Genomic DNA, 54,969 nt, shown 5'->3' on the forward strand with positions numbered 1-54,969 from the left:
CCATGGATATTTTTCCCAATCCTCGACCCGCACGGCATCGAGCAGGATGCGCTTCAGATAGGGAGCCTTGAGCCGCGTCAGCTGCTTGCGATGGGCCATCAGCCAGGTAGCGAAATCGTGCCGTCTTCCGCGATCGGAAAGGCCGGATTGTGCGCCACTTCCCAGACATGCCCGTCGGCGTCGGCGAAGTAGCCGTACCAGCCGCCCCAGAAGGCGCGGCCGGCCGGCTTGACGATGCGGCCGCCGGCTTTTTCCGCCCTGGCGAGCACGTCGTCGACTTCAGCGTCGGAGCGGGTGTTGTAGGCGAGGTAGACCGCCGATGGCGCCGCGGCGAAGGCGATGCCGGAATCCTCTTCTGCGCTGGCACGTGGGAACAGACCAAGAATGACGCCGCCCATCTGGAAGAAGGCGACACCGTCGGTGATACCGGCATGCCGCTTCAAGCCCATAGCCTCGTAGAAGCGCACCGCGCGGTCCAGATCATCGGTGGCGATGGTAACGATAGAGATTCGCGGCTCCATGGTGCTGCTCCTATTCGTCCGTCCATTCCGGCTTGCGCTTGCCGATGAAGGCGCCGATGCCTTCCTCGGCGTCGCGCGCGAGCATGTTTTCGACCATGATCCGGCCGGTATAGGTGTAAGCATCCGCCAGCCCCATTTCGGCCTGCGCGTAAAACGCCTCCTTGCCCGTCTTGACCACCAAAGATGATTTGGAAGCAATGGTTTGCGCGTATTTGGTGACGATCTGATTCAGGTATTCACGCGGCACGACGCGGTTGACCAGGCCGAATTCCTTGGCGGTTGCCGCATCGATTGTCTCGCCGGTCAACAGCATCTCCATCGCATGCTTGCGCGAGACGTTGCGCGACAGCGCCACCATCGGCGTCGAGCAGAACAGGCCGATGTTGACACCCGGCGTACAGAAGGTCGCCTCATGCGAAGCGATCGCCAGGTCGCAGCTGGCGACCAGTTGCAGCCCGGCGGCGGTGGCCAGGCCGTCAACCTCGGCGATGACAGGCACTGGATGACGCACGATCGCCTGCATCAGCGTCGCACAAGCGGCAAACGTCTCTGCGAAAAAGGCCTTGCCATGATCGGCGTCAGTGCGGCGCGCGGTCATTTCCTTGAGATCGTGGCCGGCGCAGAACACCTTGCCGGCAGCCGACAAGACGATGACGCGAACGGCCTTGTCGGCCCTGGCGCGCTCGAGTTCGGCCGTCAGCGCCGCCATCACCGCCAGCGACAGCGCGTTGGCAGGCGGATTGGCGAGTGTGAGGCGCAGCACGCCCTTGTCCAGTTGTGCAACTACCGAACCCTCAACGGCGGCAGGCTTGATGGCAAGGATTTCGGCCATGGCTAAGGTTCTCCGCGATTCCGCTGGGGCTGCCAGACTATCTAATACCGGATCAGGTTTCGTCCAACACCGATCGCTTGCGCCAGGGGACGAAGGTTGTCAGAAATGCCGCGCTGCGCTCATACAGGCCTGGCGCAAAGCGAGAGACCAAGACATGCCCGCTCAGACCAACCTCAAGCCCGTGCTGACCGCGCAACAAGTCAATGCGCTGATGGAAACCGTCTATCCGCAGCTCAATGAGCAGTTCAAATATTTCGAGGCGATCGACGTGTTCCCGGGCGGCTGCACCGTGCGGCTCAACGCCGGCGAACGGCATTTGCGTCCCGGCGGCACGGTGTCCGGCCCCTCGCTGTTCACGCTGGCCGACATTGGCGGCTACGTCTGCGTGCTCAGCCATGCCGGGCCGGATGCGCTTTCGGTCACCGTCAACCTCGACATCAATTTCGTGCGCAAGGCCGAGGCAGGACCGATCGACGGCCATTGCCGCATCCTGAAGCTGGGAAAGAGCCTGATGGTGTTCGACATCGACATCGTTGCCGGCCCAGACGGAGACACGGTGGCGCATGCCACCGGCACCTATTCGATCCCGCCGAAGCGGAATGGTGATGTGGTAAAATAATACCTTTTGTTCAAGTTATTGTTTTTGCTACATTTTACCTGATATCTACCTTTTCGTTCGCCTTGACGCGGTCACCACCCTCGCCTATAAGCCTCCACGAAGCAGCGGCCCGCAAAGGCCGCCGTTTTGTTATTGGCGGCGGGCAAGCGCCTTTCGCCAATCCAAGCAACAAGAAACGCCTTCTCTTATGAAGGTCAAAACCGAGAGCAGAAAACATGACAACCTTTTCGCAGAAGCCTGCGGATGTGGTGAAGAAGTGGATCCTGATCGACGCCGAAGGTCTCGTCGTCGGTCGTCTGGCCACTGTCATCGCCAATCATCTCCGCGGCAAGCACAAGCCGACCTTCACCCCGCACGTCGACGACGGCGACAACGTCATCGTTATCAATGCCGACAAGGTGGTGTTCACCGGCAAGAAATTCACCGACAAGGTCTATTACTGGCACACCGGCCACCCAGGCGGCATCAAGGAGCGCACCGCGCGCCAGCTGCTCGAGGGTCGTTTCCCCGAGCGTGTCGTCGAGAAGGCCGTTGAGCGCATGGTCCCGCGTGGCCCGCTCGGCCGTCGCCAGATGAAGAACCTGCGCGTCTATGCAGGCGCCGAGCATCCGCATGTCGCCCAGCAGCCCGTCGTGCTCGACGTGGCCAAGCTGAACGCCAAGAACAAGAAGGTCGCATAAGATGGCTGAGCTTTCCTCGCTCGCAGAACTGGGCGCCGCCACCGGCAACACCAATACCCAGCCGGCGGCCCCCGTCCACGTCCAGAAGCTCGACAAGTCGGGCCGCGCCTATGCCACCGGCAAGCGCAAGAACGCCATTGCGCGCGTCTGGGTGAAGCCGGGTTCCGGCAAGATCATCGTCAACGACAAGGAATTCGCGACCTATTTCGCGCGTCCGGTCCTGCAGATGATCCTCAACCAGCCGATCATCGCCTCCAACCGCGCCGGCCAGTACGACATCGTCGCGACAGTCGTCGGCGGCGGTCTCTCCGGCCAGGCTGGCGCCGTGCGTCACGGCATCTCCAAGGCGCTGACCTATTACGAGCCGACGCTGCGCGCCGTGCTCAAGAAGGGCGGCTTCCTGACCCGCGACAGCCGCGTCGTCGAGCGCAAGAAGTACGGCAAGGCCAAGGCCCGTCGTAGCTTCCAGTTTTCCAAGCGCTAAGCACTTCGAAGCTTCAGACAATCGAAAAGGCCGCCTCCGGGCGGCCTTTTTGTTTGCGGCTCGGCAGTCACCCCACCCACGCCTACGGCGCGACCTTCCCATCGAGGGGAGGTAGAAGAGCGCGGCGCCCTACCTCCCCTCAATGGGGAGGTCGGCGCGGAGCGCCGGGTGGGGGTGACGGCGCCGGAAAACAGGTCAGGCCTTGCCGCCCTTGATATAGTCGATGAACGCCCGCAGCGGGGCCGGAACCAGGCGCCGGCCGGGATAATAGAGAAACGGTCCGGGAAAACTCTGCCACCACGGTTCGAGCACGGGCTCAAGAGCGCCGCTGTCGAAGTAAGGGCGCAGCCAGCCCTCGAAGAGGCCGATGATGCCGGTGCCGGCGACGGCCGCGTCGACGGCAAGATCGGTCGCCCCGCCGATCCGCACGATCAAGGGGCCTGTCGGATCGACCCGCACCACCTCGCCGTCTCGCTCGAATTCCCACGGCAGCATCGCACCGCTGGCAAAGCGCCCACGCACGCAGGAGTGGCCAAGCAGGTCGCTCGGGTGTTGCGGGCGCCCATGGCGAGCAAGATAGGCAGGGCTGGCGGCGGTGGCGAAACGCTGCACGCGCGGTCCGATCGGCACCGCGATCATGTCCTGCTCCAGCCGCTCGTCATAGCGGATGCCGGCGTCACAGCCGGCCGCCAGCACGTCGACGAAGTTCTCGTCGGCGATCACCTCCAGCCGGATACCGGGATAGGCGGTGAGGAAACCAGGGACGATGTCGGGCAATATCAGCCGCGCAGCACTGACCGGCACGTTGAGACGCAACGAGCCCGCCGGCCTGTCGCGAAAACCGTTCACCACGTCCAGCGCCGCCTCCACCTCCGACAGCGCCGGGCCGAGCCGCTCCAGAAGGCTGAGGCCCGCCTCGGTGGGAACAACGCTGCGCGTCGTGCGGTTGAACAGCCTGACACCGAGCTGCACTTCCAGGCGACGCACCGCCTCACTCAGGCCGGAGGCGCTGCCGCCGCTCGCACGCGCGCCGTCGCGAAAGCCGCCGGCGCGCGCCACCGCCACGAAAGCATTCAGATCGCTGAGGTCCATCATTGTTCGCCATTCCGCACGGCCTGTGTGGATTGTACCGGATTATCACGAGGTTGGGCAGCGCCTATCTCTGCCTCCTCAAGGAGATCAATCATGTCCAACATCCAACAATCCGGCACCTTCGCCCCCGCCACCTTCAAGCTTGGCAGCCGCACCGTGAAGCGGCTCGGCTACGGTGCCATGCAACTCGCGGGACCCGGCGTGTTCGGGCCGCCCAAGGATCATGACGCGGCATTGGCCGTGCTGCGCGAGGCGATTGCGCAAGGCGTCGACCATATCGACACCAGCGACTTCTACGGTCCGCACGTCACCAACCGGCTGATCCGCGAGGCGCTGGCGCCCTACCCCCAAGATCTCGTCATCGTCACCAAGATCGGTGCCCGGCGCGGCGCGGATGGATCGTGGCTGCCGGCCTTTTCCGCGGAAGCGCTGACCCAGGCGGTGCACGACAATCTCAGCAATCTCGGGCTCGAGGTGCTCGACGTCGTCAACCTACGCATCATGTTCGATACCCATGGCCCCGCCGAAGGATCGATCGAAGCGCCGCTTACCGTGCTGGCCGAGCTCCAACAACAGGGTCTGGTCAGGCACATCGGGCTGAGCAACGTGACGCCGGCGCAGATCGCGCAAGGACGGGGGATCGCCGAGATCGTCTGCGTGCAGAACCAGTACAATCTGGCGCATCGCGGCGACGATGCCCTGATCGACGATCTTGCCCGCGATGGCATCGCCTATGTGCCGTTCTTCCCGCTCGGCGGCTTCAACCCGCTGCAATCCTCCACCCTGTCGGAAATCGCGGCGCGCCTCGGCGCCACGCCAATGCAGGTCGCGCTCGCCTGGCTGCTGCGCCGCGCGCCCAACATCCTGCTGATCCCCGGCACATCGTCGGTCGGGCATCTCAGGGAGAACCTCGGTGCGGCTGAACTGGAATTGCCACAGGATGCGCTCAGCGAACTGGACGGCGTGGCGCTAGCGGCTTGAAGCTAACCAATCTCCCCCCTCGTGAGGGAGATTGGCAGCGTCAGCCGCCGCTTAATTGATGCTCGCCGTATTCGCCGGCTCAACCGGCCGCGCCTCGTCGGCATAAGGCACGCGAAAACCATTCGCGGCCAGCCAGTCGATTGCCGCCTTCGGCTCGTCGGTCTGGATGATGGTGGCGCCGCGATCGGCCCAGAAACCCCAGCTTTCGCGCGGCAGGCTGGCCTGCACCGCCAGTTCGTCGCCGCGGCCGCCGGCGAGGAAGCCGCCCGGTTTGTTGGCGATGGCGTAGGTGTCGGCCCAGATGTGCCAGTTGCCCCTCACAGCGGCCGCGCGCATGCGCGTGCTGAACAGCGGCCCGCCCGTCTCGGTCAGCGTCTCGGCGCCTGCCCGCCAGTTGATCAACTCGATCGCGCGCGGCGAGAAGGCGCGGTCGACCGTCCCGGCGAAACCGGCGTCATGCACCGCGTCATCGGCGATGATCGGCATGAACTGGAAGCCGCCGCCAATGGTCTCCATGGCAGCCTTGACCGTGGAAATCCGTTGTGAATTCCACAGGTTCTCCTTGACGATGACCTGTTCGGCCATGCCGAGACCGCGAGCGACCGCAATCATGCCCGGGAGGGCGCCGACGTCGAGCTTGTTGTCGAGGTTGATGAGGATGCGGTTTCTGGTCGCCATCAGCATCTCGTGCAGCGTCGAGACTGTTTCACCTGTCGCCGCACCGGTGCCCTCGACCACCAGCCGGCATGTCTTCAGTTCGGCCAGCGTGTACATGACCACCTCGCCCTTGCAGGTCGTGGTGCGGTCGAGCCAGCTGTCATGCATGACGACGAACTCGCCGTCCTTCGAGCGCCTGATGTCGACCTCGACGATTTCGGCGCCCATGGCGATCGAGCCCTCCACGGCGGCAATCGAATTTTCCGCGTAGAGCGTCTTGCCGGCCTGCATGCTGCCGGCGCGATGCGCAGCCACCATGACGTGATCGCGCCATTGGTTGGCATGCTCGAAGCGGTCGAGGATCTGTCTGGCGCGGGTCTCGCCGGCCAAGGCCTGGCCAGAGGCGGCTGCCACGGCCGTGTAAAGCAGAAAACTCAGCCAGATGGTCCGCATCGAGAATCGCTCCTTGCCGGATCGACACCCGGATAGGCGACGCCCGTGACATCTGGGTGAACGAAGCCGGCTAGCGGAATACTCGCAGCAGGTGCGTCAGATGCGTTTCGAGAGCCTGCGGAACCACGCCATGGCCGGCATCTCGACAAAACGCCAGGTGATCCAGGAGGCGGCAATGGTAGCGGCGAGCATGACGACGATCGCCACCGCCCCCGTCCAGCCGGCACCGAAGCCGGTGGCAGGCTGGCCGCGCAGCATGAAGTCGCCGATCAGGCCAAGGCCGAGCTTGCGCTCGACGAGCCCGGCGACGTTGATCAGGCGCGCCTGGACGAAGATGTGGACCATGTAGATCGAATAGGACAGCGCGCCGAGCGTCAGCATGAACGGGGCTCTGAGCAAGGCGCTGATCCAGCCACCCTCATGGGCGAACAGAAACAGCGCCAGCGCGAACACCAGGGGTGCCGCGATGCCGAAGTCATTGTCGCCCGCCAGCGAAACGAAAAGCACGATGACGGCCACCATGACGATTTCGGCAAGGGTCCAGTCCATGCGCGGGCCGCCCCTGGCGAGAGCCTGTCGCGCCCCTGCAATGGAATCATGCTGAAACCAGGCCAGCAAGGCGCCGAGCGAGAAGCCGTACAGGCAACGGATGAAGCCGAAATCGAAGGACACATCCATATGATGGGTCGAGAAGCCGAGCAGGAACAGCGGCGCGGTGACGGCGGCCGCGACGAACCATATCCAGGCGCGCGCGCCGGCGACGAAGACCACGCCGGCAAACAGGAGATAGGCGAAGAACTCGGCCGAAATGCTCCAGCTCGGCGCATTCCAGGTCAATTGATCCTCGAAGCCGACACCCTGCAGCAGAAGGAGATTGGCAAGCAGGCTGTTGAGGTCGAAGCCGCCGGTGAAGGGGGCAGCCCCCGTGCCGTGCAATTGCGGCAGCATCAGCCGCAGCAGCTCGAAACCGGCGAAGGCGGCAAGCATGAGCAGATGCAGCGGGTAGATGCGGCCGAAACGGACCAGGGCGAAACGCGCGACCTGTCCCGGTTGGTTGAGCCGATCGCCATAGCTGCTGGCGATGACGAAGCCGGAAAGGACGAAGAAGAAATCGACGAACAGGTAGGACGAACCGATGAAGGCGCTTTGCGAAATCGTCGAACCGGTAGGAAAGTGAAACAGCGCCACCAGAAGCGCGCAGATGCCGCGCCACGAATCGAGGACCAGGAAGCGTTCGCCGGCGACCGTGCCGGTGTGGGTCGACGCCGCGGCACGGGTGGGGTTGAGAAACGCGGTCTGCGTCATGATGATACAATCCTGTCTTGCCGTGGCACTCGGGCAGCGCCATTCCGTCTCGCCAAGCTATGACTGGCATCTTCCGTGCCGGTTCTGTAGTTGTTGCAACCCGATGAAAAACGAGGATCCGTAATGGCGAACCACACCATCGACAACGCCTTCACCGCCCGTTCCAAAACGGGCGCCGCGTTCGAGCCGACCTATTCCGGCGCGCTGTCGTTCATGCGGCGCAAATACACCAAGGACGTGAAGGGCGCGGATGCGGTGGTGTGGGGTATTCCCTTCGATGCCGCCGTCACCAACCGGCCTGGCGCCCGCTTCGGGCCGCAGGCGATCCGCCGTGCCTCGGCGATCCTCGACAACGACCCGCAGTATCCCTTTTCACGCGATCTGTTCGAGCATCTGGCGGTCGTCGACTACGGCGATTGCCTGCTCGATTCGGGCAACCATCAGAAGACGCCCGGCACGATCGAGCGCGAAGCGGCGAAGATCCTCAAATCAGGCGCCTTCCTGTTGACGCTCGGCGGCGATCATTTCGTCACCTGGCCACTGCTCAAGGCGCATGCCGCCATCCATGGTCCGCTCGCTTTGGTGCAGTTCGACGCCCACCAGGACACCTGGCCGGACGACGGCAAGCGCATCGACCACGGCTCCTTCGTCGGTCGCGCCGTCAAGGAAGGCATCATCGATCCCGACCGGTCGATCCAGATCGGCATCCGCACCCATGCGCCCGACACGTTCGGCATCAAGATTCTCCATGGCCATGAAATCGAGGAGATGCGGGCGTCCGACATCGCCTACGCCATTGTCGACCGCACCGGCGGCAAGAAGACCTATCTCACCTTCGACATCGACTGCCTCGATCCGGCCTATGCGCCCGGCACAGGCACGCCGGTTGCCGGCGGGCCGTCCTCGGCCAAGATCCTGTCGACGCTGCGCCAGCTCAACCAGATCGATATTGTCGGCGCCGATGTCGTAGAGGTTGCGCCGGCCTATGATCACGCCGATATAACGGCAATCGCCGGCTCGATGGTGGCCATGCAATATCTCGGTCTGCTTGCTGAACGGAAAGCCCGGCTTGAAGAGCTGAACAACGGCAATCACAATGGTGCCGCAGTGATTCAGGGTCAGGGCATATAGTCTTGAAAACTCAAGGAATTTGAACAACCCATGAAACCGAAAATCTTCATCGACGGCGAACACGGCACCACCGGCCTGCAGATCAGGGCGCTGCTTGCCGAGCGCGGTGATCTGGAGATCATTTCCATCCCCACCGAGCGTCGCAAGGAAACGGCGGCACGTGCCGAGTTCCTCAATGCCGCCGATGTCGCTATCCTGTGCCTGCCCGACGACGCGGCGAAGGAAAGCGTCTCGCTGATCGCCAACGACACCACCAGGGTCATCGATGCGTCGACCGCGCATCGCGTGGCGGAGGGCTGGGCGTATGGTTTCCCCGAGATGGACAAGGACCAGGCAAAGGCGATTGCCTCGGCAAAGCGCGTCGCCAACCCAGGCTGCTGGCCGCAGGGACCGATCGCGACGCTGCGGCCGCTGGTCACAGCAGGCCTGCTGCCGGCGGATTTTCCGATCACCGTCAACGGCATTTCGGGCTATTCGGGCGGCGGACGGCCGATGATCGAGGACTACGTCGCCAAGGGCGAGGACGCCTCGGAATTCCTGCCTTACGGCCTCACCCTGCAGCACAAGCACGTGCCGGAATTGAGGGCCTATGCAAGGCTGTCGCATGATCCGATCATGCAGCCGGCGGTCGGCAATTTCGCGCAAGGCATGATCACCGTGGTGCCATTGCAACTCGGCGGCCTCGACCATGTGCCGACCGGTGCGGAGCTGCATGCGGCGATTGCCGACCATTTCGCCGCCATCAAGGGCGGTGTGGTCGAGGTGGCGCCCTATGCGCATTCGGAGCGCATGCCGGAGATCGATCCGGAGATCTACAACGGCACCAACCGGATGAAGGTCTATGTCTTCGCCAACGACAAACGGGCGCAGGCCCTGCTGCTGGCGGTCTACGACAATCTCGGCAAGGGCGCCTCGGGTGCCGCCGTCCAGAACATGGATCTGATGCTCGGCCTCTGATGGACACGCCAGCCTTTCCGGCGCGCTGGAAAGTCAGCGCGCCCGAACTTATTGCCGAGACCTTTTCGAGCCGCATCTGGAAGGTTTTGCGCGAAGACGGATCGCCGGCGATCGTCAAGGCGCTGAAGCCTTTCGATGACGTCGCCGACGAGTTGCGCGGAGAGCACTATCTCGCCTGGCGGCGCGGCGAAGGCGCGGTGCGTCTGCTCGGCCGCGACAGCCACAGCATGCTGCTCGAATATGCCGGTGAAACCCTGCTGCAGCAGGTTCTCGACGAACAGGGCGACTTTGCCGCGACCGCAATCGCGGCGGAGGTGATGGCAAAACTGTTTTCACGGGGGAAAGCCCCCTACCCGTCCGAGCTTCAGCCGCTCCGGGAACGCTTCGCCAGCCTGTTCGACAAGGCGAATACCGATCGCGACGCCGGCCTTGACAGCCTCTATGTCGAGGCAGCCGTCATCGCCGAGCGGCTGCTGGCCGCCGCATGACATCAGGCCCCTGCATGGCGATCTGCATCACGAAAACATCCTGCACGGGCCGCGCGGCTGGCTGGCGATCGATCCGAAGGGCGTGCTCGGCGATCCCGGCTTCGACGCGGCGAACATGTTCTACAACCCGCTCGACCGGGACGATCTCTGCCTCGATCCGAAGCGGATCGCTGATATGGCCGAGATCTTTGCCAGAACACTGAGCCAGACACCGACCGCTATCCTCGATCATGCCATTGCCTATGGATGCCTGTCGGCGTCCTGGCATCACGAGGACGACAATGCGGTCGAGGAGAATCGCGAATTGTCGATCGTCAAGGCGATCCGGGCGGTGCGGGCAAGCTTCTGATCCGACCCAGTAGATCGGCTCAGGATCAGCCCCTGAGCGCTATTCCCGTCGGCAAGGGAAGGCGCCCTTGGTGCCGCGCCAATGGGCTGCTGCAAAGCCCAGCACGATCAGCGCAAATCCCTGATGGGTCAGCGCCATATGCAACGGCACATGCATGAGCAGCGTGCCGACGCCGATCGAGGCCTGCACCAGCACCAGTAGAAACAGCAGCGTCGCGCGCCGCGCATGCGTCGAGCCTGGCAGCCGCCGGCGCGTGGCGATCATGTGCCACAAGGCCACGACGAATACCGTGTAAGCGCCAAGCCGATGCACGAACTGCACCGTCTTCGGGCTCTCGAAGAAGTTGCGCCATGCCGGCTCGAGGATCAGCAGATCGCCGGGAATGATCTTGCCGTCCATCAGCGGCCAGGTGTTGTAGCTCAGGCCCGCATCGAGCCCGGCGACCAGGCCGCCGAGATAGATCTGGATCAGCGCCAGCAGCACGATGAAGCCGGCCAGCCTCTGCGTCGACCTATCGGCGGCAGGCTCGGAATGCGGCGCCAGGCCCCGCGCGACCACCATGGTGGCGGTGAAGATCAGCGCGGCAAGCGTCAGGTGGGTCGCCAGCCGGTACTGGCTGACGGAGACCCGGTCGACCAGGCCAGAGGCCACCATCCACCAGCCGATGGCGCCTTGCAGGCCGCCGAGCAGCAGAATGCCCACGAGTTTCCGACCCAGGCCGCGCTCGATGCGGCGCGTCGCCCAGAAGAACAGCAGCGGCAAGGCGAAGACCAGGCCGACGCTGCGCGCCAGGATGCGATGCGCCCATTCCCACCAGAAGATCGATTTGAACGCTTCGATGCTCATGCCCTTGTTGAGCTCGGCATATTGCGGGATCTGCTGGTAGAGCTGGAATTCCTCCTGCCACTCGGCATCGTTGAGCGGCGGGATCACGCCATGGATCGGCTTCCACTGCGTAATCGACAGGCCGGAATCGGTGAGCCTGGTGGCGCCGCCGACCAGCACCAGCGCAAACAGCACCAGAAGCACCACATAGAGCCAGGCGCGCAGCAGCGCCCGGTTATGCAGGTCGCGGTCGCGGGCGACGTATGGCGCGGCAGCTGATATGGCAGCCATGATCTTGTCCCGGCAGGTTGATTTGGCGGATTGGTGGACCATCGCACCCGTGCTGGCAAGACCATCCGGCGCGGCACGCCGTCGCGCCGCGTCTCACCGGTTGCGCAGTCTCGCCTCAAGGCCTATGCGAGGCCGTTACCCCTTGAGCCTGCCAGGCTGCCTGTGCAAATTCCGGCATGCTCGATCAGGAGACCAACCATGCCCCTGCGCCTGAAAAAGCTGATCGGAATGTTTCTGCTGGTGGCGCTGGTCATCATCTATGCGCTGGTCGCATCGATCTTCGCGGTCGCCCGGCTGTCGGAGTCGGGTCCGTGGGTGCATTTCCTGTTCTTCCTGCTCAGCGGCCTGCTCTGGGTGCTGCCGGCAATGGGCATCATCAAATGGCTGATGCTGGAGCCGAGGGCCAAGCGCTAGGCGAAACCGCCAGCGTCAGATGGTGACGACCATCTTGCCGGCATTGGCGAGCGGCGTCGTCACGCCCGACAACATGGTGCGAATGTGGGCGAGGCTCTGATAGCGGCCGTTGACGGAAATGCGCGGCAAAGCATGCAGGAACCCGGCATGTTCGGCGCGCAGCACGCCGTGGCGCGTCGTCACGGCAGAGGTGTAGCCTGCGTCACGGGCAAAGCCGACTTCGCGACAGCCTACGGCACTCGCATAGCCATAGGGGTAAGCGAAATGGCGGGGCTCTTCGCCCAGTTCGGCCAGCAACATGGCGCGCACGGCGCCGATCTCGTGCCGGGCATCGGCTTCGGAGAGCCGCTTCAGATTGCTGTGGTTGATCGTATGGGCGCCGATCGTCACCAGCGGATGCGCGGCGATGCGGCGGATTTCGTCCCAGTTCATCAGTGTCCGCAGGCGCGGACCGTCGGCGTCGATGCCATTTGCGCGAGCCAGATCGCGCAACACCGCCTGCAGGTCCTCCTCGCGGATTTCGGAGGTGAGATAGGCGTGCAGGCGTGCATTGGCCTGCAGCTTCTTCGCGGGGGTCGAGCAATCGATCGACAGCGGACCCTTCGGCCGCGTCAGCATCAAGGTATCGCGCGCGTTGACGATGTCCTCGACAACATCCCACCACAGGTCGGCTGTGCCGTTGATCAGCCCGGGCGCGACATAGATGGTGATCGGCGCGCCGTGCTTCTCCAGCACCGGCAGCGCCTCGACCATATTGTCGCGATAGGCATCGTCGGCGGTGATCGTGGCAAACTGACCGCCTTTGCCGCCCGCCTTGATGCACTCCACCGCCTCGTCCATGGAGACGAAGGCATAGCCATGCGCCTTCATGTCGGCGATCATGGCGTCAAGGAAGCCGGGCGCGATATTCAGATGCCGGTTGACGCTGTCCGGCTTTTCCGGCGTCGCGGTAACACGGTGCAGCATCAGGATGGCGCCAATGCCGCCGATGAACGGCTTGGCCAGCGGTGCAAGGCCGGTATAGCGGGCGACGTTCAGCGCCAGTTTCCGGATTGCCTCCCCGCCGTCGATCATTCATTCACCTTTTGCGCCTAGGCTGATCCAAGCACGGAATGCGCCTATGCGAACCCCCAAATCGCGACCAATACGCCCTAAGGATTGAGGTATGGTTGACGCAACTGCGTCATTTGACGGCAATCGGCTTGCGGCGACCGAGGCATCGTCGCGCGCCTTGCCACGGGACCGTGCCGGCCTGTCGATCTCGGTGGCGTCCACGGACGGACTGGCGGCCTATGCCGAGTTCTGCCGCTCGGCTCTGTTTGGTCCGGCGCAGAGTGCTGCCTGGATCCTGAACTGGGCGGCCGAGACACGACCGGACCTGCTCGTCGCGACGCTGAGTGCCGAGGGCAAACCGGTTTTTTCGCTGGCGCTGGAGATTGCCTCGAAGGGGCCGTTCCGGATCGCCCGCTTCATGGGTGGGCGCCACGCCAACGGCAACTTCGTCGCCGCGGACCCGAACTGGCTGGCCAAGGTGGATATGCCGGCCCTCCGATCGGTGCTGGCGGCCATCGCCGAGGCACGCCCGGACATCGATCTGGTCGCGCTCGAGCGGTTGCTGCCCGATCTCGACGGCGTCGCCAATCCGCTCGCATCGCTTGACCATTTTTCCAGCCCCAATCTGTCGCTGGCCGTCGATCTCGCCGGCGGCTTCGATGCGCTGCTTTCTCGCGCCAGTGGCAAACGCAAACGCAAGAAGCACCGGTCGCAGATCCGGAAATTCGAGACCGTCGGCAGCCACCGGCGCATCGAGGCCCGCACCCCGGACGAGATCGACAGGCTGCTCGACGCCTTCTTCGAGATGAAGGAACTCCGCTTCCGCAAGATGGGCATCGCCAACGTCTTCGGCGACGCGCAGGTGCGCGGCTTCTTCCGCGCGCTGTTTTCGCAAGCACTTAGCGAGGACAAGCCTTCCTTCGTGCTGCACGGGCTCGAGGTTGCCGGCAAGCTGCGCGCCATTACCGGTTCAAGCCGCTCGGGCAAACGCCTGATCTGCGAATTCGGAGCGATCGCCGAGGACGATCTCGGGCACGCCAGCCCCGGCGACTTCCTGTTCTTCGACAACATCCAGGAAGCCTGCGAGACCGGTTTCGAGGTGTATGACTTTTCGGTAGGAGATGAGCCTTACAAGCGGCTGTGGTGCGATATCGAAACGCGGCATTTCGAAGTGCTGGTCCCCTTGACCGTGAAGGGCCGCATGCTGGCGCTGACGCTTCGGCAAGGCGCGCGGCTGAAAGCCTTCGTCAAGAACAGCCCGACGATCTGGAAGCTGACCAAGGTGCTGCGCCGCAAAGCCGCCGGCCAGGCGGCGCCCTCGGAAGAAGATAGCTAACGCAATGACGCCGATCATCCGCACACTGTCCCTGCAGGAACTGGCGCTTCTCGTCGACTGGGCAGCTGCGGAAGGCTGGAACCCAGGTCTTGAAGACCCGGCGATGCTCCAGGCGGCGGACCCCGAAGGCTTCATCGGCGCCTTTGTCGGCGACGACATGGTCGCGGCAATTTCGGCCGTGGCCTATGGCAGCGAATTCGGCTTCATCGGCCTCTACATCTCCCGGCCTGACATGCGCGGCATGGGCTACGGCAAGACGGTGTGGGACGCCGGCATGAAAAGGCTTGCAGGCCGGACCGTCGGCCTTGACGGCGTCGCCGAGCAGCAGGCCAATTACCGGCGCAAGGGCTTCGCGCCGGCCTACGAGACCATCCGCTTCACCGGGCGCAAGGCAGGCCCGACGGCCAGGGCCGATGGGTTGCGGATGATTACAACGCAACTCCTGTCCGATGTCGTCGCCTATGACGCCCATTGCTTTCCGGCGCCCCGAGACGCCTTTCTGAAGCGATGGCTGCAAGAACCGCATCATGGGTTGGCGGCAATCGGTTCGCGCGGCGTCACCGGCTTTGGCGTGGTGCGCCGGTGCCGATCCGGCTTCAAGATCGGCCCGCTGTTTGCCGACGACATGGAAATCGCTTCGCAACTCCTGGAGGGACTGGCCGGTGCCTGTGAGGGCGGCGAGCTGCATATCGACGTCCCCGCCGATAACACCGGTTTCATAACTGCGCTCGATGCGGCCGGCTTTGCGCCGACCTTCACCACCACGCGCATGTACAAGGGGCCTGCCCCGGAACTGGACCTGCAAAGGGTGTTCGGCGTAACGACCCTGGAACTGGGCTAGATCGGGCGAACCGCTGAACGGCTCCGCCAGGCGATCCGCAGCTCTCTCAGGCGGCGGCAGTGCGCCGTCCCGGCACCGGATTGCCGGGCGGTTCGTGGCCGAGCGGCGTCACCAGCGTCAGGTCGGGATAGCCGTTCTCGATCAGCTTGACGGCAGCCTGCGTCACCTCGTCGTCGGCCTCCAGCATGGAGAGAAAGACCTCGGTGGCGTCGCCGGTCAGACGGCCGATGCCCTGCGCGTCGGCTGGTCCGCATTCGACCACGACCAGATCATAAGCCGTTGTCAGCGACTGCATAATGATCGGCAGCCGGTCGGCAGCGCGCATGGCGCGGACCGGATCGGCGGTTCCGACCGGAATGACGTGACAGTCCGAGTAGAGATCGGCATGGATGACGTCACTGAACTGCGCTTCCGAAGCGAGCAGGTTGGTGATGCCGGGAAAAAGTCCGCTGTCCAGCATCGGCCGCGAGGCGGCCCCCGACGCTGTGAGGTCCAGCAACAGCACGCGCAGCCCGGCGTCGGCGACTTCGCGCGCCACCAGGATCGCCGATGCAGCCGCCTCGTCGCCTTCCGGCGAGACGAATATGGCGCGCGCCGCACCGCTTGAGATCAGCTTTTCGGCAGCCCTTTCGATGTCGATCTCGCCCAGGGTGGAGCGCGCCGGTTCGGGCTCGACAACCGTTTGCTCTGTCGCCGCCGTAGCGGGCATTGCGACCGCATCCGGCGCCTCGGCCATGGCCTGCATCGCAGCGGCAAAAGGCTCCGCATCGGCTTCATGCGCAGGTTCAGGCAGTTCCTGGTGAATGACGGGTTCCTGGAAGACGGCAGGCTCGTGGCGGACAAATGGCTTGGCGGCCGGCGTCTGCGCCACATGGGGCATCGCGACCTCATCGATCCGTTCGAAACGGGAACCGCTCGCCGGCCGCATCGCGCGGCCTGAGAACAGCTCCCGCAGAAGCGTCACGATGGCCATGATCAGCAGCGATGCGGCGAAAGCCGCGCCGACGATCGGCCCCACCTTCGGGAAATAGGCCTCGGAGGGAACCGACGCCTTCGAGGCGATCCGGGCGTCGACCGGCAGATAGTTGCGGTCCTGGCGCGAAGCGGCTTCGCGGTAGTTGGTCAGGTAGAGTTCGAGCTGCTGTCGCTTGGCGGTCGCGTCGCGCTGCAGTGCGTCGAGGTCGACCTGTTGTTCGCCGGCCTGCGCCGAAGCGGCTTTCAATGTGTTGACGTCGGCGACGAGCTGGTTCTCGCGGGCCTTTGCCGTCTCGGCCTGCATCAACAGGCCTTTCATGATCTTCTGGGCCTCGCTGCGGATCTGCGCGTCGAGATCGGACAGTTGCGATTTCAGCGCGCGAATGCGCGGATGATTGCCAAGCAGCGTCGTCGACAGATCGGCGATGTTGGAGCGCAATTCGACCTGTCGCTCACGCAAGCGCTGGATCAGGTCCGATGACAGAACCTCCGGCACTGCGTCCAGCGAACCGCCATTCTGCAGCGCCCTGCGCACACCGTCGGCGGTCGCTTCGGCCGCAGCGCGGTTGGCGCGCACTTTCGACAGTTCGCTCGACAGTTCCGAAAGCTGCTGGGTGGCCAGCACCGAATTGTTGCCACCCATCAGAAGATCGGACTGGGCTCGGTAGGCGGCGACCTTCGCCTCCGCATCCTTGACCTGCCGCTGCAGGTCGGCGATCTCGGGCGCCAGGAAGTCTGCCGCGGCGCTGTTCGATTCGAGCTTGGCCGCCCCTTGCCCCGCTATATAGGCGGCAGCGATGGCGTCCGGTATGGCGGCCGCGAGCTTGGGATCTTCCGATGAGAACTCGATGGCAATGATGCGGGTCTTCTCGACGCCGTAGACGTTGAGCTTCTCGTGCATTTTCTTGAGCACGCGCTCTTCCGTCGGAATTTCCATCGGGTCGCTTTTCAGCCCGACCAGGACCAGAGCGCGGCTCAGCGCCGACATGTCGAGCGCTTCATTGAACTCGGGCAGTTTTTCCAGCCCAAGCTTTTGCGAGACCTGCTTGAGGATTTCGTTGGAGGAAATGATCTGGACCTGGGTGGCGACGCCCTGCTCGTCGAGAATAGGCTTGTCGGTGTCGTTGTTATTGCTGGCCGGCCGCGTGTAGATGGATTCGCGCGGCGCGATCTCCACCTGCGTCTCGGCCTTGTAGTGCCGGGTTGCCAGTGAGACGAAAGCAAAGGCCAGCCCGGTCGCCAACAGGACGACGAGGCCTATACGCAGCCAATTCCTCGCCAGGCTGGCGAAGAGCTGCCTGAGATCGACATCGACATCTGCGGCCGCGGACTGAACGGACATGCATCCCTACTCCGATACTGGGTCAGCACGCACCGTAAACAACTATGGTAACTCAGCCGTTAAGATCGCGGTAAGTTTCCGTTAGGGTTTACTGGCGGGCGACAAACAAAACCGCCAGAAATCGCAAAAACTCTTGCCGATGCGCCACGTGTCGGCCGCTCCCTTTACCGGCCATTAACCCTAACAGGATGATAACGGGCCTCGATCCCTGATGTTTGCTGCGACGCCGCAGCGGCCCAGTCGAAGGTACTTGTCCGGTCATGAAAAGCACTGCTTCCCTGTTTCGCGCGCTGCTTGCCGTATCGATGCTGGCTGGCTGTTCCAGCTACCGGCCGACGCCGGCCGCCTTCCATGAGGTGCTCGATCAGCCCTACCGTCTTGGCGCCGGCGATCGCGTCCGCGTCACCGTGTTCGAGCAGGACGGGCTGACCAACACCTACAGCGTCGATCAATCCGGCTATCTCTCCTTCCCGCTTGTCGGCGCCATACCGGCGCGCGGCCACACCGCGCAGCAGATGGAAAAGGAGATCGCCGACAAATTGCGGCAAGGCTATCTGCGCGATCCCGACGTTTCGGTCGAGATCGACCGCTACCGGCCGATCTTCGTCATGGGCGAAGTGGGTGCCGCCGGCCAATACTCTTACGTCCCCGGCCTGACGGTGCAGAAGGCAATCGCCATTGCCGGCGGCTTCACGCCGCGCGCCAACCAGGAAAGCGTCGACATCACCCGCGACATCAACGGCAAGGTGATGACCGGCCGCGTGGTCACCTCCGACCCGCTGCTGCCGGGCGATACGGTCTACGTCCGCGAACGCCTGTTCTGACAGATACCAAGTGGCGGACAGGCTCAGGATCGTCCATTGCTTTCGCTCACCCGTCGGAGGAATTTTCCGGCATGTGCGCGACCTGACCGAGGCGCAGGTCGCCGCGGGGCATTCCGTCGGCATCGTCTGCGATTCGACGACGGGCGGCGCGTTCGAGGAACATCTGTTCGAGCAGATGAAGAACATGCTGGCGCTCGGCATTCATCGCACGCCGATGCAGCGCCACGTCGGTCCCGGCGACCTTGCCTCGGCCTGGCGCACGTACAGGATCATCAAGGAATTGCGGCCGGACGTACTGCACGGACACGGCGCCAAGGGTGGCGCCTATGCCCGTCTGTTCGGCTCGTTGTTGCGGGTATCAAGGTCTCGCGTAGCCCGCCTTTATTCGCCGCATGGCGGCTCCCTCCACTATGACGAGAACACGACCACCGGAAAGCTGTTCTTCGCGCTCGAGCGCTTCATGGCTCGCTTCACCGACTATCTGCTGTTTGTCTCGGACTATGAGCGGCGGACCTATCGCCACAAGGTCGGCGAGCCGCCCATTCCCAACACCTTGGTCTATAACGGCCTGCGCGCCACAGAATTCGAGCCGGTGATCACCGCCCCGGACGCAGCCGACCTGCTTTATATCGGCATGATGCGCGACCTGAAGGGGCCGGACATCTTCATCGACGCATTGGCGCTCGCCGGCCCACGGTTCGGCCGCGCGCTGACCGCGGTGATGGTCGGCGACGGCGACGACCTACCGCGTTACCACGGGCAAGTGAAACGCCTCGGGCTCGAGCGCCATGTCCGCTTCCTGCCGCCGATGCCGGCCAGGGAGGCCTTTGCCCTTGCCGCGCTTATCATCGTTCCTTCGCGCGCCGAAGCCATGCCCTATATCGTCCTGGAAACGCTTGCCGCGGGAAAGCCGATGATCGCAACAGCGGTCGGCGGCATTCCGGAGATATTCGACACCGGTTCCCTTGCCCTGATCCGACCTGACCCGATCGAGCTCGCCGAAAGGATGAGCCAGGCGCTGGCCGACCCGGCCGCCTATCGCGATCTGATGCCGGATGGGGCCGACCTCAAGGCACGCTTCGGCGCCGATGTGATGGCCGCCGACATCGAGAACGCCTATTTCGCCGCGCTCGACAGGTAGGCGCAGGACCAAGCCGTTCCAAAGCCGTATGTTGTTTCAAGGGTTTCTTAGCTCTCTTTTGCTATGACCGAGGGGAAGCTTGCGGAAAGCCCTCATGAACGAGATCGACCCCGCGCGCCGCTTTTCAGCAGAGGCGGTGCGTAAATTCGACGGCCCGGCCGATGGCGACACGCCAAGCGGCATGAACGATGTCGCGCGCCAGGTCGCCTCGCAGTACCGGCGCGATACGATGTCGCCGATCATGGTCAGCGGCGTCCTGCGCATGGTCGAATTCGGCTTGCTGTTCCTGTCCGGGCTCGCCGTCTATTTCCATTATGTCGGGTTCTTCAATTATCTCGCCTGGCAGTATCCGGTAACGATCGCCGCCGCGTCGTTCCTTGCCGTGGTGCTGCTCGACGTCACCGACTGCTACCAGATCGTCGCCCTGATGCGACCGATCGCCAATTTCGGCCGCGTGCTGCTGGTCTGGGCCGGCACTTTCGCCCTGATGGCGCTGACGGCGTTCGTCATGAAGATGTCGGAAAACTATTCGCGCCTTTTGTTGGGCAGCTGGTTCGTCATCGGCTTCGTTCTCATCTTCGGCCTCAGGCTGGTAATGTCGAAGCTGATCCGGGCCTGGGCGCGCGATGGCCGCATGGAGCGGCGCGCCGTCATCGTCGGCGGCGGCAAGGCGGCGGAAATCCTGATCCGCTCGGTCGAAAAGCAGCCCTACAACGATATCCGCATCTGCGGCATCTTCGACGATCGCGGCGACAAGCGCTCACCGCCCATCGTCGCCGGCTACCCCAAGCTCGGCACCATTTCGGAACTGATCGAATTCGCCCGCATCGCCCGTATCGACATGCTGATCGTATCGTTGCCGCTGACCGCCGAATCGCGCGTTCTGCAGTTGCTGAAGAAGCTGTGGGTGCTGCCGGTCGACATCCGGCTTTCGGCGCATTCCAACGCGCTGCAGTTTCGCCCGCGTGCCTATTCCTACATCGGCGCGGTGCCGATGCTCGACATCTTCGACAAGCCGATCAACGACTGGGATTCGGTGGCCAAACGCGCCTTCGACATCGTCTTCAGCCTGATCGGCATCGTCGTGTTCTCGCCGGTGATGCTGGCGACCGCCATCGCCATCAAGCTCGACAGCAAGGGGCCGGTTCTGTTTCACCAGAAGCGGCACGGTTTCAACAACGAGATCATCGAGGTCTACAAGTTCCGTTCGATGTATACGGACAAGGCCGACCCGACCGCCAAGCAGACCGTGACCAAGAACGACCCGCGCGTCACCCGCGTCGGCCGCTTCATCCGCAAGACCTCGATCGACGAGCTGCCGCAGTTCTTCAATTCGCTTCTGGGTTCGCTATCGCTGGTCGGCCCGCGTCCGCACGCCATCGCCGCGCAGTCGCATAACCTGCTCTACAACGAGGTCGTCGACGGCTATTTCGCCCGCCACAAGGTCAAGCCCGGCGTCACCGGCTGGGCGCAGATCAATGGCTGGCGCGGCGAGATGGACACCAACGAGAAGATCCGCATGCGCACGGAGTATGATCTCTACTACATCGAGAACTGGTCGCTGCTGTTCGATTTGCGGATCCTGTTCCTGACGCCGCTCCGGCTGCTCAATACGGAAAACGCCTATTGAGCGCGATCGCCCATGATCTGCCGCGCGCGGCGGTCAACGCCAAGCTGATCGCGCTGATTTCGTCGGGCGCGGTTTTCCTCGGCATTCTGCTGTCCGGCTTCGTCATCAGCGAGCCGGCGCCCTATGAGCTCTACATGGCCGGGCTGATTGCCATCTGGGCGCTTTTCGGCTTGCGGATTTCCCGCGCGGCAACGCCGCTGCTGGTGCTGCTGGTGACGATGAACATCGGCGGCATGATCTCCATGACGCAGATGGCGGACCTCGCCAACACGCCGCTCTATCTCGCCGTCTCGCTGTTTCTCGCCTTCAGCGCAGTGTTCTTCGCATCGATCACCGCCGTACAGCCGAACCTCTACCGATTGATCTTCATTGCCTATGTGGTTTCGGCCGTGGCGACCTCGCTGCTTGGCATTGCAGGCTACTTCCACGCCTTTCCGGGCGCCGAGATGTTCACCAAATACGACCGCGCCGCCGGCGCCTTCCAGGATCCGAACGTGTTCGGCCCGTTCCTGGTGCTGCCCGGCATCTATCTGCTCTATCTGCTTTTGACCGGACCGGTGACACGCATGCCGCTTTTGGCGGTGCCGCTGCTGATCATCACCGCCGGCATCTTCTTTTCCTTCTCGCGCGGCGCCTGGGGCATGTTCGCGGTTTCGGCCGTCCTGCTCACCGGCTGCCTGTTCCTGCAGAGCGCCAGCGGCATGTTCCGGCTGCGCGTGGTGGTGATGACGATTGCAGCACTGGCGCTGCTGGTCGTCGCCATGATCGTCATCCTGCAGCTGCCCGGCGTGTCGGAGATGTTCTCCAACCGTGCCCATCTCGAGCAGAGCTATGACACCGCCCGCCTCGGCCGCTTCGCCCGCTACGGCATCGGCTTCCAGATGGCGATGGAGCATCCGTTCGGCATCGGCCCGCTGGTCTTCGGCACGATCTTCGGTGAAGACACCCACGACATCTGGCTGAAGATGCTGATGGATTATGGCTGGCTCGGCTTCGTGTCGTTCCTCGCGCTCGTCTTGTGGACGATAGCAGCCGGCTTCCGCATCCTGCTGCGCGACCGTGCTTGGCAGCCCTATCTGCTGTGCGCCTATGTCGCCTTCATCGGCAATATCGGGCTCGGCACCTTCATCGACATCGACCACTGGCGCCATGTCTACCTGCTGCTCGGCCTAATCTGGGGCGCCATCGCGCTGGAATACAGGCACCAGCGGTTGTTGCAGCCTGCCTTGCAGGGCTCGCCGGCACCGGCATAAAAGTCGCGGGAGTGAGAGCGCTTCACGTTGGCCTTCGGTGGAGATCCGGCCCGCTCTACATCACGACGAAGACAGCTTCGAGAGCTTCCCGAATGGATTTGCTACCCGAATACGAAGTTTCTGATGGGTTTCCTGACTAGGCGCTCTACATGCGCTTTACTCGGCTTCATTTGCGCTTTGAAGCGTCAGGCCAGTGTAGATCGAGTGCTCGACGGACGGTTGGTCCATGGCAAAAATATGCGGCTGTGGCAAAAACATCACATAATTTCATTTCGCTCCCGGCTATTGTTGTTCCCGAGGGAATTACTTGGGTTGGGAGAAATACGTGAATAGATTCTTAGCAGTTCTCGCGGTTGCCGCCCTGTCGGCAAGCACCGCGTCAGCAGCAGACATGTTGGCCCCGGTTGCGGGGTCGGCCTATGACTGGAGCGGCCTCTATGTCGGCGGCCATCTCGGCGTTGCCAATGGTGACATCACGGCAACGGATATGACCGAACCAAACGGTGGGTTCTTCACCGACCTCGTTCCGGCGGGAACAGAAGGATTTGACTTCAACAAAGCCGGCGTAGCCGGCGGTATCCATGCAGGCGCGCAATGGCAGTGGGGCCAATGGGTTCTGGGCGGCGAGGCGACCTGGACAGCAACGGGCATCCGCAAGACCATCACCAGCCCCTATTTCCCGGACAGCGACACCGAGACCGCCAAAATCTCGAATTATGCCACGGTCTTCGGCCGCGTCGGCTACGCCTTCGATCGCGTGCTGATCTATGCCAAGGCTGGTTATGCCGGCGGCAAGGTGGATTTCCGCGCCCGAGACAACGACGCCCTGGTAACCTACGAAAAGAATGAGTGGCAGAACGGCTATGCGCTCGGCGCTGGCATCGACTATGCCCTTACGAACAACCTCTCGCTTGGCGTGGACTACACCCACGTTGACCTCGGCCATAAGACGAGCACGGGCGACAACGTGTTCGATGATGGCACTCTCGGCGACAATCCCGAGACCTATCGCACAGAGGCAAAGGTCGATGCCGTGATGGCCCGGCTAACCTACAAGTTTGGAATGGGTCAGTAGTGCATCGACATCATTTTCGCGGATCAGATCTAGCGTCAGGGGAGCTCGTCAGCGCTCCCCTTTCCTCGTAGCCTACATATTCCTTCGAACATTCTGGCGATTGAACGAAGTCTTGAACTTCTTTGGGCAATTGCAGCCTAGAGCGGTGCAGGCTATGCCCTTCCAGGGCAAGACAAAGCACGTAGTGTGTCCGCCCTCGGTGACCGGAACCTAAGCAGCACTTGCGGTATGATTTGTCGGTGTGACTTTCGGTCACCAAAGGCACACCGGGACACCGTCTGTTCCCATTTCACCAATTTCAGCGAATTCGCCTCTTGCTTCTGAACCCTTGAGAATATAGGGCTTTCCGCGGTCCGGAGTGTAGCGCAGCCCGGTAGCGCACTTGACTGGGGGTCAAGGGGTCGTCGGTTCGAATCCGGCCACTCCGACCATTTTAGAAGCAGGACTTGCCCCCAAAAGTCCGCCTTTCCAGATGCCCGGTCAGTCTGGCCAAATCTCGGATCGGGACAAAATCCCGGAATGTATTCTCAATCGCCTTGTTCGAACTTCGGTTGGGCCCCCTACCCCTGGCACACATCCACCCACTCAGCGCCGATTAGCTCAACCATCCTCTGCGGGCTGATCCGCACCGCCGCATTGGTGGCGCCTGCCGCGGGCACGACCTCGTCAAATTCGCGCAGCGATACGTCGCAATAGACCGGCAGCGGCGCCGGCAGGCCGAACGGGCAGACGCCGCCGACCGGGTGGCTCGTCGCTTCGACAACTTCCGCCGCGTCGAGCATGCGCGGCTTGCCGCCGAACTGGTCCTTGAACTTGCGGTTGTCCAGCCTGGCGATGCCGCTGGTCACCACCAGCATGGTGCGCTCGCCGACGCGCAGGCAGATCGTCTTGGCGATCTGCGCCGGCAGCACGCCATGCGCCTCGGCCGCCAGGGTCACCGTCGCCGAGCTCGCCTCCGTGACGATGACGTCGATATCAGGCGCGTGGGCGGCGAAGAACGCACGAACTGAGTCCAGGCTCATATCGAAAAACCCATGGTTCAAAAACTTGAAGGACGGCGGATTGCTGTCCAGCAGCCGGGGCCGCCGCGCATATAAGCACGCGCGGCATACAAATCGGCAAGCGCCAGGCTGAAGCAGACGCTGCGGCAGGTACAAAGAAACCCGCCAAGAGGGCCTTGGCGGGTTCTCTGGAATGCCTGGTGCGGGTCTACGCCAGCGATCGACCTTGCGCCGCCGGCGGCGCAGCCGGGGTGATCAGAGCTTCCTGGGGAAGGTGAAGCGCGGACACAATACGACGCAGCTTCGACGGATCGGTCACTCTGCCGCTTTCGATATCCTCAATCTCGTCCACCGCCAGGCCGCATGTCAGGGAGAGCTCTTCCACGCTATAACCGCGGGTCTCCCGCATCGCTCTGAGGGTGTTGTAATCTGGCCCGCTCCCGTTGGTTGCCGGTTCGGAGTGGGGTTCGCTTTTCGCATTATGGGGCATTGGCAACTCCATGACTGAAAGAGTTTGATCAAATGAGGAGTGTTGCCTGAGACGGTCGGGAAGATGCCCTCTCGCCAGCGATTTGCCAAGGGCCAAAAGGGCCGTCACGGGATCGTGAACCGGGTGCCTGGCGCGGCCTCTGGCGCACACGTCGCGATCAAGTTGTTTTGAAGGCCTGATTGGCCTTTTGCCGGCAGTTTCGCCGCGCCCATTCGTTATCTCCGGGTCGCTGGCGCGAAACCATCCGGTTCCAGCCAGTTCTTTCCCGGAAGGATTTTTTGCAATGAACTTGAAGACAGTCATGGTCGTGCTCGGCACGATTTCCAGCCTTTCCGTCGCCGGCGCGGGCGCCGCCCAAGCCGCAGGCGCGCTTCGTGTGCGCGGCACGGTGGTCAGTTTTAAGCCCACGCTGCTCACCGTGAAAACCCGCCAGGGCGATACCGACGCGATCAAGCTCAAGGCCGGCTGGAAGATCTCGGGCGTCGCCAACGCCTCGGCAACGGGCATCAAGCAGGGCGATTTCCTCGGCATTGCCTCCGTTTCGAAAGCGGATGGCGGCAGCGGCGCCCTGGAGGTGGTGGTCTTTCCGGCCGCGCTGAAAGGCACCGGCGAGGGTGACCGCCCCTGGGACCTGCAGCCAAACAGCCGGATGACCAACGGCACCGTCGCCGACGTTACCGATATAAGCGGGCGATCCGTCACGCTGACCTATGACAATGGCCAGACCAAGAAGATTTCGATTCCCGACACCACCCCTGTCGTCACCTTCGCGCCGGCGACGCCGACCGACCTCAAGCCGGGTGCGACGGTCTTTGTCACCGCTGAGCGGGGCAGTGACGGCGCACTGAGCGCCAGCCGCGTCGTGGTCGGAACCAACGGCGTCGTGCCGCCGATGTAGTCGGACAGGCGGCCAATGGCCGCCTCTCGATCTTGCCGTGCATGGTGGCGGGAGGCTGGATTGGGCAGAAACAGTCCAGAAACAAAATTCTACAATCGGGAAATACTGACGAAAAAATTCAGGCGCGTAATTCCATTCGCGGCGGCCGGGCTATCGCCCCGATCCATATGCGCCCGCGAAACAAAAGGAAACGATCCATGAAGAAGTCCCTCCTCTCGGCCCTCGGGCTTGCAGTTGCATTGGCTTTCACGGTGCCCGTCATCGGCGCGACGAGTGCGGATGCGGCGCCGATGGCAAAGCATCATCGTCACCACCATCATCATCGCCACCATGTCCGCCATCACCATCATCACCGCCACCACCACCATGTGATCGGAAACAAGGCCTAAGCACCGCAGACTGCCACCGAGAAAACCGGCCTTGGCTTCCTGTCCAAGGCCGGTCGTCCCTTGGCATTGCGGCGCGTCAGCTCGACACGATTTGGGCGCACCAAGTTCGTCGAATGACGGCGCCAGCTATCTCCAACATCAGAAGCACCGCCTCAGCGCCGGCTGAACAGCAGACTGGCGACAAGACCGAGCACCACAAGGCCGACAGCGGCGGCAGCCGCCGGATGGTCGCGGGCCGACCTCTCGATCACCCTGCCCTGTTTGCGCAGTGCCGGCATGGCGTCGCGCAGACGCCCCGCAAGATCGGAATAGGTGTCGAAGGCTGCATCGCGACCGTCCTCGTAGTAGGCGCCGCCTCGCCTTGCCACAGCCCTCTTCAAGCTGGCCAGTTCTTTGGTGAGAGCCGCGACCTGCCTGTCGAGATCGATGTCCGAGAGGGTCGAAAATGATGCCATGATGTGTTTCCTTCACTTGCAGAAGGAAACGTAACGCCTCACCGGAAGACGGGTTCCGGTTTCGAACTATCGCGTCGGACTGCGGTCAGCGCACCTGATCAAGCAGGCGCTTGCATTCCAGGAGGTCGAACAGCGCCTCCTGCAGCAAGGCCCTGTTGTCGCGCGAGAGTTTCGATGCATCCGGCTGCACCGGGCCGTCCTCGTCGCTCTTGCCCAGGCCGAAAAAGCGACGGCTGGGTTTGACGCGCGGCTGGCCGACCAGTTCGTCGTCCATGCTGCGCGGCTGGGCCGCCGGCGTCAGCGGCACCTGGTCAGCCTGCCTTCGCTGCGAGATCGCCTCGACGGCGGCCATGTCGCCATTGCCGATGGCAACCAGGAAATGGTTGCCGTTCTCGCGCAACAGCTTCTGCACGCCCTTGATGGTGTAGCCCTGGTCGTAGAGCATATGGCGGATGCCCTTGATCAGCTCGACATCCTGCGGCCGGTAGTAACGACGGCCGCCGCCGCGCTTCATCGGCTTGATCTGGTTGAAACGCGTTTCCCAGAAGCGCAGCACATGCTGCGGCAAATCGAGATCTTCGGCGACCTCGCTGATGGTACGAAAGGCGTCGGGGCTCTTGTCCATGGGCGAATCCTCACGCTGGACGATGATCCGGCCTAGCTGCCGAATCGGGGCTTATTTCAGCGGTTTATGAAGCAATATTCAAGCCCGGCGTCATGGCGGTGGCGGTTTTCAACCGCGCAGTAGGATTACTTGCCGCTTTTGGCCTTGCCGCTCTGATGGGAGCGCAAGATACGGCTCTTCAGCACGTTGGACGACTTGAAGGTCATCACCCGACGCGGCAGGATCGGCACTTCCTCGCCGGTCTTGGGATTGCGGCCGATACGCTCGTTCTTGGAGCGGACGTGGAATGTCGCGAAGGACGACAGCTTCACCGTTTCGCCGCGCACGATGGCTTCGCAGATTTCATCCAGCACCGCTTCGACGAGTTCGGCCGATTCAGTGCGCGACAGGCCGACCTTCCGGTAAACTGCCTCGGCAAGGTCGGCGCGCGTAAGTGTCTTTCCCCCCATGCGACCGTCCCATCAGCTCAAAACATAAAATTCGGCACAACAACGGCAGAGCCTAAGTAATTGATCCGTCAAGGTCAAGGACCGAAACTGGACCGTTCGGCACTTACCAGCGAACCAGGACAGCGCCCCAGGTGAAGCCGCCACCCATCGCTTCCAGGAGGACGAGATCGCCCTTCTTGATGCGGCCGTCGGCAACGGCCACCGACAGCGCCAACGGCACGGAAGCAGCCGAGGTGTTACCGTGCAAATCGACCGTAACCACCACCTTTTGCTCAGCTATCCCGAGCTTCTTGGCGGAAGCGTCAATAATTCGTTTATTGGCCTGGTGCGGCACGAACCAGTCGAGATCCTCGGCTGAGATACCGGCTTGCGCGAACGTCGCCTCGATGACGTCGGTGATCATGCCGACCGCGTGCTTGAAGACTTCGCGGCCCTCCATCCGGAGATGGCCGACCGTACCCGTCGTCGACGGCCCGCCATCGACAAAAAGCTTGTCCTTGTGCGTGCCGTCGGAGCGCAGGCTGGCCGCCAGAACGCCATGGTCGGCGATCGTGCCCGCGCCCTCGCCCGCTTCCAGGATCATGGCACCGGCGCCGTCTCCGAACAGCACACAGGTCGACCGGTCGCTCCAGTCGAGAATGCGCGAGAATGTTTCGGACCCGATCACCAGGACACGCTTGGCCAGGCCGCCGCGGATGTAGAGATCGGCGGTGGTCACGGCATAGACGAAACCCGAACAGACCGCCTGCATGTCGAAGGCAAAGCCGTGATGCATACCGAGCCGGTTCTGGATCTCGACGGCGGTTGCCGGAAACGTGTTGTTGGGCGTCGAGGTCGCCAGCACGATCAGATCGATGTCGGCGGGCGTGAGGCCCGCATTGGCAAGTGCGGCACGTGCCGCCGCTTCCCCCAGCGAAGCGGTCGTCTCGTCATCGCCCGCGATGTGGCGCTGGCGAATGCCGGTGCGCTGGGCGATCCACTCGTCGGAGGTCTCGACCATGCCTTCGAAATCGGCATTCTTCATGATTCGGCGGGGCAGCGCGGCGCCCGTGCCGCGCACGACTGATCTGATCAAAGTTCTTTCCTATTCCTTTGCGTCGGTGACGACGTCGGATTTCCTAGATGACAGGGCGCGCGGGTTGCGCGCATGAAACAGGTCCAGATCGGCCTCGATACGGTCGAGGAGGTTGTTGCGGACCATGTCATAGCCGAGTTCGATCGCGGCGGCGAACCCGTCAGAATCAGCACCGCCATGGCTTTTGACGACGATCCCGCTCAGCCCCAGGAAAACGCCGCCATTGGAGCGGCCGACATCCATCTTTTCGCGCAAGCGGTTGAAGGCGCCCTTAGCGAAGACGTAGCCGATCCTGGCCATCAGGGTGCGGCTCATCGCGGCGCGCAGATAACCCGCTATCTGGCGCGCCGTGCCTTCCGCGGTCTTCAGAGCGATGTTGCCGGCGAAGCCCTCGGTCACCACAACGTCGACCGTGCCCTTGCCGATATCGTCGCCCTCGACGAAACCGTGATAGTTCATCGAGGCCATGTTGGCTTCGCGCAGCATGCGCCCCGCCTCCTTGACCTCTTCCTGGCCTTTGATCTCCTCGACGCCGACATTGAGCAGGCCGACGCTGGGCCGGGCTATGCCGAAGACCGAGCGCGCCATGCCGGTGCCGAGAATGGCAAAATCGATGAGCTGTTGCGCATCGGCCCCGATGGTCGCGCCGACATCCAGCACCACGCTTTCGCCGCGCAATGTCGGCCAAAGGGCTGCGATCGCCGGGCGATCGATGGTGGCCATGGTGCGCAGGCAGAATTTCGACATCGCCATCAGCGCACCGGTGTTGCCCGCGGAAATGCAGGCGTCGGCCGTGCCGGCCTTGACCGCTTCGACGGCCTTCCACATCGATGACTTCCAGCGGCCGTGGCGCAGCGCCTGGCTCGGCTTGTCGTCCATCCTGACCGCAATTTCGCAATGGAAGAATTCGCTGATCTCGGCAAGCTTGGGAAATTTGGCGAGCTCCGGGCGCACGACCTCCTCACGCCCGAAGATGACGAAGCGGATGTCGGGACGACGGGTCGCGACCGTCATGAGCGCTGGAACGACCACGGCTGGTCCGTGATCGCCGCCCATGGCATCGATGGAAATCCTGATCACGCGGTATTTGTCTCACGGTTAGGCGGCAGGTCGTTTAGCGACCGCGAAGGTTCGGCGAAAATAACGGTTTTGGGCTGCCACACAACCGACTTTTCCGTCGCGGGCGAGCTTTTCAGGATTTTCCCAGCAAGGATCGCAGTTTTTGCTGAAATTCATTCTCCGCCGGTTCGGTCTCGCTGCCGGCGTTGAGCGATGCGCCCTGCTTACGCGGATAGGGGTCGATGGCGAGCCCGAAATACTGTTCGGCGAGTGCCCCGACATCGATCGTGTCACCGGAAAATGTCTCTGGACTGTCAGGGCCTTCCGCGTCGAGCAGGATCTCGCCGCCACCATCGAAACCCTGCCGTCCAAGCTTGGAATCCTCGGGCAGCAGCAGCGCTTCGACCGGTTCGTCGATATGCGCTTCGACAGGCTCGAGCGTGACGATGCAGGCCTGGGTGATGTCGGCTTCGACACGACCGCTTATCTTCACGCCATTGCGCTTCCACGACGCGACCAGAAGCTCGGCGCGATAGGATTCGACCGAAATCAACCCGTGCTCCTCGGCCAGTGCCGCACGCTGTGCGGCATCAGCTTCGATAACCAGCGGCAGGCCCTTTTGCGGCAGGCGCGTGATGTTTGCACGGAAGGAGACCGGGCTTTGCGGGTCCACATGCTTCATTGTTCAACCTCCTTGGCGGCGGGAAAGGTCAGCGTGCCGGAGACAATCGATTCGGATGTCTGCGCGACCAGATGATTGCGCGCGTCGGTAACATAGTTGGCCAGCAGCGATGCTTCCAGCCAGGCGCCCGCGTCGGGCCGGACATTGCGGGCAAGAGCCGCGGTCAGCGCTTCATGGTCGTTTCTTTCCAGGGCATCGTCATAGGCAGCGGTTCGGCCATAAAACATCTTTGCCAGCTTTTTCATGCGTTTGGGCACGCCAACGTCGCCAATGCCCAATTCCCGCAACGAATGGTCGACGTCGAGGAAGAACTCGTCGATCAGCACCTGGGCGACCTCTTGCGCCGCACCGCTCTCACCGCGCAACCTGTGCTGGAACAGGAACATGTGCAGCGACAGCATCTCGAAACGGCCAAGCGGCGTGTCTGGCACATTCCAGTGGGAATAAAACACCGTCTGCCGCGCCGCCGCCACGATTTGTGCGTAAAGCGCCTCGGTGATAGCGCGGTTGGCGTAGCGTTCGCGGCCAAAAAAGCGCTGGAACATTGGGGATGGTCTCCTGGGGACCGTTTGTTGAAGTGGGCTTGTTGCATCGGCAAGCAAGCTGGTTTACCGGTTTCGCGGCCCAGCGCAAGTTGCGGCCAGCTAATGGAGTTGTTGTTGCGCGCGCTGAATTTCAAGTCGACCTTCTCGTCCAGGCCCGCCGGCGCGATCTCGCTGCTGATGATCGTTTCGGCACTATCGGCCTGCCACACCTCCAAGATGATCGGCGACCTCAGCCCGAGTGAGACGCTGACGCAAGGTTACGTCATAGACCAGCAGGCAATCGACCTGGTGCCGGTCGGTTCGAGCCGCGAGCAGGTGCTTCTGGCACTCGGCACGCCGTCGACGACCGCGACGTTCGACAACGAGGCCTTCTATTACATTTCGCAGACGCGCAAGCGCTACGTCGCCTTCGACAAGCCACGGCTCATTGATCAGCATGTGCTGGCGGTCTATTTCGGCGCCGATGGCCGCGTCACCCAGATCGCCAATTACGGGATGAAGGACGGCAAGATGTTCGACTTCATCTCACGCACCACACCGACCGGCGGCAAGGACCAGAACTTCCTCAGCCAGATCATCAACGGTGCCAGCAAGCTGGCACCTAGCATTCCGGGCGGCGGCGCCTAATTCCTTTCGGCTTCCATTCCTGGAGCCTCATCATCTCAGGCGACCAAAAACCCGCGGGAGCGATCCTGCGGGTTTTTGTTGTGGCCTCGATCAGGGCAAGATCCCCGTATGTTTGCCGGCGATGCTTAAGCCGTCAAAACCCAAGCCGGTAGATGAGATACCGGCGCATTTACCGCATGCAAGAGATCGGCTTGTTGACGCGTCGACATGGCTTTGCTCAACAAAAAACCCGCGGGATCGCTCCCGCGGGTTGTTTCGGGCTGAAGCCTAGATCAGCCGTGCGCGAGCACGGCCAGCAGCAGGAGCGCGACGATGTTGGTGATCTTGATCGCCGGGTTGACGGCGGGGCCAGCGGTGTCCTTGTAGGGATCGCCGACCGTGTCACCGGTCACCGAAGCCTTGTGCGCCTCGGAACCCTTGAGATGCTTGACGCCGTCCTTGTCGACAAAGCCGTCTTCGAAGGACTTCTTGGCGTTGTCCCAGGCGCCGCCGCCAGAGGTCATCGAGATAGCGACGAACAGGCCGTTGACGATGACGCCGAGCAGCGAGGCACCCAGCGCTGCAAAGGCAGACGCCTTCGAGCCCGAGATGAGCAGCACGCCGAAATAGACGACGAGCGGCGCCAGCACCGGCAGCAGCGACGGGATGATCATTTCCCTGATTGCCGCCTTGGTCAGAAGGTCGACCGCGCGGGCGTAGTTCGGCTTCGAGGTGCCGGCCATGATGCCCGGATCCTCGCGGAACTGCTTGCGCACCTCCTCGACGATGGCGCCCGCCGCACGGCCGACGGCCGTCATGGCGATGCCGCCGAACAGATACGGGATCAGCCCGCCGAAGATCAGGCCGGCGACGACGTATGGGTTGGAGAGATCGAAGGAGATCTCGCCCATGCCCTGGAAGTAGGGATATCTGTCGCCATTGGCGGCGAAGAACTTCAGGTCGTTCGAGTACGCGGCAAACAGCACCAATGCGCCGAGACCAGCGGAGCCGATGGCGTAGCCCTTGGTCACCGCCTTGGTGGTGTTGCCGACCGCGTCGAGCGCGTCGGTGGAGTGGCGCACTTCCTTGGGCAGGCCGGCCATTTCGGCGATGCCGCCGGCATTGTCGGTGACCGGGCCGAAGGCATCGAGCGCAACGATCATGCCGGCAAGGCCGAGCATCGTCGTGACCGCGATCGCCGTACCGAAGAGGCCGGCAAGCTGATAGGTCGAGATGATGCCGCCGACGATGACGATCGCCGGCAGCGCCGTCGATTCCAGCGAGACCGCGAGGCCCTGGATGACGTTGGTGCCGTGACCGGTGACCGACGCCTGGGCGATGGAATTGACCGGGCGCTTGTTGGTGCCGGTGTAGTATTCGGTGATGACCACGATGAGACCGGTCACCACGAGGCCGATCAGGCCGCAGATGAACAGGTTCTTGCCGGTGATGACCATGCCGGCGACAGTGCCGACCTCACCCCAGCCGAGCGTCACCTGGGTGGCGACGCCGAGGCCGACGATGGACAGCAGGCCAGTGACGATCAGGCCCTTGTAGAGTGCGCCCATGATCGAGCCGTTGGAACCGAGCTTGACGAAGAAGGTGCCGACGATCGAGGTCAGGATGCAGGCGCCGCAGATGGCGAGTGGATAAAGCATGGCCGCACCCAACACGGCGGTGCCGCCAAAGAAGATGGCAGCCAGAACCATGGTGGCGACGACAGTCACCGCATAGGTTTCGAACAGGTCGGCGGCCATGCCGGCGCAGTCGCCGACATTGTCGCCGACATTGTCGGCGATCGTGGCCGGGTTGCGCGGATCGTCTTCGGGAATACCGGCTTCGACCTTGCCGACGAGATCGCCGCCGACGTCGGCGCCTTTGGTGAAGATGCCGCCGCCGAGACGAGCGAAGATCGAGATCAGCGATGCGCCGAAGCCGAGCGAGACCAGCGAGTCGATGACGATGCGGTCATTGGGCTGGAGGCCCATGAAGTGGGTCAGGATGAGGTAGTAGATCGACACGCCGAGCAAGGCGAGGCCAGCAACCAGCATGCCGGTGATGGCGCCCGATTTGAACGCGATGTCGAGGCCGGCAGCGAGACTGTTCGATGCGGCCTGCGCCGTGCGAACGTTGGCGCGAACGGAGACATGCATGCCGATGAAGCCGGCGGCGCCTGAAAGCACCGCTCCGATCAGGAAGCCGATCGCGGCGGTGATGGACAGCAACCACCAGGCGAGCACGAGGACGACGACGCCAACGATGGCGATGGTGGTGTACTGACGCGCCAGATAGGCTTGTGCGCCCTCGCGGATAGCCGCGGAGATTTCCTGCATGCGTGCATTGCCCTGATCGGCCGCAAGGACCGAACGTGTCGCCCAGATGGCGTAAAGGATTGAAAGCAGGCCGCAGGCGATGACGGCGGAAATAATTGTCATTGCCGGATTTTCCTCGATTGATGGCCCAAAAGAACCCCTCCCTGGGCCGTTGAGACAAAGACCGGATTCCGAGCACGGAATCCGCCTCTTCGCAGCGGTGTATGCGAAACAGGGCTGCGAACGTCAAGATATTGTTCGGTTTTTGCCCGGCTTTCGCCCAAATGGTTGGGACCAGGCGGCGGCTGCCGTCAGCACCCGGGGATTAGATCGATTGAAATTAGCCCTGACGCAGGACGCGGCTACTCTGCCTCCCGGCCCATCCGGCGCGCCGTGTAGCGCTCTATGGCCGACAGGCCGTCATAGATCAGCACGGCAAGGGCTGCCACGATCAGGCCGCCCTGCAGGATGAAGGCGAGATTGTTGGACAACAACCCGGCGATGATCACTTCGCCCAGCGTTTTGGCTGCCACGGTCGAACCGATGGTCGCCGTGGCAAGGCTGATCACCACCGACAGCCTGATGCCGCCGAGAATGATCGGGGCGCTGAGCGGCAGTTCGACCTTGGTGAGCCTTTGCCAACCGGTCATGCCGGCGCCGCGCGCCGCCTCGACGACATTGGCAGGTAGCGTCGTCAGGCCGGTCAGCGCGTTCTCGAAGATCGGCAGCAGGCCGTAGAGAAACAGCGCGATCAGTGTCGGCTTCTCGCCGAAGCCGACGGCCGGCACAGCGAGTGCCAGCACCGCCACGGGCGGAAAGGTCTGGCCGATGTTGACCAGGCTGCGCGACAGCGGCAGGAATTCGGCGCCGGCCGGCCTGGTGACCAGGATGGCAAGCGCCACCGCAACGATGGTTGCTGCCACGGTGGCGATCAGAACCGTGCGCAAATGCAGCAATGTCAGCGTCAGCAGGCTGCCCTGGTTGTAGATCACCGGCGCATTGTTTTCGGTCAGCGGCTTCAGCAGCGGCACGAACCAGCCGGGATTGGTGACGAAGGCAACGAGCAGCATCACCAGGGCAAGTCTGAGCAACGATGGAAGCCAGGCCTTCATGCCGGCCTCGCCGCGCGCTTCACCAGCCCGTCGACGGTGACGCGGCCAAGCGGCTTGCCATCGGCGCCTTTGACCGGCAGCGCCGGCCGGCCCGTCCACAACAATTCGGCCAGCGCGTCACGCTGGCTGGCGTCGCCGGGGATCGCCTCGCCTTCGGCGGAGCCCTTCTCCACGGCATCGCGGACCCGACCGAGCGACAGCAACCGGAACGGCCTTTCGCTGGCGCCGACCAGGGTCTCGACGAAGGCGCTTGCCGGCTTTGCCAGGATCTCGGCGGGCTTGGCGTATTGCACCAGCTTGCCGGCATCCATGACCGCGATCTTGTCGCCCATATGCACGGCCTCTTCCATGTCGTGGGTGACCAGGATGATGGTGGTGCCGAAGCGCTTCTGGATCGCCAGCAGATCTTCCTGCGCCTTGTTGCGGATGATCGGGTCGAGGGCGCCGAACGGTTCGTCCATCAACAGCACGTTGGGCTCGGCGGCGAGCGCGCGGGCAACGCCGACGCGCTGTTGCTGGCCGCCGGACAGTTCGTGCGGGTAGCGCGGCCCGAAGGCTTCGGGGTCAAGCTGATAGAGCGTCATCAGTTCGTCGACCCGGGCCTTGATGCGGTCCTTGTCCCAACCGAGCAGCACCGGCACGGTGGCAATGTTCTGCGCCACCGTACGATGCGGGAACAGGCCGTGACCCTGGATGGCGTAGCCGATGCTGCGGCGCAGCTCATAACCGGGCAGCGAACGATTGTCGGCGCCGTCGAGCTTGATGATGCCCGAGGTCGGTTCGACCAGCCGGTTGATCATGCGCAGCAACGTCGTCTTGCCGGAACCGGACGTGCCGACAATGACGGCTATGGTGCGCGGCTCGATGACCATCGACACGTCATCGACCACGGTCGTCGCGTCATAGCGCTTGGTAATGCCTTCGATCTCGATCATGCCGTTTCAACCCTGCGCCTGGTGGCGGTCATTTCGATCACCGCATCGAGGATGATGGCGGCGGCAAAGGCGAGCGCGACCGTTGGCACCGCGCCGAGCAGCACAAGGTCCATCGCCGTCTGGCCCACACCCTGGAAGACGAATACGCCGAAACCGCCGCCGCCGATCAGCGCGGCAATGGTGGCGAGGCCGATGTTCTGCACCAAGACGATGCGGATGCCGGTCAGGATCACTGGAAAGGCCAGTGGAAACTCGACGCCGAACAGGCGTTGGCGTTCGGTCATGCCCATGCCGCGTGCCGCGTCGTTGGCGGCGCGCGGCACGCCAGCGAGACCGACCACGGTGTTGGCCACCACCGGCAGCAGGGAATAAAGGAACAGCGCGACGAAGGCGGGGGCTGTGCCGATGCCGCGAATGCCGAGCGCGGCAGCCCCCGGCACATGCGTGGCCACCCAGCCGAGCGGCGCGATCAGCAGGCCGAACAGCGCGATCGAGGGAATGGTCTGGATGATGTTGAGCACGTTGAGAACGCCGGCGCGCAGATTCTCGACGCGATGGCAGAGAATACCGACCGGCAGGCCGACGACCACTGCCGCAAGCAGCGACCCTAGCGCCAGCGTCACATGCTTGGAGCCCTCCGCCCAGAAACTGTCGGCGCGGTTGAAATATTCCTTCAGGATCGACAGATTGTCCCAGCTTCCCGAAATCAACAGCAGCCCGATCGCCAAAGCCGAGACCGCAAGCACGCCAACTCGTGCCAATGGCGACAGGTTCAGCCGTGTCAGCACATCGGCAAGCAAAAGCGTGAAGGCAAAGATCAGAATCCAGAAACCGGAGGCTGGCGAAACTCTCGCAAAGGTGTTGCCCTCCGGCGTGAGGAATGTTCCGGCGACGCCGATCAGCAGCGCGAGCGCGGCAAGCGCCACCACGCTGGCGGCAAGGCGCAGCGCAAGCAGTGTCTTGAACAGCGCGATGAGTGCTGCGGCGACGACGATGACGAGCAGCAGCGTCCCGGTGGTTGCCGGCAGCGCCTCGAGAATCGAGCGCGCCTGGCCGGGGACGATGCGGTTGGCACGGAACGTGGCAAAGGGCGCGGCAAAAGCCGCGTAGGCTGATATAGCGGCGATGACCACGCCGAGCTTGTCGAAGCGGATGTTCACGCCCTCCCCCGTCAGTCGATCCGGCGCGCCACGAAAGCGGCGCGCCGGAATCGTCCTACTTCAGGAAGCCGTTCTTCTTCAAAAAGTCCTCGGCGACGCCCTTGACCGGCTCGCCGCCGACCTGCACGCGACCATTCAGCTCCTGCAGCGTGACGAGGTCGAGCTTGGCGAAGACCGGCTTCAGCAGCGTCTCGATCTCGGGATGTTGCTTCAGCACCGCTTCGCGGATGATCGGCGCCGGCTGGTAGACCGGCTGCACGCCCTTGTCGTCGTCGAGCACGACGAGCCCGGACGGTGCGATGCCGCCATCGGTGCCGTAGACCATGGCCGCATTGGCGCCGTTGGTCTGGTTGGCGGCCGCGGCGATGGTTGCCGCGGTGTCGCCGCCTGAGAGAGTGATCAGTTGGTCCGGCTTCAGCGTGAAGCCATAGGTGGTCTGGAAGGCCGGCAGTGCAGCCGCCGAATTGACGAACTCGGCGGAAGCCGCCAGCACCACCTGACCGCCGCCCGCGACATATTTGCCGAAGTCGGTGAGCGTGGCGAGCTTGTTGGTCTCGGCGACTTCCTTGCGCAGCGCGATCGCCCAGGTGTTGTTTGCGGGCGACGGCGACAGCCAGACGATCTTGTTGGCGTCGTAGTCGAGCTTCTTGGCCGTTTCATAGGCCTTGGCGGCATCCTTCCAGACCGGGTCGTCGGCCTTCTCGAAGAAGAAGGCGGCGTTGCCGGTGTATTCGGGATAGATGTCGATCTCGCCGGCGGTGATCGCCTTGCGCACCACCGGCGTGCCGCCGAGCTGGATGCGGTCCGATGTCTTGATGTTGTTGGCGTTGAGGACGAGCTGGATGATGTTGCCGAGCACGCCGCCCTCGGTGTCGATTTTCGAAGAGACAACCACCTGGGCATTGGCGGAAGCCACCGTGATGCCGAGCGCCAATGCCGCGCCGGCCAGAAACTTGACTGAAAACATTGTGAAAACCCCTAGCTATGAACCGAAACGCGATGACCGCATATGAGCATGGCTTCAACGGCCAGTCGGGGCACACGGTTTCATAACAAGGGGGATCAGCGCAATATTTTTGTTCGGAAGGCCGATTTTGAGGCGACGCTGGCGATCTGCTGCCATCTGGCGGATAATGCCATAGGGTGCGGGTGGCAAACACGGAGAGCGTGTCATGGCCATACACAAAGTCGGCTACCTCATCGGAAGTCTTGCCCGGGAATCCATCAACCGCAAGCTCGCGAAGGCGCTCGTTCAACTGGCTCCTCCGGAACTTGAAATGACGGAAATCGCCTTCAGGGATCTGCCTCTTTACAGCTACGATTATGATGCGAATTTCCCGCCGGTCGCCCGGGATTTCAAAAAGGCGATCGCGTCCGTCCAAGCCGTCCTGTTCGTTACCCCGGAGTACAACCGCTCGATCCCTGGCGGATTAAAGAACGCGATCGACTGGGCGAGCCGCCCCTATGGAAAGAATTCATTCGCGCGCAAACCGTCCGCCGTCATCGGAACATCGCCGGGCGCCATCGCAACCGCTGTCGCCCAACAAAGCCTGCGCAGCGTTCTGAGCTTCTGCAACTCACCCCAGATGAATGCGCCGGAAGCCTATATCCAGTTCACGCCGGGACTGATAACGGACGACGGCGAAGTGACGGTCGAATCCACCGAGGACTTCCTGCGCAACTACATGGCTGAGTTCCATATGTTCATAGCGAGGGTGCTTCAGGTGTTGCCGCCGGACGCATAGGCTTGGCGTCAAGCCGGGCGCGCGCTCGTCACCTTCAGCGCGCCCAGCGCCACGAAGCACAGGACGGTGACCGGAAAGACTATCCAGTTCAGCATCTCCCAGCCCCAGGCGTTGTAGACCATGCCCGACATCAGTGAGGCGCAGGCGACGGAGCCGAACAGGACGAAGTCGTGGAAGCCTTGCACCTTGCCCTTTTCCGACGGCCGGTAGGTGGAGGCCACCATTGCGGTCGCGCCAATGAAGCCGAAGTTCCAACCAAGGCCCAGCAGGATCAGCGACGTCCAGAACTGCCACAGCGCCAGGCCCGACAGAGCGACAATGGCGCAGCCGATGAGCAGGATCAGGCCGGTGGTCACAATGCGTTCGGCGCCGAAGCGATGGATCAGCGAGCCGGTGAAGAAGCTTGGCGCAAACATCGCCATGACGTGCCAGGAGATGCCCAGCGTCGCGTCGGTCTCCGACAGTCCGCAGCCGACCATGGCCAGCGGTGCGCCCGTCATGACGAAGCTCATCAGCGCGTAGCTGCCGACCGCACAGAAAAGCGCGGCGACGAAACGCGGCTGCGTGACGATTTCAGCCAGTGGTCTGGCGTCGCTGTCGGCGATCTCCACCTTGCCGGATGCTTTCGCCGGCAGCCGCAGGAATGACAGGATGATGGCGCCGACGGCGGCCAGCGGCAGGATGGACACGAACGAACCGGCAAACATGACCGGCGCCAGCGATTCGCGGGTGAAGATGACAATCTGCGGCCCGAGGATAGCGGTGACGATGCCGCCGGCCAGCACGAAGGAGATGGCGCGCGCCTTGAATTCCGGCGGTGCGTTGTCAGCGGCGGCGAAGCGGAACTGCTGGACGAAGGCGCCGCCGACACCGATCGTGAGCAAGCCAAAGGCAAACAGCCAGAAGCTCCCTTGAAAAAGCGCAAGCGTGGCGATCAGGCCGCCAAGCGCCGTGACGATCGTTCCGGTCATGAAGCCGCCGCGCTGGCCCATTCTGCGGATGATGGCCGCTGCAGGCAGCGCGCCGAGCGCCACGCCGATGTTGAAGCCGGTGATCGGCGCTGTCGCCAATGATTTGTCGGGGCCAAGCAGATATTGCCCGGCCAGCGCCCCCACGGAGATGGCGATGGGGGCCGCCGAGCCGATGATCGCCTGCGATGCGGCCAGGATCAGCGCCGTGCGGCGCGCCTCGCTGCCTGCCTCGACGGCGATTGCCGTCATGATGCGTCCTTGCCGCGCCCCTCGCCACGCACCCGGCGTGACACACGGTCGAGCACGGCATTGACCAGCTTCGGCTCGTCTTCCTCGTAGAAGGCCTTGGCGATGTCGACATATTCGGAGACGATGACGGCGACCGGGACATCCTCGCGCTTCATCAGTTCGTAGACGCCGGCGCGCAGGATGGCGCGCAGCGTCGAATCGAGCCGCGACAGCGGCCAGTCCTCGGTCAGCGCCTGGCGGATGATCGGATCGATGGTCTTCTGGTTCTCGACGACACCCGCCAGGATAGCGCGAAACCATTGCGCATCGGCCTCGCGATAGAGCGCGCCGTCGACTTCCTTGCCAAGGCGAAACGCCTCGTACTCGGCGGTGATCTCGAAGACACCGCTGCCGGCGACATCCATCTGATAGAGCGCCTGCACGGCGGCCAGACGGGCAGCGCCGCGCTTGTTGGCGTGGCGCATCGCAGGCTGCCCGGGCGAAGCGGGTTCGCTCACGATCGCGCTCCCAATTGTTCCTTGAGGGCAATCATGGTCAGCGCCGCACGCGCGGCAAAGCCGCCCTTGTCGCCTTCCGAGCGCTTGGCGCGAGTCCAGGCCTGGGCGTCATTCTCGGTGGTGAGAATGCCGTTGCCGATGCAGACCGAGTCCTGCACGCTCAAATCCATGAGCGCGCGGCTGGATTCATTGGCGACAATGTCGAAATGGTAAGTGTCGCCGCGGACGACGGTGCCCAGCGCGACAAAGCCATCATAATGTGTGCCGCCTTCCGTCGCGCCGTCCAGTGCAAAGGTGATCACCGCGGGGATCTCCAGCGAACCTGGAACGGTGACGACGTCGTAAGTCGCGCCCGCTTCATCGAGCGCGCTTGTCGCGCCGTCGAGCAGCGCATCGGCAAGGTCGTCATGAAAGCGCGCTTCGACAATGAGCAGATGCGCCTTCGCCTTCGGACGAATGAAGGCTTTGCCGTGTTGGGATGTACCAGCCATAAAAGTCTCCGGGGAGTTGCCGGTGACTTAGGCCGAAGCCGGGTTCATCGCAAGCGGAAGATTGCTGGATGGACTCCTGTCCTATCGATCCTCTCGCGTATGCCACAGGCGCAACACAGAAATTGTCGTGTTCTGTATCTCGTAACGAATTTCGTAGCTGCCTACCAAAATGCGACGCACTTCTCGTGGTTCGAACTCTTCCAGTCTCTCACCGATGCGCGGATATTCGACCAACCGTGCCGGCGCGGCAGTAAGCGACTGCACGGCACGTGCGGCCGCCGGGCCATTTTCTAGCACGAGAAAATCATGTAGCCGGACCAAGTCGGACAAAGCCTTGTTGGTCCATTTCAACTCCATCAACGAGGCACCGGCAGTGGCTTGTCGGTACCAAGACTCTCAGCCCACGCCTGCACGGCCTGGTGATCGATGACCCGTCCTGCGTCGACATCGGCCATTGCTTCAAGCGTGAGCCGTCGGCGCTCCTCCTCCAAATCCACCCACGCGGAAAGAGCTTGTTTGACGATCCAGCCGCGTGGGCGCTCAAGGCGGGCAGCCAGTTGATCTACCTTTTCAGCCAGCGGCAGCGGAACGTGAGCGGTGATTACTTTTGTATCCATCAGAGCCTCACAATCAGATTTAATCATAGCGATTAAAACTGATTAAGTCGAGTGCAGCAGCACTTAAAGCCCCTCTTTCGTCGCCTCGACCAGCCGCGCCGCATAACGCGCCATGGTGTCGATCTCGAGATTAACGCGGTCGCCGACCTTGCGCTCACCCCAGGTGGTCACGGTCAGCGAATGGTGGATCAAAAGCACGTCGAAGCGCGTGCCTTCGACCTTGTTGACGGTGAGCGAGGTGCCGTCGAGCGCGACCGAGCCCTTGGGCGCGATGAACTTCGCCAGGTCGCGCGGCGCTTCCAGCGTGAAGCGCACGGCATCGCCCTCATCCTTGCGCTCGACGATTTCGGCCATGCCGTCGACATGGCCCGAAACGATGTGGCCGCCGAGTTCGTCACCGATCTTCAGCGCCCGCTCCAGGTTGACCTTGGTGCCGGATTTCCAGCCCGAGGCCGTGGTCAGCCGCAAGGCTTCCTCCCATGCTTCAACCTCGAACCAGCGTGCATTCGAGGCGCTGTCGGGCAAGGCCGTGACTGTCAGGCAGACGCCGCCGCAGGAGATCGAGGCGCCGATGGCGATGGTCTGCGGGTCATAGGCTGTGTCGATGCGCAGCCCCGCCCCTTCCCTGAGCGGCTTGACGGACGCGACAGTGCCGACATCGGTGACAATTCCGGTAAACATCGGTGTTGATCCCTAGAGGTCTCTTGTCCACTCGGCGTAGCTGTCTTCGCCGAAACGCATGTCGCGCAATTTGCGAAATCCTGCCGGGATATGGTCGGCGTCGATCGGCGATGCAATGCCGTCGTCGCCGATTGCATCCGGTCCCTGGAACAGCACGATGCGGTCGACCAGCCCGTCGGCCAGGAAAGCGCTCGCCACCCTGGCGCCGCCCTCGACCAGCACGCTGGCCATGCCGAGCGCGGCCAGATCCTCGAGTAGTTCCGGCAAGGCTACGCCGCCCTCGTGCGTCTCGGTGCCGATGAAGCGCACGCCGGCGCGTTCGAGTGCTGCCCGCCGCAGCGGATCGGCCTCCAGGCAGGCGGCGATATAGAGCGGTACCCGGTCGACGCCCGAAACCAGCTTCGAGGCCTCCGGCAACCTGAGCTGGCGGTCGAGCACGATGCGGGCAGGCGAACGGTTCTCAAGCCCCGGCAAACGCACCGTCAGGGCCGGATCATCCTCAAGGGCGGTGCCGATACCAACCAGTATGGCGTCCGCCTCAGCCCGCATCAGATACACTTCTCGGCGCGCGATATCGCCGGTGATCGACACCTGCCCGTCACCTTCCCTGCCGATCTTGCCGTCGCTGGAAAGCGCAAGCTTGAGAATCACTTCCGGGCGTTTTCTCAACGATCGAATCAAATAGCCGGCCATCTGCTCGGCGGCTTCCGCCGCCAGCACCTTCTCGACCACCTCGACACCGGCCGCGCGCAGGATCGCATAACCCTTGCCGGACACGCGCGAATCGGGATCGCTGGCGGCACCGACGACCCGCGCAACGCCGGCATTGACCAGCGCATTGGCGCAAGGCGGCGTGCGGCCGTGGTGGGCGCAAGGTTCCAGCGTGACGTAGGCGGTGGCGCCGCGCGCGAGGTCGCCGGCCTCGGCCAGGGCCTCGGTCTCGGCATGCGGACGGCCGCCGACAGCGGTGACGCCGGTGCCGACGATCATCGGACCATTGCCGTCATCGCGCACGATCAGCGTCCCGACAGACGGGTTGGTCGCGGTGCGCCCGGCATTTTTTCGCGACAGTCTGAGTGCCGCTGCCATGAAGCGGCGATCAAGGGCGGCCTGTTCGCTTGCAGTCATGCTCAGCTGGCTTCCTCTTCACCCTTGACTTCGTCGCCCTTGAGCTCGCCCAGCAATTCGTGGAAATCCTTGGCCTCGCGAAAATTGCGGTAGACCGAGGCGAAACGGACATAGGCGACATCGTCGAGCGACTTCAGCGCTTCCATGACCAGGCGGCCGACTTCTCCCGAAGCAACCTCTGTCTCGCCGGAACTTTCGAGCTGGCGCACGATGCCTGTCACCGCGCGGTCGATGCGTTCGGGATCGACATTGCGCTTGCGCACGGCGATCTCCACCGAGCGCAACAGCTTGTCGCGGTCGAAGGGCACTTTGCGGCCCGATTTCTTGACCACGACCAGGTCGCGCAACTGCACGCGTTCGAAGGTGGTGAAACGGCCGCCGCAATCGGGGCAGACGCGCCGCCTGCGGATCGCCGCGCCATCCTCGGCGGGGCGCGAATCCTTCACCTGCGTATCTTCCGACTGGCAATAGGGACAGCGCATGGAGAAGCCTTTGGGTGGCGAATCTGGTGAAGCGAAAGGCTTAGAGGTTTTTGCAGCGATGGCAAAGTGTCGCCAACAGCTCCCTCGCCCTTCAGAGATAGCGAGGCGCAAGCAGGATTGCCAGCCTCGCCAGCAGCCGCACATCGTACCGATGTCTTCAGGGAGCAACGTCGGCGGTCGGAAACCCGCACGATGCGCCGAGACTACGATAGGCCTTGGTGAAGCCGTCCATGGATATGCTTCCAACCGGCGCATCGCCGAAGGAGACGTCAAGCACCGATGCCCGGCGCATGGCGCGCAGGAGCGCCAGGCTGGTCTTGGACTGGTTGTCGACGGTCCAACTGAGCCGGCCGTTGACGGCGCCATCGGAATGGAGCTTGGCAGTGACGCGGCCCTTGTCGTCGCCGAAAGTGGCGGCAACCGACTTGCCGGCCGGCAAGGCCTTGTTGTCGACGGCGATCGTTACGGACGGGTAGGCATCCGGCGGCAGTGCATCACCGTTCGTGATGATGAGCGTCAGAACGCCGCTCTCGCCGCCAGCGCCGATAAAGGCGGTCGAGGCCGCGCAGGTCTTGCGCAGATCCTCACCGGTGTCGGCCTCGTCGACCAGGGTCGACCATCTGCCAAAGGTTTCGAGCTTGGGTGCCGTCTGGGCGGGCGCCGCGGGCTCGGGCTGAGGTGCGGGTTGCGCATGAGCGGGTTGCGCGGGCGCGGCTTGAGCAGGGGCGGTTTGCGCCAAGGCGTTGCCGGGGAGCCCGGCGATCAAAGCAGCCAGAGCGCCAACGGCGCCGAGGTCGGCGAAACGAAATGGTCGCATCATCAAGGCTCCTGTCGGTCGCCCCGGCCTGCTGAAACGACGCTTGTCGTTGCAGCAGGCGGTAAAACTTCCTATCGGGTCAGCCGAGATAGGGATAGAGCGGGAAGCGATCGGTCAGCGCCACGACCTTGGCCTTGACCGCTGCTTCGACGGCGGCATTGCCCTCGTCGGAATTGGCGACCTTGAGACCATCCAGCACTTCGGCGATCAGCTTGCCGATCTCCCGGAATTCGGCCTGGCCGAAGCCGCGCGTGGTGCCGGCCGGGGTGCCGAGACGCACGCCCGAGGTGACAAAAGGCTTTTCCGGGTCGAACGGAATACCGTTCTTGTTGCACGTGATGTTGGCGCGGCCCAGCGCCGCCTCGGCGCGCTTGCCGGTGGCGTTCTTCGGACGCAAATCGACCAGCATCAGATGGTTGTCTGTGCCGCCGGAGACGATGTCGAGACCGGTTTCCTTGAGGCTGGAGGCGAGCGCCTTGGCGTTGGCGGCAACGCTCTCGGCATAGACCTTGAAGCTTGGCTTCAGCGCTTCGCCGAAGGCAACCGCCTTGGCGGCGATGACATGCATAAGCGGGCCGCCCTGCAGGCCGGGGAACACCGCCGAATTCATCTTCTTGGCGATGTCCTCGTCATTGCACAGGATCATGCCGCCGCGCGGGCCGCGCAGCGACTTGTGCGTCGTGGTCGTCACGACGTGGGCATGCGGCAGCGGCGACGGATGCACGCCGCCGGCGACCAGCCCGGCGATGTGCGCCATGTCGACCATCAGATAGGCGCCGACCGCGTCGGCGATCTCGCGAAAACGCTTCCAGTCCCAGACGCGGGAATAGGCGGTGCCGCCGGCCAGGATCAGCTTCGGCTTGGTTTCATGCGCGGTCTTCTCGATGGCATCCATGTCGAGCAGATGGTCGTCCTGGCGCACGCCATAGGAGACGACCTTGAACCATTTACCGCTCATGTTGACCGGCGAACCGTGGGTCAGATGGCCGCCGGAATTGAGGTCGAGGCCCATGAACGTGTCGCCCGGCTGCAAGAGCGCCAGGAAGACGGCCTGGTTCATCTGGCTGCCGGAATTCGGCTGGACATTGGCGAAGTTGCAGCCGAACAGCTTCTTGGCGCGCTCGATGGCCAGTTCCTCGGCCACGTCGACAAACTGGCAGCCGCCGTAGTAGCGCTTGCCCGGATAGCCCTCGGCATATTTGTTGGTCATGATCGAGCCCTGCGCCTCAAGCACCGCGCGGGAAACAATGTTTTCCGAGGCGATCAGCTCGATCTCGTGGCGCTGGCGGCCGAGTTCGTTGCGGATGGCGCCGAAAATCTCCGGATCGGCGTCGGCCAGCGTGGTTTCGAAGAAGGATTCGAATTTGTTCGACACTGCCGCTGCTGTTGCCATAGCCTGAAATCCTCGGGGTTCGGGGGCAATTTTGTTTACGCATGTCGTTGCCCAAACCGCTGTACACTTTTGGGCAACCTGCACGCGGCGCCATTAACACAGTTGTTTTCGCCCCGCCACGTTTGCCACGCGAAATTTGCTGGCCGGATTGCGCCAGCCAGGCCCGCGCGTCGTTATTTCCTCGCCTTCCGGCCCCTCAGCAATGCCTCGGTGAGCGTGATCTCGGTAAACAGCGCCTGCGACGTATGGTCGTTGATCTCGCCGCTGCGAAACATGGCGCGCACGGCTTCGCGCTCGGCTTCGATGCCCGCAAATCTCAATTCGAGCTCCAGCCTTCCGGCTTCACGCGCCTCGGCGCGGGCCTCATCGGCTTCGTCCGAGGCGGCGATGCGGCGCCGGTAGCCGGCGACGATGCTATCGGCGGCGGCAAGCCTGGCGCCGGGCACCTCGCCTCCCTCATCATCTGCGGCTCCGGCGATGCTCTCGATGCGCGCGATTGCCGCCTTGGCGGCGCCGACACGCGCCAGCCGCTCCTCGGCGGCGCCGGCATCCTCACCCGGCTCGACCAGCCCCCTGGCGATCGTCGGCAGAGCGAGACTGGCGAAGACCAGCGAACAGATGATGACGCCGGCGGCCAGGAAAATGACCAGATCGCGTGCCGGGAACGGCGAGCCGTCCGGCATGGCGAGCGGCAGCGACAATATGCCGGCCAGCGTGATGGCGCCGCGCACGCCGGCCACCGAACCGGCGAGCCGCACGCGCAACCCGAACGGCTCCACCTTGCGCTTGCCCAGACGTGCGGCGATGCCGGCTGCGAGATCGCCGACCCATATCCACAGGAAGCGCAACGCGATCAGGCACAGCGTCAGCGCCACGACGGTCGCGATCGGCTGGATGATCGGGTGCAGGCTCATGAGTTCCGGCGGCACATGGCGGATGATGTCGGGAAGCTGCAGGCCGAGCACGATGAAGAGAGCACCGTTGAAAACGAAGGAAAGCGTCGTCCACAGCGACATCGTCTGCATGCGGGCCGAGACGCCGAGGAAGCGAAACACGCCGGAGCCGCCGGTGAGCAGGCCGGCGGTAACAGCCGCCAGAATACCGGACGCTCCGACATGCTCGGCGCCGAGATAGGCGATGAAGGGCAGCAGAACCATCACCAGCACCTGCGCTTCGGCCGGCATGCCGCCGATCCGGTTGAGCAATTGCAGCAGCTTGGCGGCAACGAACAGCGCCGCGACGCCGATCAGGATGCCGATCGCCACGGCATAGAGAAAACTGAACGAAGCCGCGGCAAGGGAAAAGCTGCCGGTCAGCACTGCTGCGACGGCGAAGCGGAACATGACGAGGCCTGAAGCGTCGTTGAGCAGCGACTCGCCTTCGAGAATGTGCATCAGCCGCGCCGGGACAACATTCCTGTCGACGATCGAGGACACAGCCACCGCGTCGGTCGGCGACAGCACCGCGGCAAGCGCAAAAGCGACCACCAGAGGGATGCTCGGCACTAGCCAATGCAAGGCGTAGCCGAAGCCGACGATGGTGAAGAAGACCAGCCCTATGGCCAGATCCAGGATCGGTCCGCGCAGCGCCATCAGTTCACGCTTCGGTGCGCCATAGGCATCGCCGAACAGCAGCGGCGGAATGAACACCAGCAGGAACAGTTCCGGATTGATCTCGACATGGATGCCGCGCACCGGCCAGGCGAGCGCGGCACCGATCGCAATCTGCAGCACCGGCAACGGCACCCGCACCAGGCGAACCAGCGCGCCGGAAAGCGCCACGAAGACGAGCACGACCAGAATGAAGACAGCGACTTCCATGGTCCGGTTCCAGGCTTTCCCGCCGACCATGCGCAAAGCCGGCCGATCCGTCCAGCCGCCCTCCCGTGAAAAACGCCGCGGCACCCAATCAATGAAAAAAGGCCGCCCTGAGAGGCGGCCTTTTTAAATAGAAATCAAATACTTAAAGCGCGGACGTGATCTGCAGCTCGTTGTTGCCATCAAGCGCGTAGACGTCGTCGCGGAACTGCACCACGCCCGGACCGGTCGACCAGGCCGAGAGATAGAGGAAGTGGACCGGCACCGGATTGGTGACCTGGATCGGCGTGTTTTCACCGGTCTTGATCGCCGCCTCGAAATGCTGGCGGTCCCAGCCGGGCGTGTCGCGCAGGATCCAGGTGACGAGGTCGCGCACATTCTGCACGCGCACGCAGCCCGAGGAATCGAAACGCAACATCTTGCCGAACAGGCTCTGCTGCGGCGTGTCGTGCATGTAGACGCCGTCAGGGCTCGGGAAATTGATCTTCACCGAAGCCATGGCGTTTTCCGAGCCGGGATCCTGGCGGAACCGGTACTTGGCGGCGTCGTCGGTCGACCAGTCGACATTCATCGGATCGACTTCGCTGCCATCGGGCGCGAACAGGCGGATGTGGCTGTTCTTGAGATAATCGGGATTTTTCCGCATCAGCGGAATGATGTCCTTGCGCACGATCGAGACCGGCGCGTTCCAGTATGGATTGACAATGATCTCGGTGATCTTGGAATTGACGATCGGCGTCTGGCGATCGATCTTGCCGACGATCGCGGTGTGGCGAAGCACGACGCGGTCGTTCTCGACCGCTTCGACCTGGGCTGCCGGAATGTCGACCAGCACGTAGCGGCTGCCCAGCGTGCCGGCTTTCTCGCGCAGCCGCTGAAGATTGGTCTGCAACTGGCCAAGCCGGATCTGCGCCGAAACGTTCATCGCCGCATAGGTGTATTTGCCCATCGAGCCATCAGCCGGCAGGCCGTGACGCAGTTGGAAGCGCTTGACTGCCGAGTCGACATAGGAATCGAAAGCCGTCGAAATGCCGGCGCTCTGCGACAGGTCGCCCGCGACCATCAGGCGCTTGCGCAATGGCACCACATCGGGATCATCGACGCCGAGCTGCAGTTTCTTGGTCGCGGGAACCTCGACCCAGCCACCCTGCCCGACAATGTTCTGGTATTGCCCGACCGCCTGTTCCGTGAAAGCAACGGTCTGCGGGCTGAAGATCGGCAGCGTCGAGGCCACCTTGCCACCCTCGCTGGCGCGGGCGTCGAACTGGTCGTCCCAATTGCCGCGCGCCGAGGATTTCAGGATATCACCGATCACATCCTGCGCATTGGCGCCGCCGGCGACCACCGCGGCTGCGAGCGCGGAGGCTCCGGACAGGAAAAAACGACGGCTGGTTTTCATGGACGTTCCAGACATTGGTAGCAGTTCGATCACTTGCTGCGTTGATCACCGGGCGATCTCGCCCGCACTGTAAAATTGGCAATCTTAACAATTAGCCAACCATGGTCCGTATCAGCTTGGTGTGACAACGCACAGGCGCGATACGGGCTGCGGGTGAACGCATGGCCTTCACCACAGCATCACTGCCATTCTCGGTTCCATTGGAATATGGCGGCAACGTGGCCTTGCGGCCAAATCCGACCGGCCAGCATTCCGAAAAGAACGGACCGTGCTTTTTGGGTATCGATCGGTGATCGGCCGCCCAGTATAACGACCAGCCAAATCAAAGAAAGGCCGATGCCTCTCGGCACCGGCCCTGACTGAAGGTCGATATTTCGGCCGCGCTTCTGTGGCGCGGGCCGGATCCGATGCGGCGGATGTCTTACATCCGGTAGGCGATGGTGTCGTTCCAGAAGCGGTCGAGCCGCTGCAAAGCGCGGTTCATCTGCTTGAACTCATCGGTGTTGATGCCGCCGACCTGTTCGATCGAGCCGACATGACGCTCGTAGAGGCCGGCGACGACCTCGGCCACCTCATTGCCCTTCGGCGTCAGCGAGACACGGACCGAACGGCGGTCGATGCGCGAGCGCTGATGGTTGATGAAGCCGAGATCGACCAGCTTCTTCAGATTGTAGGAGACGTTCGAGCCGAGATAGTAGCCACGCGAGCGCAGCTCGCCGGCGGTCAGTTCGGAATTGCCGATGTTGAACAGCAGCAGTGCCTGGATGGCATTGATGTCGGAACGGCCGTTGCGGTCGAATTCGTCTTTGATCACATCAAGCAGGCGGCGGTGCAGCCGTTCAACAAGCTGCAGCGATTCCATGTACAGGGAACGGATAGCCTCACGGCGATCGTCGGATACGTTGGCGGTCTTCGCCGCCGGACGCGAATTGATCATTGTCTTTGCCTCTCGTTTGTCGCCCTGGTGATTTTTTGTTTTTCACCTTGATCGCGACACTATCGAATACTCATAAAATTCGACTTAAACGCTAGGGCTAACAAGAGCTTACCGGTAAGGGGTTTCGGAAGAGGCTTAACGAACGGTCACCCGAGCAAGGATAATTAACCTAAAGATTTCGGCAACGATTGCAGGGCTCATTCGAGGCGACAGCCGGGCCGCCAATGGGTTCAACGGCTTAGTGGCGGACCGGGCGCTTCTGCAGGTAGATGACGACGCGAAAGACGATATAGAGCACCGCCACCGCCGCATGCGAGACGACAATCAGCAAGCGGTGGCCGAACAACTCGGGAAAGCCGGCGTACATGACCGTCTCGGTCACCGCGCAAATGAACCATATCACCGGGCCCCAGGACGCCAGCATCCACAGGCCGGCAGCGGCAAAGGGAAAGAACACGGCGAGCACCACCGCCGCGACCTGCCAGTGCACGGGCATCAGGTCGAAACGCCACAGTGTGCCCGGATAAAAGCCGATCAGCTTGATCCAGTAGAGAATGCCGAACAGCAGGCAGTAGCCCGATATGACGCGCTGGAACCAGGCGAAGATCACCTCCACCCCGGAGGGCTGCAGAACGATGCGCCTTGAGGTCACCTCGCTCATATCAGGAGTTCCCGTTCGCCGAGCGGAGCGAAATAGGCATCGACATCCGCTTCGCTGACCGCAGCGAGGCTTGCCGGCCGCCATTGCGGCTTCGAGCCCTTGTCGATGATGGCAGCGCGGATGCCTTCGTAGAAATCATGGCCGGCGAGCATCCGGTTGAGGATGCGGAACTCCATCTTCATGCAGGCTTCCATGGACAGCGTCAGTCCGGCGCTGATCTGCCGCCAGGCGACGCGCAGGCTGGTCGGCGAGCGGGTGCGGATCGTCGCCAGCGTCTTTGCCGCGAACTCATCGGCGGCGGCCGCACGCTCGAGGCTGTCGATGACGCGGTTCAGGGACGGTTGCGAAAAATGACGGACAATCGCCTCCAGCGTCGGCCTGTCGGTTTCTCGCCTTGCCTGCACGAAGAAGCCGCGCAGCACCGATTCCGGATCGCCGGTCAACGCCAGCCGGTCGAGGAAGCCAGCCTGGTCCTCGGCCTTGATGGTATGGGTGGCCAGCCCAGACCACAGCGCATCGCCATATCGAATGCGATTGCCGGTCAGCGCCAGATACATGCCGAAGGAGCCGCCGAGATCGGGCAGCAGGTGGCTGGCGCCAACATCCGGAAAGAAGCCGATGCCGACTTCCGGCATGGCAAACTGGGCATTCTCGGTCATCACCCGGTGCGAGCCGTGGAAGGAGATGCCGACGCCGCCACCCATGACGATACCGTCGATCAGGGCGACATAGGGCTTCTTGTAGCTGTTGATGCGGGCGTTGAGCCGGTATTCGTCGGCGAAGAACTCGACCGGCGGTTTTCCCGCCCGGCCTGTCTCATAGACATGCAGGATATCGCCGCCGGCCGAAAAGGCCCTGCCCTCTGCCTTGACGACGATGACGTCGATGCCCTGGTCGGCCTCCCAGGCGGAAAGAGCGGCGTCGAGCGCCCCGATCATGCGGTGCGTCAAGGCATTGAGCGCCTGCGGCCGCGTCAAGGTGACGACGCCGGCCCGGCCCAGATGTTCGAAGCGGATCTCGTCGCCTCCGCCAAAATCCATCGTGAAAGAATCCCTCTCCCGGCCGCCGGGACTGAAGTGCTAAAGCGTGGCGCATGGGTGCGTCAATGGCGAGGACACCGGTGCAAGCTCTGGCCCGGACCAGGAGCCAGTGCTAAAAATGGAGCTGCAATACGGAAAACTGGGTAGAGTTTATTGCAGCGTACCTGGTGGGTCTTCGAACGGGACGATTGTTTATGACTCGATTTTCGCACCTTGCGCCGGTGGCAATCGGGCTGAGCCTCTGCTTGGCTGTTCACCCGGTCATGGCGGGGACTTTGCAAGACCTCTACAGCTCGCAGACCATCGTCAACGGCAAGTACGAGAAGAACCGCCAGTCCGGCTTCAAGCGCTGCCTCGACGCGGTTCTGGTGCGGGTTTCCGGCGATCAGCGCCTGCCGGCGAAACCTGAAATGACGGCATTGCGCGACAAAGCCGGCACCTTCGTCGCCAGTTTCCACTATCGCGACCGCATGGAAGGCATTCCCAACCATGACGACCAGGGCACGTACGATCGGCCTCATAATCTCTACTGCCAGTACAAGCCTGCTGACATCGACCCGGTGCTGGCTTCGCTCGGCAGCAGGCCGTGGCTGACCGAGCGGCCACGGCTGGCGGTGTTTTTGGCGACCGAGCGCGGAACAACGCATTACGCGCTCGATGCCGAGGACGACCGTGGCATGCTGATGCGCGAATCGTTCGGCAATGCCGCCGTACCGCTGGCCATGCAGGTGACTTTTCCCACGGTGGCGCAGCTGTCGCAGGCCGGATTGGACGATCAGGCGCTTCGCAATGCCGAGATGACGAAGCTCGACACCCTTGCGGAGAAAGCCGGCGCCGACCAGGCGCTTTACGGCAGTCTCGTCTGGAGCGACAAGGAACTGGGCTGGATCGCCGACTGGCGGCTGGCCATGGCCGGCAAGACCTACGTCTGGCAGGTGCGCGGTGTCGGCTTCGACGAGGCTTTCCGTGTCGCCATCAGGGGCGCGGCACAGATTCTGTCAGGCAATGGGCAACCCGAATAGGCCTCGACCCGGTCGCTGGCACAATCGTGCCGCATTGGTCAGCGGCGGGAGCTCGTGGTAAAAGCCTGCCCGAACGAGAGTACTGGCGATGAACAAATTCACCCCCGCAAAGCCCGCCGGCGCGCGCGGCGTCGACGAGATCACCGGCAGCCGCCGTCTGCGCCGTATGCGCAAGGCCGACTGGTCGCGCCGTCTGGTGCAGGAGAACCGGCTCACGGTCGACGATTTGATCTGGCCGATCTTCGTCGTCGAGGGCAAGGGTATCCGCGAGCCTATCGCCGCCATGCCCGGCGTCTTCCGCCTGTCGATCGATCTCGCCGTCAAGGAGGCAGAGCGCGCGGCAAAACTCGGCATTCCCGCCCTCGCCACCTTCCCCAATGTGGACATCTCGCTGCGCGACCAGACCGGCTCGCACATCCTCGATCCCGACAATGTGATCAACCGCGCCACCCGTGCGATCAAGGATGCGGTACCGCAGATCGGCATCATCACCGACGCAGCGCTCGACCCATTCACCAGCCACGGCCATGACGGCATCCTGCGCGACGGCATCATCGTCAACGACGAGACAGTGGAACAGGTGACCGCCGCCGCAGTCATCCAGGCGGCCGCCGGCGCCGACATCATCGCACCGTCCGACATGATGGACGGCCGCATCGGCGCCATCCGCGACGCGCTCGATGCCAATGGTTTTCAGGACGTGGCGATCATGTCCTATGCGACCAAATTCGCCTCGGCCTTCTACGGACCCTATCGCGAGGCGGTGGGCACCGCCGGTCTGCTCAAGGGCGACAAGAAGACCTATTACATCGACCATGCCAATTCGGACGAGGCGGTGAGAGAGGCCGAACAGGACATCGCCGAGGGCGCCGACATGCTGATGGTCAAGCCCGGCCTGCCCTATCTCGACATCATCCGGCGGCTGAAGGACGAGTTCCAGATGCCGACCTTCGCCTACCAGGTGTCGGGCGAATATTCGATGATCAAGGCGGCAGGCGCCAATGGCTGGATCGACGGCGAGAAGGCAATGCTGGAATCGCTGCTCGCCTTCAAGCGCGCCGGCTGCGACGGCATCCTGACCTATTTCGCACCCGAAGTGGCGGAGATGCTGAAGGGGTAATTTCTCTTCGCGACGACGGCCGGTCGCGGCGAGCAATGTCGGCCAATCCGCTTCGACATCCATACCAATTTCCGGCTCTTGGCCGGGGAATCCATAGCGAGGGCCACTTGACCGTTGCGTGGGCTTCGTTTGAGCTTGAAAATACCGCTTGCAATTCACAATCGGTTTGTTACAAAAAACTGCTTGCAAAACACAATCGGTTATCGAGGAGGCTCGCATGTCCAAACTTCGCGTCAACGCTTTCACCCTATCGCTCGACGGCTATGGCGCCGGTCCCGATCAGGATCTGCAAAATCCGCTCGGCGTCGGTGGGGAATCCTTGCACAAGTGGTTTGTCGACACCCGCACCTTCCGCGAGATGGTGCTCGGACAAGATGGCGGCACCACCGACGTCAACGAGGCGTTCGCGGCGCGCAGCTTCGAAAATGTCGGCGCCTGGATCCTCGGCCGCAACATGTTCGGACCGATCCGCGGCGAATGGCCTGACGACAGCTGGAAAGGCTGGTGGGGCGACAACCCGCCCTATCATGTGCCGGTTTTCGTGCTGACCCATCACAAGC

At 63.1% G+C, this 54,969-nt stretch carries 58 protein-coding genes, 1 tRNA gene and 1 pseudogene (2 of these 60 cut by a window edge); 22 read left to right on the forward strand and 38 right to left on the reverse strand.

Annotated features, from left to right (window positions below):
• The 3 genes in view from AC0NIL_RS22360 to AC0NIL_RS22370 are tightly spaced (at most 10 nt apart) and all read right to left on the reverse strand, a layout consistent with a single transcriptional unit that may run on beyond the window.
• Positions 1-99 carry the 5' end (the start) of an AAA family ATPase gene (locus AC0NIL_RS22360; RefSeq protein WP_063167785.1) on the reverse strand. It extends 684 nt beyond the left edge of the window, so only the first 99 of its 783 coding nucleotides appear in the window; the start codon lies at positions 97-99; its stop codon lies beyond the left edge, outside the window.
• The gene (locus AC0NIL_RS22365; protein ID WP_013532202.1) at positions 99-521 is read right to left on the reverse strand and encodes a VOC family protein; all 423 of its coding nucleotides are present in this window, start codon (positions 519-521) and stop codon (positions 99-101) included. Before AC0NIL_RS22365 ends, AC0NIL_RS22360 begins: the two co-directional genes overlap by 1 nt.
• A gap of 10 nt (positions 522-531) precedes the next feature.
• Positions 532-1,353 carry an enoyl-CoA hydratase gene (locus AC0NIL_RS22370; RefSeq protein ID WP_473573433.1) on the reverse strand — a complete coding sequence of 274 codons (822 nt, stop codon included), beginning with the start codon at positions 1,351-1,353 and terminating at the stop codon, positions 532-534.
• 154 nt (positions 1,354-1,507) lie between these two features.
• Here AC0NIL_RS22370 and AC0NIL_RS22375 point away from each other — a divergent pair, with 154 nt between their 5' ends.
• From AC0NIL_RS22375 to rpsI, 3 genes are all read left to right on the forward strand, one after another.
• On the forward strand, positions 1,508-1,972 hold the full coding sequence (locus AC0NIL_RS22375) for a PaaI family thioesterase (protein WP_127369051.1): 465 nt from the start codon (positions 1,508-1,510) through the stop codon (positions 1,970-1,972).
• 215 nt (positions 1,973-2,187) lie between these two features.
• A complete protein-coding gene (rplM, locus tag AC0NIL_RS22380) occupies positions 2,188-2,652 on the forward strand; it encodes a 50S ribosomal protein L13 (RefSeq protein ID WP_013532205.1) in 465 nt (154 codons plus the stop codon).
• 1 nt (position 2,653) lies between these two features.
• Positions 2,654-3,136, forward strand: coding sequence for a 30S ribosomal protein S9 (rpsI, locus tag AC0NIL_RS22385; protein WP_023810272.1), 483 nt, complete (start codon positions 2,654-2,656; stop codon positions 3,134-3,136).
• Positions 3,137-3,331: 195 nt separating this feature from the next.
• Here rpsI and AC0NIL_RS22390 read toward each other — a convergent pair whose 3' ends face one another.
• The gene (locus tag AC0NIL_RS22390) at positions 3,332-4,231 is read right to left on the reverse strand and encodes a LysR family transcriptional regulator (protein ID WP_473573435.1); all 900 of its coding nucleotides are present in this window, start codon (positions 4,229-4,231) and stop codon (positions 3,332-3,334) included.
• A gap of 90 nt (positions 4,232-4,321) precedes the next feature.
• On the opposite strand from AC0NIL_RS22390, the gene AC0NIL_RS22395 reads away from it, so the two are divergent.
• Complete coding sequence (locus tag AC0NIL_RS22395; protein WP_473573437.1) at positions 4,322-5,209, forward strand: aldo/keto reductase family oxidoreductase; 888 nt, start codon at positions 4,322-4,324, stop codon at positions 5,207-5,209.
• 51 nt (positions 5,210-5,260) lie between these two features.
• Here AC0NIL_RS22395 and AC0NIL_RS22400 read toward each other — a convergent pair whose 3' ends face one another.
• Positions 5,261-6,319 (reverse strand): glycerophosphodiester phosphodiesterase family protein, encoded by a 1,059-nt coding sequence (locus AC0NIL_RS22400; RefSeq protein WP_063171940.1) that lies wholly within the window; start codon positions 6,317-6,319, stop codon positions 5,261-5,263.
• Between the two features lie 96 nt (positions 6,320-6,415).
• Entirely contained in the window at positions 6,416-7,624 is a 1,209-nt protein-coding gene (locus AC0NIL_RS22405; protein ID WP_024504663.1) for an acyltransferase family protein, read from the reverse strand.
• A gap of 123 nt (positions 7,625-7,747) precedes the next feature.
• On the opposite strand from AC0NIL_RS22405, the gene speB reads away from it, so the two are divergent.
• From speB to AC0NIL_RS22420, 3 genes and pseudogenes are all read left to right on the forward strand, one after another.
• On the forward strand, positions 7,748-8,755 hold the full coding sequence (gene speB, locus AC0NIL_RS22410) for an agmatinase (protein ID WP_013532211.1): 1,008 nt from the start codon (positions 7,748-7,750) through the stop codon (positions 8,753-8,755).
• Positions 8,756-8,785: 30 nt separating this feature from the next.
• Positions 8,786-9,712: an N-acetyl-gamma-glutamyl-phosphate reductase gene (argC, locus tag AC0NIL_RS22415; protein WP_473573439.1), complete on the forward strand. Its 927-nt coding sequence runs from the start codon at positions 8,786-8,788 to the stop codon at positions 9,710-9,712.
• Positions 9,709-10,549: pseudogene (locus AC0NIL_RS22420) on the forward strand (aminoglycoside phosphotransferase family protein). Before argC ends, AC0NIL_RS22420 begins: the two are co-directional and overlap by 4 nt.
• Positions 10,550-10,588: 39 nt before the next feature.
• On the opposite strand, the gene AC0NIL_RS22425 reads toward AC0NIL_RS22420, so the two are convergent.
• On the reverse strand, positions 10,589-11,665 hold the full coding sequence (locus AC0NIL_RS22425) for a COX15/CtaA family protein (protein ID WP_473573441.1): 1,077 nt from the start codon (positions 11,663-11,665) through the stop codon (positions 10,589-10,591).
• 198 nt (positions 11,666-11,863) lie between these two features.
• Between AC0NIL_RS22425 and AC0NIL_RS22430 the strand changes: the two genes are divergently transcribed.
• Positions 11,864-12,079, forward strand: a complete 216-nt coding sequence (locus AC0NIL_RS22430; RefSeq protein WP_013532215.1) for a DUF2842 domain-containing protein — start codon at positions 11,864-11,866, stop codon at positions 12,077-12,079.
• A gap of 15 nt (positions 12,080-12,094) precedes the next feature.
• On the opposite strand, the gene AC0NIL_RS22435 is transcribed toward AC0NIL_RS22430, so the two are convergent.
• Complete coding sequence (locus tag AC0NIL_RS22435; RefSeq protein WP_473573443.1) at positions 12,095-13,153, reverse strand: polysaccharide deacetylase family protein; 1,059 nt, start codon at positions 13,151-13,153, stop codon at positions 12,095-12,097.
• Positions 13,154-13,244: 91 nt separating this feature from the next.
• Here AC0NIL_RS22435 and AC0NIL_RS22440 point away from each other — a divergent pair, with 91 nt between their 5' ends.
• Together AC0NIL_RS22440 and AC0NIL_RS22445 are read left to right on the forward strand one after the other, a co-directional pair.
• Complete coding sequence (locus tag AC0NIL_RS22440; RefSeq protein WP_473573445.1) at positions 13,245-14,468, forward strand: GNAT family N-acetyltransferase; 1,224 nt, start codon at positions 13,245-13,247, stop codon at positions 14,466-14,468.
• A gap of 4 nt (positions 14,469-14,472) precedes the next feature.
• A complete protein-coding gene (locus AC0NIL_RS22445) occupies positions 14,473-15,309 on the forward strand; it encodes a GNAT family N-acetyltransferase (protein ID WP_063167776.1) in 837 nt (278 codons plus the stop codon).
• Between the two features lie 46 nt (positions 15,310-15,355).
• Here AC0NIL_RS22445 and AC0NIL_RS22450 read toward each other — a convergent pair whose 3' ends face one another.
• The gene (locus tag AC0NIL_RS22450; protein ID WP_473573448.1) at positions 15,356-17,626 is read right to left on the reverse strand and encodes a GumC family protein; all 2,271 of its coding nucleotides are present in this window, start codon (positions 17,624-17,626) and stop codon (positions 15,356-15,358) included.
• 260 nt (positions 17,627-17,886) lie between these two features.
• Here AC0NIL_RS22450 and AC0NIL_RS22455 point away from each other — a divergent pair, with 260 nt between their 5' ends.
• From AC0NIL_RS22455 to AC0NIL_RS22480, 6 genes are all read left to right on the forward strand, one after another.
• A complete protein-coding gene (locus AC0NIL_RS22455; protein ID WP_013532220.1) occupies positions 17,887-18,450 on the forward strand; it encodes a polysaccharide biosynthesis/export family protein in 564 nt (187 codons plus the stop codon).
• A gap of 10 nt (positions 18,451-18,460) precedes the next feature.
• On the forward strand, positions 18,461-19,591 hold the full coding sequence (locus AC0NIL_RS22460; RefSeq protein ID WP_275954688.1) for a glycosyltransferase family 4 protein: 1,131 nt from the start codon (positions 18,461-18,463) through the stop codon (positions 19,589-19,591).
• A gap of 94 nt (positions 19,592-19,685) precedes the next feature.
• On the forward strand, positions 19,686-21,221 hold the full coding sequence (locus AC0NIL_RS22465) for an undecaprenyl-phosphate glucose phosphotransferase (protein WP_013532222.1): 1,536 nt from the start codon (positions 19,686-19,688) through the stop codon (positions 21,219-21,221).
• Positions 21,218-22,474: an O-antigen ligase family protein gene (locus AC0NIL_RS22470; protein WP_473573450.1), complete on the forward strand. Its 1,257-nt coding sequence runs from the start codon at positions 21,218-21,220 to the stop codon at positions 22,472-22,474. The genes AC0NIL_RS22465 and AC0NIL_RS22470 overlap by 4 nt, the downstream gene beginning before the upstream one ends.
• Positions 22,475-22,781: 307 nt before the next feature.
• Positions 22,782-23,549 carry an outer membrane protein gene (locus AC0NIL_RS22475; protein ID WP_275954690.1) on the forward strand — a complete coding sequence of 256 codons (768 nt, stop codon included), beginning with the start codon at positions 22,782-22,784 and terminating at the stop codon, positions 23,547-23,549.
• A 354-nt stretch (positions 23,550-23,903) separates the two neighbouring features.
• Positions 23,904-23,980: transfer RNA gene (locus AC0NIL_RS22480), tRNA-Pro, on the forward strand.
• A 129-nt stretch (positions 23,981-24,109) separates the two neighbouring features.
• Here the strand turns inward: AC0NIL_RS22480 and AC0NIL_RS22485 are convergent.
• Positions 24,110-24,571 carry a YbaK/EbsC family protein gene (locus AC0NIL_RS22485; RefSeq protein WP_275954691.1) on the reverse strand — a complete coding sequence of 154 codons (462 nt, stop codon included), beginning with the start codon at positions 24,569-24,571 and terminating at the stop codon, positions 24,110-24,112.
• A 187-nt stretch (positions 24,572-24,758) separates the two neighbouring features.
• Entirely contained in the window at positions 24,759-25,343 is a 585-nt protein-coding gene (locus tag AC0NIL_RS22490; RefSeq protein ID WP_275954692.1) for a helix-turn-helix domain-containing protein, read from the reverse strand.
• On the opposite strand from AC0NIL_RS22490, the gene AC0NIL_RS22495 reads away from it, so the two are divergent.
• Positions 25,324-25,938, forward strand: a complete 615-nt coding sequence (locus tag AC0NIL_RS22495) for a hypothetical protein (RefSeq protein ID WP_275954693.1) — start codon at positions 25,324-25,326, stop codon at positions 25,936-25,938. The genes AC0NIL_RS22490 and AC0NIL_RS22495 overlap by 20 nt on opposite strands.
• Positions 25,939-26,479: 541 nt before the next feature.
• Here AC0NIL_RS22495 and AC0NIL_RS22500 read toward each other — a convergent pair.
• The 7 genes from AC0NIL_RS22500 to AC0NIL_RS22530 form a co-directional block, all read right to left on the reverse strand.
• Entirely contained in the window at positions 26,480-26,782 is a 303-nt protein-coding gene (locus AC0NIL_RS22500) for an MDR/zinc-dependent alcohol dehydrogenase-like family protein (RefSeq protein WP_013532229.1), read from the reverse strand.
• Between the two features lie 85 nt (positions 26,783-26,867).
• Positions 26,868-27,407: a MerR family transcriptional regulator gene (locus AC0NIL_RS22505; RefSeq protein ID WP_063167770.1), complete on the reverse strand. Its 540-nt coding sequence runs from the start codon at positions 27,405-27,407 to the stop codon at positions 26,868-26,870.
• A 125-nt stretch (positions 27,408-27,532) separates the two neighbouring features.
• Complete coding sequence (locus AC0NIL_RS22510) at positions 27,533-27,856, reverse strand: integration host factor subunit alpha (protein ID WP_013532231.1); 324 nt, start codon at positions 27,854-27,856, stop codon at positions 27,533-27,535.
• A 103-nt stretch (positions 27,857-27,959) separates the two neighbouring features.
• Positions 27,960-28,931 (reverse strand): beta-ketoacyl-ACP synthase III, encoded by a 972-nt coding sequence (locus tag AC0NIL_RS22515; protein ID WP_024504674.1) that lies wholly within the window; start codon positions 28,929-28,931, stop codon positions 27,960-27,962.
• Between the two features lie 9 nt (positions 28,932-28,940).
• Complete coding sequence (gene plsX / locus AC0NIL_RS22520) at positions 28,941-30,011, reverse strand: phosphate acyltransferase PlsX (protein WP_275954694.1); 1,071 nt, start codon at positions 30,009-30,011, stop codon at positions 28,941-28,943.
• A 112-nt stretch (positions 30,012-30,123) separates the two neighbouring features.
• A complete protein-coding gene (locus AC0NIL_RS22525) occupies positions 30,124-30,672 on the reverse strand; it encodes a YceD family protein (RefSeq protein WP_027162417.1) in 549 nt (182 codons plus the stop codon).
• Positions 30,669-31,217 carry a ubiquinol-cytochrome C chaperone family protein gene (locus tag AC0NIL_RS22530; protein WP_275954695.1) on the reverse strand — a complete coding sequence of 183 codons (549 nt, stop codon included), beginning with the start codon at positions 31,215-31,217 and terminating at the stop codon, positions 30,669-30,671. Before AC0NIL_RS22530 ends, AC0NIL_RS22525 begins: the two co-directional genes overlap by 4 nt.
• A gap of 114 nt (positions 31,218-31,331) precedes the next feature.
• On the opposite strand from AC0NIL_RS22530, the gene AC0NIL_RS22535 reads away from it, so the two are divergent.
• On the forward strand, positions 31,332-31,844 hold the full coding sequence (locus AC0NIL_RS22535) for an outer membrane protein assembly factor BamE (protein WP_013532236.1): 513 nt from the start codon (positions 31,332-31,334) through the stop codon (positions 31,842-31,844).
• 272 nt (positions 31,845-32,116) lie between these two features.
• On the opposite strand, the gene AC0NIL_RS22540 is transcribed toward AC0NIL_RS22535, so the two are convergent.
• From AC0NIL_RS22540 to osmF, 5 genes are all read right to left on the reverse strand, one after another.
• On the reverse strand, positions 32,117-34,258 hold the full coding sequence (locus AC0NIL_RS22540; protein ID WP_275954696.1) for a sodium-translocating pyrophosphatase: 2,142 nt from the start codon (positions 34,256-34,258) through the stop codon (positions 32,117-32,119).
• Between the two features lie 239 nt (positions 34,259-34,497).
• The gene (locus AC0NIL_RS22545; RefSeq protein WP_013532238.1) at positions 34,498-35,247 is read right to left on the reverse strand and encodes an ABC transporter permease; all 750 of its coding nucleotides are present in this window, start codon (positions 35,245-35,247) and stop codon (positions 34,498-34,500) included.
• Positions 35,244-36,182: an ABC transporter ATP-binding protein gene (locus AC0NIL_RS22550; RefSeq protein WP_013532239.1), complete on the reverse strand. Its 939-nt coding sequence runs from the start codon at positions 36,180-36,182 to the stop codon at positions 35,244-35,246. Before AC0NIL_RS22550 ends, AC0NIL_RS22545 begins: the two co-directional genes overlap by 4 nt.
• Positions 36,179-37,342: an ABC transporter permease gene (locus AC0NIL_RS22555; RefSeq protein ID WP_275954697.1), complete on the reverse strand. Its 1,164-nt coding sequence runs from the start codon at positions 37,340-37,342 to the stop codon at positions 36,179-36,181. Before AC0NIL_RS22555 ends, AC0NIL_RS22550 begins: the two co-directional genes overlap by 4 nt.
• 55 nt (positions 37,343-37,397) lie before the next feature.
• Positions 37,398-38,309, reverse strand: a complete 912-nt coding sequence (gene osmF, locus AC0NIL_RS22560; protein WP_013532241.1) for a glycine betaine ABC transporter substrate-binding protein OsmF — start codon at positions 38,307-38,309, stop codon at positions 37,398-37,400.
• Positions 38,310-38,514: 205 nt separating this feature from the next.
• Here osmF and AC0NIL_RS22565 point away from each other — a divergent pair, with 205 nt between their 5' ends.
• Complete coding sequence (locus tag AC0NIL_RS22565) at positions 38,515-39,087, forward strand: NADPH-dependent FMN reductase (protein ID WP_224620244.1); 573 nt, start codon at positions 38,515-38,517, stop codon at positions 39,085-39,087.
• A gap of 8 nt (positions 39,088-39,095) precedes the next feature.
• Here AC0NIL_RS22565 and AC0NIL_RS22570 read toward each other — a convergent pair whose 3' ends face one another.
• From AC0NIL_RS22570 to AC0NIL_RS22640, 15 genes are all read right to left on the reverse strand, one after another.
• Positions 39,096-40,307 (reverse strand): MFS transporter, encoded by a 1,212-nt coding sequence (locus tag AC0NIL_RS22570; protein WP_063167767.1) that lies wholly within the window; start codon positions 40,305-40,307, stop codon positions 39,096-39,098.
• The gene (nusB, locus tag AC0NIL_RS22575) at positions 40,304-40,804 is read right to left on the reverse strand and encodes a transcription antitermination factor NusB (RefSeq protein WP_013532244.1); all 501 of its coding nucleotides are present in this window, start codon (positions 40,802-40,804) and stop codon (positions 40,304-40,306) included. The genes AC0NIL_RS22570 and nusB overlap by 4 nt, the downstream gene beginning before the upstream one ends.
• Positions 40,801-41,295 carry a 6,7-dimethyl-8-ribityllumazine synthase gene (ribH, locus tag AC0NIL_RS22580; RefSeq protein ID WP_013532245.1) on the reverse strand — a complete coding sequence of 165 codons (495 nt, stop codon included), beginning with the start codon at positions 41,293-41,295 and terminating at the stop codon, positions 40,801-40,803. Before ribH ends, nusB begins: the two co-directional genes overlap by 4 nt.
• Positions 41,296-41,376: 81 nt before the next feature.
• Complete coding sequence (locus AC0NIL_RS22585; RefSeq protein WP_063171900.1) at positions 41,377-41,652, reverse strand: type II toxin-antitoxin system RelE/ParE family toxin; 276 nt, start codon at positions 41,650-41,652, stop codon at positions 41,377-41,379.
• Complete coding sequence (locus tag AC0NIL_RS22590; protein WP_013532247.1) at positions 41,652-41,912, reverse strand: CopG family ribbon-helix-helix protein; 261 nt, start codon at positions 41,910-41,912, stop codon at positions 41,652-41,654. Before AC0NIL_RS22590 ends, AC0NIL_RS22585 begins: the two co-directional genes overlap by 1 nt.
• Positions 41,913-41,975: 63 nt before the next feature.
• Positions 41,976-42,593, reverse strand: coding sequence for a riboflavin synthase (locus tag AC0NIL_RS22595; protein ID WP_064995446.1), 618 nt, complete (start codon positions 42,591-42,593; stop codon positions 41,976-41,978).
• Between the two features lie 12 nt (positions 42,594-42,605).
• Entirely contained in the window at positions 42,606-43,721 is a 1,116-nt protein-coding gene (ribD, locus tag AC0NIL_RS22600; protein ID WP_063167764.1) for a bifunctional diaminohydroxyphosphoribosylaminopyrimidine deaminase/5-amino-6-(5-phosphoribosylamino)uracil reductase RibD, read from the reverse strand.
• A gap of 2 nt (positions 43,722-43,723) precedes the next feature.
• Positions 43,724-44,203, reverse strand: a complete 480-nt coding sequence (gene nrdR / locus AC0NIL_RS22605; protein ID WP_013532250.1) for a transcriptional regulator NrdR — start codon at positions 44,201-44,203, stop codon at positions 43,724-43,726.
• Between the two features lie 157 nt (positions 44,204-44,360).
• Positions 44,361-45,023: a hypothetical protein gene (locus tag AC0NIL_RS22610; RefSeq protein WP_064995447.1), complete on the reverse strand. Its 663-nt coding sequence runs from the start codon at positions 45,021-45,023 to the stop codon at positions 44,361-44,363.
• Positions 45,024-45,099: 76 nt separating this feature from the next.
• Positions 45,100-46,413 (reverse strand): serine hydroxymethyltransferase, encoded by a 1,314-nt coding sequence (glyA, locus tag AC0NIL_RS22615; RefSeq protein ID WP_013532252.1) that lies wholly within the window; start codon positions 46,411-46,413, stop codon positions 45,100-45,102.
• A 173-nt stretch (positions 46,414-46,586) separates the two neighbouring features.
• Positions 46,587-48,233 (reverse strand): Na+/H+ antiporter, encoded by a 1,647-nt coding sequence (locus tag AC0NIL_RS22620; RefSeq protein WP_275954700.1) that lies wholly within the window; start codon positions 48,231-48,233, stop codon positions 46,587-46,589.
• Between the two features lie 142 nt (positions 48,234-48,375).
• Positions 48,376-49,629 (reverse strand): L,D-transpeptidase family protein, encoded by a 1,254-nt coding sequence (locus AC0NIL_RS22625; RefSeq protein ID WP_127366821.1) that lies wholly within the window; start codon positions 49,627-49,629, stop codon positions 48,376-48,378.
• Between the two features lie 421 nt (positions 49,630-50,050).
• Positions 50,051-50,566: a transcriptional regulator LdtR gene (ldtR, locus tag AC0NIL_RS22630; protein WP_008875359.1), complete on the reverse strand. Its 516-nt coding sequence runs from the start codon at positions 50,564-50,566 to the stop codon at positions 50,051-50,053.
• 238 nt (positions 50,567-50,804) lie between these two features.
• The gene (locus AC0NIL_RS22635) at positions 50,805-51,227 is read right to left on the reverse strand and encodes a DUF6163 family protein (RefSeq protein WP_013532255.1); all 423 of its coding nucleotides are present in this window, start codon (positions 51,225-51,227) and stop codon (positions 50,805-50,807) included.
• Positions 51,224-52,267, reverse strand: coding sequence for an enoyl-CoA hydratase/isomerase family protein (locus AC0NIL_RS22640; protein WP_013532256.1), 1,044 nt, complete (start codon positions 52,265-52,267; stop codon positions 51,224-51,226). Before AC0NIL_RS22640 ends, AC0NIL_RS22635 begins: the two co-directional genes overlap by 4 nt.
• 194 nt (positions 52,268-52,461) lie before the next feature.
• Here AC0NIL_RS22640 and AC0NIL_RS22645 point away from each other — a divergent pair, with 194 nt between their 5' ends.
• From AC0NIL_RS22645 to AC0NIL_RS22655, 3 genes are all read left to right on the forward strand, one after another.
• Positions 52,462-53,289 (forward strand): DUF2066 domain-containing protein, encoded by an 828-nt coding sequence (locus AC0NIL_RS22645; RefSeq protein ID WP_275954701.1) that lies wholly within the window; start codon positions 52,462-52,464, stop codon positions 53,287-53,289.
• A gap of 88 nt (positions 53,290-53,377) precedes the next feature.
• The gene (hemB, locus tag AC0NIL_RS22650) at positions 53,378-54,409 is read left to right on the forward strand and encodes a porphobilinogen synthase (RefSeq protein WP_013532258.1); all 1,032 of its coding nucleotides are present in this window, start codon (positions 53,378-53,380) and stop codon (positions 54,407-54,409) included.
• Between the two features lie 217 nt (positions 54,410-54,626).
• Positions 54,627-54,969, forward strand: the 5' portion of a protein-coding gene (locus tag AC0NIL_RS22655) for a dihydrofolate reductase family protein (protein ID WP_064995450.1). Its footprint extends 305 nt past the window's final position; the window shows 343 of its 648 coding nt (coding positions 1-343); its start codon is at positions 54,627-54,629; the stop codon falls past the right edge of the window.

The organism is Mesorhizobium sp. WSM1343 (assembly GCF_055901535.1).

Bases quoted from the DNA above. Each gene is read 5' to 3' on its own strand.
- AC0NIL_RS22565 (WP_224620244.1), top strand. From the start codon at position 38,515: ATGGCCATACACAAAGTCGGCTACCTCATCGGAAGTCTTGCCCGGGAA.
- AC0NIL_RS22510 (WP_013532231.1), bottom strand. From the start codon at position 27,856: ATGGGGGGAAAGACACTTACGCGCGCCGACCTTGCCGAGGCAGTTTAC.
- hemB (WP_013532258.1), top strand. From the start codon at position 53,378: ATGAACAAATTCACCCCCGCAAAGCCCGCCGGCGCGCGCGGCGTCGAC.
- AC0NIL_RS22465 (WP_013532222.1), top strand. From the start codon at position 19,686: ATGAACGAGATCGACCCCGCGCGCCGCTTTTCAGCAGAGGCGGTGCGT.
- AC0NIL_RS22370 (WP_473573433.1), bottom strand. From the start codon at position 1,353: ATGGCCGAAATCCTTGCCATCAAGCCTGCCGCCGTTGAGGGTTCGGTA.
- rpsI (WP_023810272.1), top strand. From the start codon at position 2,654: ATGGCTGAGCTTTCCTCGCTCGCAGAACTGGGCGCCGCCACCGGCAAC.
- AC0NIL_RS22430 (WP_013532215.1), top strand. From the start codon at position 11,864: ATGCCCCTGCGCCTGAAAAAGCTGATCGGAATGTTTCTGCTGGTGGCG.
- AC0NIL_RS22405 (WP_024504663.1), bottom strand. From the start codon at position 7,624: ATGACGCAGACCGCGTTTCTCAACCCCACCCGTGCCGCGGCGTCGACC.
- AC0NIL_RS22425 (WP_473573441.1), bottom strand. From the start codon at position 11,665: ATGGCTGCCATATCAGCTGCCGCGCCATACGTCGCCCGCGACCGCGAC.
- AC0NIL_RS22495 (WP_275954693.1), top strand. From the start codon at position 25,324: ATGAACTTGAAGACAGTCATGGTCGTGCTCGGCACGATTTCCAGCCTT.
- ribH (WP_013532245.1), bottom strand. From the start codon at position 41,295: ATGGCTGGTACATCCCAACACGGCAAAGCCTTCATTCGTCCGAAGGCG.
- osmF (WP_013532241.1), bottom strand. From the start codon at position 38,309: ATGTTTTCAGTCAAGTTTCTGGCCGGCGCGGCATTGGCGCTCGGCATC.
- AC0NIL_RS22570 (WP_063167767.1), bottom strand. From the start codon at position 40,307: ATGACGGCAATCGCCGTCGAGGCAGGCAGCGAGGCGCGCCGCACGGCG.
- AC0NIL_RS22610 (WP_064995447.1), bottom strand. From the start codon at position 45,023: ATGATGCGACCATTTCGTTTCGCCGACCTCGGCGCCGTTGGCGCTCTG.
- AC0NIL_RS22455 (WP_013532220.1), top strand. From the start codon at position 17,887: ATGAAAAGCACTGCTTCCCTGTTTCGCGCGCTGCTTGCCGTATCGATG.
- AC0NIL_RS22550 (WP_013532239.1), bottom strand. From the start codon at position 36,182: ATGATCGAGATCGAAGGCATTACCAAGCGCTATGACGCGACGACCGTG.
- ribD (WP_063167764.1), bottom strand. From the start codon at position 43,721: ATGACTGCAAGCGAACAGGCCGCCCTTGATCGCCGCTTCATGGCAGCG.
- AC0NIL_RS22445 (WP_063167776.1), top strand. From the start codon at position 14,473: ATGACGCCGATCATCCGCACACTGTCCCTGCAGGAACTGGCGCTTCTC.
- AC0NIL_RS22485 (WP_275954691.1), bottom strand. From the start codon at position 24,571: ATGAGCCTGGACTCAGTTCGTGCGTTCTTCGCCGCCCACGCGCCTGAT.
- AC0NIL_RS22635 (WP_013532255.1), bottom strand. From the start codon at position 51,227: ATGAGCGAGGTGACCTCAAGGCGCATCGTTCTGCAGCCCTCCGGGGTG.
- AC0NIL_RS22545 (WP_013532238.1), bottom strand. From the start codon at position 35,247: ATGAAGGCCTGGCTTCCATCGTTGCTCAGACTTGCCCTGGTGATGCTG.
- glyA (WP_013532252.1), bottom strand. From the start codon at position 46,413: ATGGCAACAGCAGCGGCAGTGTCGAACAAATTCGAATCCTTCTTCGAA.
- ldtR (WP_008875359.1), bottom strand. From the start codon at position 50,566: ATGATCAATTCGCGTCCGGCGGCGAAGACCGCCAACGTATCCGACGAT.
- AC0NIL_RS22540 (WP_275954696.1), bottom strand. From the start codon at position 34,258: ATGACAATTATTTCCGCCGTCATCGCCTGCGGCCTGCTTTCAATCCTT.
- AC0NIL_RS22490 (WP_275954692.1), bottom strand. From the start codon at position 25,343: ATGACTGTCTTCAAGTTCATTGCAAAAAATCCTTCCGGGAAAGAACTG.
- AC0NIL_RS22400 (WP_063171940.1), bottom strand. From the start codon at position 6,319: ATGCGGACCATCTGGCTGAGTTTTCTGCTTTACACGGCCGTGGCAGCC.
- AC0NIL_RS22435 (WP_473573443.1), bottom strand. From the start codon at position 13,153: ATGATCGACGGCGGGGAGGCAATCCGGAAACTGGCGCTGAACGTCGCC.
- AC0NIL_RS22450 (WP_473573448.1), bottom strand. From the start codon at position 17,626: ATGTCCGTTCAGTCCGCGGCCGCAGATGTCGATGTCGATCTCAGGCAG.
- AC0NIL_RS22395 (WP_473573437.1), top strand. From the start codon at position 4,322: ATGTCCAACATCCAACAATCCGGCACCTTCGCCCCCGCCACCTTCAAG.
- AC0NIL_RS22645 (WP_275954701.1), top strand. From the start codon at position 52,462: ATGACTCGATTTTCGCACCTTGCGCCGGTGGCAATCGGGCTGAGCCTC.
- AC0NIL_RS22620 (WP_275954700.1), bottom strand. From the start codon at position 48,233: ATGGAAGTCGCTGTCTTCATTCTGGTCGTGCTCGTCTTCGTGGCGCTT.
- AC0NIL_RS22500 (WP_013532229.1), bottom strand. From the start codon at position 26,782: ATGGCATCATTTTCGACCCTCTCGGACATCGATCTCGACAGGCAGGTC.
- AC0NIL_RS22625 (WP_127366821.1), bottom strand. From the start codon at position 49,629: ATGAAAACCAGCCGTCGTTTTTTCCTGTCCGGAGCCTCCGCGCTCGCA.
- AC0NIL_RS22585 (WP_063171900.1), bottom strand. From the start codon at position 41,652: ATGGAGTTGAAATGGACCAACAAGGCTTTGTCCGACTTGGTCCGGCTA.
- nrdR (WP_013532250.1), bottom strand. From the start codon at position 44,203: ATGCGCTGTCCCTATTGCCAGTCGGAAGATACGCAGGTGAAGGATTCG.
- argC (WP_473573439.1), top strand. From the start codon at position 8,786: ATGAAACCGAAAATCTTCATCGACGGCGAACACGGCACCACCGGCCTG.
- AC0NIL_RS22440 (WP_473573445.1), top strand. From the start codon at position 13,245: ATGGTTGACGCAACTGCGTCATTTGACGGCAATCGGCTTGCGGCGACC.
- AC0NIL_RS22530 (WP_275954695.1), bottom strand. From the start codon at position 31,217: ATGTTCCAGCGCTTTTTTGGCCGCGAACGCTACGCCAACCGCGCTATC.
- AC0NIL_RS22525 (WP_027162417.1), bottom strand. From the start codon at position 30,672: ATGAAGCATGTGGACCCGCAAAGCCCGGTCTCCTTCCGTGCAAACATC.
- AC0NIL_RS22640 (WP_013532256.1), bottom strand. From the start codon at position 52,267: ATGGATTTTGGCGGAGGCGACGAGATCCGCTTCGAACATCTGGGCCGG.
- AC0NIL_RS22375 (WP_127369051.1), top strand. From the start codon at position 1,508: ATGCCCGCTCAGACCAACCTCAAGCCCGTGCTGACCGCGCAACAAGTC.
- rplM (WP_013532205.1), top strand. From the start codon at position 2,188: ATGACAACCTTTTCGCAGAAGCCTGCGGATGTGGTGAAGAAGTGGATC.
- AC0NIL_RS22505 (WP_063167770.1), bottom strand. From the start codon at position 27,407: ATGGACAAGAGCCCCGACGCCTTTCGTACCATCAGCGAGGTCGCCGAA.
- speB (WP_013532211.1), top strand. From the start codon at position 7,748: ATGGCGAACCACACCATCGACAACGCCTTCACCGCCCGTTCCAAAACG.
- AC0NIL_RS22590 (WP_013532247.1), bottom strand. From the start codon at position 41,912: ATGGATACAAAAGTAATCACCGCTCACGTTCCGCTGCCGCTGGCTGAA.
- AC0NIL_RS22390 (WP_473573435.1), bottom strand. From the start codon at position 4,231: ATGATGGACCTCAGCGATCTGAATGCTTTCGTGGCGGTGGCGCGCGCC.
- AC0NIL_RS22365 (WP_013532202.1), bottom strand. From the start codon at position 521: ATGGAGCCGCGAATCTCTATCGTTACCATCGCCACCGATGATCTGGAC.
- AC0NIL_RS22595 (WP_064995446.1), bottom strand. From the start codon at position 42,593: ATGTTTACCGGAATTGTCACCGATGTCGGCACTGTCGCGTCCGTCAAG.